The organism is Providencia sp. UF-224, assembly GCF_058245955.1.
Window position 1 is genome coordinate 57672 of sequence record NZ_JBSICC010000006.1, and the last position, 57671, is coordinate 115342.

The following is a 57671-nucleotide window of genomic DNA, read 5'->3' on the forward strand; positions in this document are numbered from 1 at the left end:
AATGCACCAAATGGGATGAACGTCCGTGATGCTTGGGCTAAAAATGTTAATGGCTCATCGGCAGTGGTGCGCCACTTAGACTTTGGTATCTACCGAAACCATGAGGATTTAATCAACTCCAATATCGTTGTCGTCAATAGTCGCCCAGAAACTGAAGATTGCGACCACGGTACAGCATCAACAGGTTGTATCGTCGCGACTAACAATGAATTTGGTGTAACGGGTGTTGCCCATCAATGCCAATTTTACTTCTATGACACTGGCGACCTTGATTTGCTCGCTGAACATGCTCAACCCGGAGATATTGTTAGCCTAGATGTACAATTCGATATTGGTGGGAAATTAGTTCCAGTCACCGCAGTGCGTGGCTGGTGGGAGCGTATAAAAATCATGGCGGATAAAGGCGCCACCGTGATCCTAGCAGCAGGAAATGGCGGGTTAGATTTAAGCAAGCCCGGTGTGATGGAAGATTTCGGTGATAGCGGCAGTATTTTAGTGGGTGCTTGTAATTACCAAAATGGAACTCGCGCGTATTTCTCTAACTACAACAGAGAGGTAGCCTTTATTAACTCGTGGGGAGATTGGAGCGTTACCACGACGGGTTATGGTTCTTTACAAAAATTACCCGGTGATAACCGCAATTATTCACGTGATTACGCAGGTACATCAAGCGCAACGCCGTTATGCTCTGGTGCATTAGCGTTAATCCAAGATTACGCAAAAAAACAAGGGGCAATTTTATCCCCGTGGCAAATGCGCACAGTGACGAGTGCATCAAATTATACTGAGGGTGTACCGTATGGTATTGGCTATCGCCCAAATGTCGATTATTTGTTGAATATCGTTGATAACATCATTCGCGAGTCAGACTTACCCAAAAGTGCATAACCTTCACGTTCTCAAGCCGCCTACTACGTGGCGGCATTTCCCCCTTCAAGGGTTAAGACCGATGTGCAAACCTTCTCAAGCAATGCTTTGTTATGGCTAAAGATAATCATTCCTAAGGGGCGCTCTTCTGAAAGCTGAATTAACAACTGCCAAATTTCTTTTTGTAAGTGTGCATCTAGCTGTGCTGTGACTTCATCCGCAATTAAAATTTGCGTTCGCGGGTCTAGAGCACGTAACAATGCAATCCGCGCCAATTCCCCCCCTGATAACTCATTAGGCCGCCGCTCTAACCATTGTGGTTGGATGGAAAAACGTGTAAGCCAGTCCGAGTCAGGTTGCCATGCATCACGTAAACTTGCCCCTACCGTGCGATACGGATTAAAGCTTTTTTCAGGATGCTGAGGAACCAGCTGAATGGGGCAATAACCTTGTTTAGAAAGCGGTTTTCCTGCGAATAAAATCGAACCTTCAGAAGGTGTTTGCCACTGTGCTAAAACGCGACCCAGCGTTGTTTTACCAAAACCACTAGGTGCAGAGATCCCAAGGCGTTCATTGGGGGCAAGGGAAAAACTAAAATTCCGCCAAAGGGTTTTCCCCCCTTGTTCAATACTCAGGTTTTTGACCGCTAAAATGGGTTCGATATCCTTCATTTCATTGCCATAAATTGATGTTCTGGCAGTGCATTCCATAACGATTGCAGCCATTTTCCCCCACCGCCTTGTTTTAAGGTTTGGCTACTTAACACATCTTCCAGTACCCCATTGCGTAGCAACGCAATACGGTCAGCAAAACGCACTGCCATGGATAAATCATGGGTCACCCATAAAATGCCTCGCCCATCACGGCAAAGATTTTTCATATTTTCAAGCAATTGCAGCGCATGTTCATCATCCAACCAAGACGAAATTTCATCAGCAAGGATATATTGTGCACAGGATAATGTTGCACTGCTTGCTAGCACCCGCTTTGCCATACCACCAGACAGTTGACTGGGATAACTATTTACCAAGCTTTCTTGCAAGTTATATTGCTGAAGATGGCGTGCTACATCATGCATTTTAATGTGTTGCCCGCTAAGTACTGCCGCCCGTTCAAGTTGAGGGCCAATTTGAATCAAAGGATTTAACGCGCTAACTCCTTGAGGAATATAGCATAAGGAATTACCACGGTGCTGCGGCTTATTTTTCTCTGTCAGTGTATTACCGTTGAGGCTGATCTTCCCTTGGCAACGCATATTATCGGGTAGTAAGCCAAGAACACTTTGTAATAACAAGCTTTTTCCTTCGCCACTTCCCCCGACTAGGGCCACCATTTCCCCGGGCTGGATATCAAGGGTAATATCTTGCAGTAATGGCGACCATTGCTTACGACCTAACCAGCGAAATTTTGCGACATCAATAGTCAGCTTATCTAAGCTCAACATGTTGCCCCCTTCAGCCATAGCTGCGCCGCGGCTTTTGCAAACTGGTCAAATAACAACACGAGTCCCATCAAAGCAACTCCGGGAAACACCACCAGCCACCATGCCCCTGTACTGAGATAACGTAATGCATCGGACAATAAAATCCCCAATGACGGTTCATGGGGCGATAGCCCAAAACCAAGGAAACTCAGTGCCGCACTATGCAGTACCGCGTGTGGAAACATCAACAATGTGCCGACCATCCATTGTGGTAAGATCATCGGTAAATAGTGATAGCGCCAACGATAAACGGCGCTATTGCCAATACGTTGGGATAACATGATGTAATCCGCCTGCTTCACTCGCAGTAACTCGGAGCGTAAAATCAAGGTAAGCTTAGGCCAGTGCGTAAGGGCAACCGCCCAGATCACCCCCATTTTTCCACCGCCCAAAGTAAAGCAAATCAGCACCAGCAGCAAAAGATGCGGCAATGCTAATAATGCATCAATCACACCGCGCACCGCGTAATCCATCACCTTACTCACGGAAGATAGCCCAGCCATCACCAAGGCAATAAACCCACTGGATACCGCTGCAATCAAACCAATTTGTAAGCTGGTCGCGACGCCTTGGAATGTTCTTTCGAAGAGGTCACGGCCTAAATTGTCTGTACCGAATAAGTGTACCCAAGAGGGGGCAAGCCGCCTATCCAACAGGTTCATGTCAATGTCCGTTGATGACAACCACACGGCATAGCTCGCTAAAACAACCAATAAAGTTAGCGAGATAATTAATTTAAAGAGTGCTCGATTTGGGTTGTAGGTCATGCGTCTCTCATCACTCCCTTGTTCACTTTTTTCAATAAAACATCAGCAACCGTATTACTGAAAAAAATCAAAGTGGCACACAACATCACTATCCCCATCAATAAGGGGATATCACCTCGTAAGCCTGCATCGATGGTCGCTTGCCCTAACCCCGGATACGCAAACACTTTCTCTGCAAGAAGCGCCCCACTGAGTAATTCCCCCACAGACGCAAACTGCAAACAAATTGCTGGAGTGATAGCATGTTTAAGCACATGAAAACCTATCATTGACCAGCCTTTATCCCCTTGCGCTTGGGCGTAATGAATAAACTCGCTGTTCATCACGTCCATCACTTTTGCGCGAGTATGCAGAGCAATATTGCCCACCCCCAGCATTCCTAATGCAATGACAGGCAAAACAAGGTGATAGAGTTTTTGGCCAAATGTCGCCGTTTCTTCATCTAAGCCAATGGGCCATGCGCAGCAAATCGGCGCCCATTGCAATGACACAGCAAACAGCGAAAGCAGCAGTAACCCCACCCAAAACACAGGAATAGACGCTAAAAGGTAGCTAAGCGTTGAAATCAATTTATCAGGCCAGCGGTTAAGGTACCGCCCCGCCACTAAGCCTAACGCAAAGCCAACGATACCCGAAAAAAGCCAAGCGCAGATAAGCAGCGCTAACGAGGGAACAAGGCGATTTGCTATCACTTGCACAACAGGCGTGTTGTACAACATGGAATAGCCCATATCCCCTTGTAACATTTGAGAAAACCAACGCCAAAACTGCACCCATAGCGGCTGGTCAAGCCCCCAACGCGCTGCGATTAAGGCATATTGCTCGGGGGGGACATGCAATAAATCATTACCGATATAGGCTTTTATTGGGTCGATAGGCGAATAGCTTAGCAGGATAAAGATACCCGCCGCCGTCACGGTCAATAAACAGATAAAACGCAATAAAAGCCCAAGAGTCGTTCGCATTACTGGCAGGTCCATGCCCATTCATCAACGTTATTTAACACTGACCAAGAGCCATGAATTTCAGGCGCGCTGGTGCCTAAATCCACACAATTATTCAGTAAGTAAATATGTTGTAAGTTCATCAACCAAGCCCAAGCGGCATCACCTTTAATGCCCACGCCCGTTGTGCCATTCCAATCTACTTTTTGCCATAACGGAATCGCCGCATTTTGGTCAGGCTGGCGCAGCGCTTCTTCTATTAACTCATCAACCGCGGTATTTTTATAATAACCCGGATTATAGAAACCAACGCCTGCGGCTTTACTGCTGTAGTTATGGACAATTTCCATCGGGTCTAAGCTGCCCCAACCAAACAAAGTTGGGTTGGCGTGCATATGACGCTCAACGGTTTCCCAGCTGCCTGATTTTAAATCCATCTCAATGCCGATAAGTTTTAAACTTGAACGGATAGCTTGGGCTAAATCACGGCGCGTGGTGTCGCCGCTGGCATACCAGAGCGTCAGTTTTGCCACCTTACCCTCTTTCTCACGCAGGCCATCTTTATTCAGCTTCCAGCCCGCCTCTTCTAAAATGGCTTTCGCTTTTTCTGTGTCGCCATCTTTAAAGGCAGAATCAGGGCTATTCCACGGTAACCCTGCCACACCGGTATAAGCGGGAACCGCAAAACCTTCGAGGACAGACGCGGCTAATAATTTACGGTCAAAAGCGTAATTAATCGCCTTACGTACCGCAACATCGGAGGTGATATCATTCCCGACAGGATTACCCTGCGCATCTTTTCCACCCGCAGGCGGAATTGGGAACGAAATACCGCGGTTTTCCACACTATAACGCTCTACCAGTTTCATGTTTTTGACGTTATTGGCATTGGCGGCCACCGCAGCAGGGATACGGACAATTTCCAGTTGGTTACTTTGTGCCGCAGCAAATGCCGCATCTTCATCAAGGAAGACGAAAACCATTTTATTGAAATCGTTTTTTGGCCCAGCGTAATACGGGTTTTGCTCAACAATTAATTGCTGCCCTGGCTGGAAAGTCACTAAGCGGTACGGGCCTGCACCAATTGGGTTATGCGCATAGGTTTTTGCATCGTATTTATCGGCGCAGACAATTCCAAGGGAGCCTAATACATTGATAAAAGTACTTTGCGGGGAAGATAAAGTGATTTTGACGGTTAATGGGTCAATTTCCTCCGCTTTGGCAAAGTTACCCATATCGACTTTACCGCCACTTGCAGCGGCATTATTGTAGGTAAATACCACATCTTTGGCAGTTAACGGCGAGCCATCTGAAAATTTTAAGCCTTTTTTTAGCGTTAATGTCCACTCTTTCCCATCGGCATTGTGTTGATAGTTTTCCAGCATATAGCTGTGCCATGAAAGGTCGGCTTTTTGTTTGAGTAATGGGCTGTGTAACAGAAGGTAGCTGCCGTGGCTCCACCCTAGCATCGGGTCAAAACCTTCGGTCGGTTCTGCGCCAATGGCTAAACGTAATGTTTGTGAGTGAGCCGGTTCTGCGGCGTGTGATGGTAGCGTCAGCCCCATTAAACACATAGCCGCAACGATATTTTTAATCATACATCCCTCGATAGTTTGGTTTTATTTTTATCACTAAATAAAAATGAAACATCATCAGGCAGCTAATGATATTGGTGACCATTAACTGCCGCTATTGGTGAGATATTCACTGTGCGTAGAGTAGCAATGTTTAGTTATATTAAATTTTAAACCACGCTTTCTACGTTCTATATCAATAGAACTTCGAATTTAATGAATAATTCGCAAAAACTGCTCCTCTCTTTGATTTACCTTAATAAATCAAAACGTAAATTTTACGCTTCCACGTCTTTATCAAATTCAATAGGCACTGAATTTAACGATAAATCGGTAATAAAAGACGGGTCATTCGACTGCCTTGATTGCAACCGAAATTGTGATGGTGTCATGGCGTATTTTTTCTTAAAGACATCACAAAAATAGGCATTGCTACCAAACCCACAGCGATGACTAATTTGAAATACAGAATAATTTGAGAAGGTTAAATAATTTAATGCCATGCCCATTCGCACATCCAATAATAATTGGCGAAATGATACCCCCTCTCGATTAAGGTGCCTGCGCAACGTCGATGGCGTGGTGAATAAAGCCTTCGCCACGTCCTCTAAATGCCACTTTTTTTGGGGTTCTTGGGTAATTAAATGGGTAATGGCTTGGTTTTTCGGCTCATCATAATTAAAGCGGAAAATATTGAGAATATCGACGCCCGCTTGGTATATCGCCAGTAAAATAAAGTACAGGCTTTGCTTCATTAACAATGCTTCTTGGGATTGGCTCTGTTTTTTTAATGGCAAACATTGTTTGAGCAAACTGAAATTATCACTCACCGTTTCGGGGGTTAATACCTGAAAAGCAGGCACATGGCTCGTCAGCGGCGCACCAGACTTCATTAAGGTCTTTAATAATAAAAAGACCGATTCTAACTCTGAGTCCGTAATCGACAGTGTGTGCAACTCAATCGATTGATTAGATACGCACTCAATATTACAGGAGACTTGGCTGTATTTTGGAATAATAAGCGTCAAATTAGACTGCACATCAATGGATTGGCCATTAATCACCACATTCCCTTTCGCCCCTTGCAGCATGGCTATCATCGCGCTTTCAATATAAAACGCTTTTAACACCATTTGGCTTGATGAAAGAAAATATTTATATTCCATAATCTCAATAAACTTTGGTCAAAGTCAGAAATCACCTGCTAGAAAAAGCAGGTTGATGAGCAGACAGAAATACAGCCATTCAGATAAATAGCAAATAATTACGCTAGTTGATGGCTTCTGCTACTTCGCTAGAATGCGGCTCAGAATATAGTCCTGTTAGGCTAAAATCGCAATATAGAGATCCGCTCATTTTTTACTGTTATTTTACGTATTGTGAGTTTTTCTAAATAAATTGCTATTTAATTGAAAGGTAATTTTCGACATAAGGTGTAAAATCGCGCGGCAGATGAATGCGAGCCTATAACGCATCATTATAGATAATTATTTTTTCGTGTTCATTCACATCCTACCCTACTTGCATTAGCTTATACTGCCTAGAACCCAACCATTCGGTGAGGGGTATAACTATACATGTTCGCGTATTGTTCATTGCCTGATTTGCAGGAGAAAGTATGTCTGAGTTTTCAGGATCAGGTTGGTTAGCTGAGATTTTTTTACGCTATGAACTCAAACGGGGTGCAACACGCCTGACCGATAAACAACATATCGGCCCTTTAATGGTGCAAAGGCCATTTTACCCTGAGCAAGGGGTTGCCCACACCTATTTACTCCATCCCCCGGGTGGTGTGGTCGGTGGAGATAAACTCCTGATTAACATTGACGTGCAGCCACACGCCCATTCGCTGCTGACCACCCCGGGTGCGACCAAATTTTATCGCAGCGCAGGCGGTGTTGCCCGCCAAGTACAGAATTTAACCGTTGCCGCTGATGGTTTTTTAGAGTGGCTACCGCAGGAAAATATTTTTTTCCCTGATGCGCAGGTTCGGCTTGAAACGCATATCCATGTCGCCGCGTCATCAAAATTTATCGGCTGGGAAATGCAATGTTTAGGTCGCCCTGTTTTAGGGGAATGGTTTGAAAAGGGTGATGTCCGTGGGCGTTTTAATTTTTACATTGATGACACCCTCACGCTGACTGAATCCTTGTATATCGATGGCACACAAAAGCAGTCTGCTGTCATGCGTGAATACCCCATGATGGGGTCGATGTACATTTACCCTGCCAGTGATGAATTAAAAGAAAAAATCCAACAGCATTTACGTGATTTTTTATCCCCAACGGATAGCCCTATTGAGTATGGGCTGACGGATGTGGATGGCATTTTAGTTTTGCGATTATTAGGCACGCAAACTGAGCCAATGATGGCGTGTTTTGCCCATATTTGGCAAACCACACGACAGTATTGGCTAGGTTATTGCCCAGAACCTCCCCGTATTTGGGCAACATAAATTTTTCGTTTTAGGAGCAAAAATGGAACTCACACCAAGAGAAAAAGATAAGTTATTGCTTTTTACCGCGGGCCTTGTCGCTGAAAGACGCTTAGCCCGTGGGTTAAAACTGAACTACCCTGAAGCCGTTGCCCTAATAAGCTGCGCCATTATGGAAGGTGCTCGTGATGGCAAAACAGTTGCTCAACTGATGAGCGAAGGCAGAACAGTGCTCAGTGCAGACCAAGTCATGGAAGGCGTACCTGAAATGATCAAAGACATTCAAGTGGAATGCACATTCCCCGACGGCACAAAACTTGTGTCCATTCACGACCCAATTGTATAGGTGGCAATATGATCCCCGGTGAAATTAAAGTGAATCAGGCTTTAGGCGACATCGAACTGAACGCGGGTCGTGAAACCAAAACCATTCAAGTGGCAAATCATGGCGATAGGCCGATTCAAGTCGGCTCCCATTACCATTTTTATGAAGTGAATGACTTCCTGAAATTTGAACGAGACGGCACGCTGGGTTTTCGTTTAAACATCCCTGCGGGCATGGCGGTGCGTTTTGAACCCGGCCAAAGCCGCACGGTGGAATTGGTGGCATTTAGCGGTAAACGAGAAATTTACGGCTTCCATGGCAAAGTCATGGGTAAATTAGAGAGTGAGAAATAACCATGAAAACCATCTCACGACAAGCGTATGCGGATATGTTTGGCCCAACCCAAGGCGACCGTGTGCGTTTAGCGGATACAGAACTGTTTTTAGAAATTGAAAAAGATTTCACCACCTACGGTGAAGAGGTCAAATTTGGTGGCGGTAAAGTCATCCGTGACGGCATGGGGCAAAGCCAAGTCACTAGCGATAAATGTGTCGATGTGCTGATCACCAACGCCATTATTTTAGACCATTGGGGTATCGTTAAAGCGGATATCGGCATCAAAAATGGCCGTATTGCCGGTATTGGTAAAGCGGGTAACCCTGATGTACAGCCGAATGTAGATATCGTGGTTGGCCCTGGCACAGAAGTGGTCGCAGGTGAAGGCAAAATTGTCACCGCAGGTGGCGTCGATACCCACATTCACTTTATTTGCCCGCAGCAAGCCGAAGAAGGCTTAGTTTCTGGTGTCACCACCTTTATTGGCGGCGGAACAGGCCCCGTCGCGGGCACTAACGCCACGACAGTCACACCGGGGATTTGGAATATGTATCGCATGTTAGAGGCCGTAGATGAACTGCCAATTAACGTGGGGCTATTTGGTAAAGGGTGCGTGAGCCAGCCTGAAGCCATTCGTGAACAAGTTACCGCAGGTGCAATTGGCCTGAAAATTCACGAAGACTGGGGCGCAACTCCGATGGCAATTCACAACTGCTTAAATGTCGCTGATGAAATGGACGTGCAAGTGGCGATTCACTCCGACACCTTAAACGAAGGCGGCTTCTACGAAGAAACAGTAAAAGCCATCGGCGGGCGCGTGATCCACGTGTTCCACACGGAAGGTGCAGGGGGTGGCCATGCCCCTGACGTGATCAAATCCGTTGGAGAGCCAAATATTTTACCCGCCTCGACCAACCCGACAATGCCATACACCATCAATACGGTGGACGAACATCTGGATATGTTGATGGTATGTCATCACCTTGACCCATCAATTCCTGAAGATGTGGCTTTTGCAGAGTCACGTATTCGCCGTGAAACCATTGCCGCAGAAGATATTTTGCATGATATGGGCGCTATCTCCGTGATGTCCTCAGATTCCCAAGCCATGGGGCGCGTTGGCGAAGTGATTATGCGCACGTGGCAATGTGCCCACAAAATGAAATTACAACGCGGCACGATGGAAGGCGATACCCCTGACAGTGACAATAACCGTATTAAGCGTTACGTGGCGAAATACACTATCAACCCTGCGTTAGCCCATGGTATTGCTCATGAGGTTGGTTCAATAGAGAAAGGTAAATTAGCCGATATCATCCTGTGGGATCCGGCCTTTTTTGGCATCAAACCTGCGCTTATTATGAAAGGTGGCCTCGTGGCGTATGCGCCAATGGGGGATATCAATGCCGCCATTCCAACGCCGCAACCTGTGCATTATCGCCCAATGTATGGGGCGCTCGGTAAAGCGAAGTACCAAACCTCGATGATTTTTATGTCAAAAGCGGGGATTGAGGCAGGCGTGCCAGAAAAACTTGGCTTACAAAGCTTAATTGGTCGCGTTGAGGGCTGTCGCAATATCAGCAAGGCCTCCATGGTACACAACAGCTATGTGCCACACATTGAGCTCGACCCTCAAACCTATATTGTAAAAGCCGATGGCGTACCGCTGGTGTGTGAGCCCGCCACTGAGTTGCCAATGGCACAACGTTACTTTTTATTCTGACCCCCATTAAGAGCCAGAAAATGAAAAAATTTATTAAAGTCGTTCCACCAGAACAACAGACAGACACTGAATTGTCCCTGTGCTTAACCATGGACGAGCGCACTAAAAGCCGCTTAAAAGTCACCTTAAGTGATGGGCAAGATGCAGGGTTATTTTTACCCCGTGGCACCATTTTAAAAGAAGGGGATATTTTAGCGGCAGAAGACGGTGAACAGGTCACCATTATTGCGGCAAAAGAGCAAGTTTCCACCGTTTACAGCGATGACCCTCTGCTACTGGCACGGGTTTGCTACCACTTGGGGAACCGCCATGTTCCCCTGCAAATTGAAGCAGGCTGGTGCCGTTATTTTCACGACCATGTTTTAGACGATATGGCGCGTGGATTAGGTGCAACGGTTAGCGTGGGTCTGGAAAAATATCAACCTGAGCCGGGCGCTTACGGCGGTTCATCAGGCGGTCATCACCATCATCATGACCACGATGATCATCATCACCACCACTAATCAGGTTCAAGGAGTGTCTCGATGCTAGCGGATTTGCGTTTATACCAATTAGTCAGCCCGTCCTTACCTGTGGGGTCATTTACCTATTCCCAAGGGTTAGAATGGGCGATTGAAAAGGGCTGGGTGACCACACCTGACACCCTCGCCAGTTGGCTAACGGCACAAATGACGCACGCAATCGCGACATTGGAACTCCCTGTGCTACGGCAAATTCACGCCAATCTTTCACGCTCTGATTGGCAGCAAGTGACTTATTGGTGTGACTTTATTATTGCCAGCCGCGAGACCAAGGAACTTCGCCAAGAAGAACGCCAGCGAGGCATTGCCTTTGCCCGATTGCTCCCACAATTGGCGATTGAACTTGATGCCACGGCATTGGCGTGCGTGAAAAAAACGCAATTAATGGCTTTTGCCCTTGCCGCCACACATTGGGATATTGACGTTGAAAAGCTGTGTACCGCCTACGCGTGGGGCTGGCTGGAAAACACCGTGATGTCTGGCGTGAAATTAATTCCACTGGGTCAAAGTGCGGGGCAACATATTTTGTTTACCCTTGCCGAACGTATCCCTGAGATTGTGGCGCAATCTGCCACATGGTCAGTTGACGATATCGGCAGTTTTACCCCTGCACAAATCATTGCCAGCAGTCGGCATGAAACCCAATACACTCGACTTTTTCGTTCATGAGAAAACACACAATGCAAGAATATAACCAACCCCTGCGAATTGGTGTCGGTGGCCCTGTTGGTTCAGGGAAAACCGCCCTACTAGAAGTTTTATGTAAAGCGATGCGCGATACCTACCAAATTGCCGTCGTGACCAATGATATCTATACCCAAGAAGATGCCAAAATCCTCACCCGCGCTGAAGCATTAGACGCCGACCGCATTATTGGTGTGGAAACAGGTGGCTGCCCGCATACTGCGATTCGTGAAGATGCCTCCATGAACCTTGCGGCGGTTGAAGAGCTGGCAATGCGCCACAAAAATCTGGATATCGTGTTTGTGGAAAGCGGTGGTGATAACCTGAGCGCCACATTCAGCCCAGAGCTGGCGGACTTAACCATTTATGTTATCGACGTCGCAGAAGGCGAGAAAATCCCACGTAAAGGTGGCCCGGGGATCACCCATTCTGATTTACTGGTGATCAATAAAATCGACCTTGCCCCGTATGTCGGCGCTTCTTTAGAAGTGATGGAAGCAGATACTGCCAGAATGCGCCCCGTGAAACCGTATGTTTTCACTAACTTAAAGAAAAAAGTCGGCTTAGAAACCATTATCGAGTTTATTATCGATAAAGGCATGTTAAGGCGTTAATCAGTTAATTTCCCCTATAGGTTTTAATCTATAGGGGATGACATTAACAAATACGTGGTAATGGTTCACTGTGTGGCAAATCCAACAACCTTGAGGTGCCAAAAATCCCGACCAGTTTCACCTGTTTATTGTCTGTCACACTGCCAATAGTAGTGGCATTTTGGCCTAATGGGTGGTTGCGTAATGCGGCTAACACTGCACTTTCCGCTTCGGGTTTTACCACAATCACTAGCTTACCTTCATTGGCAAAATTCAGTGGCTCAAGACCGAGCAATTCACATACGCCTCTAACCGCAGAGGCAACGGGTAAGTCAGCCTCGTTAATTGCCATTCCACAGCCGCTTGCCTGCGCAAACTCATGCAAAATCGCCGTCACACCGCCGCGCGTGGCATCCCGTAATGCACGTACGCCCTCAATATTACGCAGTGGTTCAATTAATGGCGTCAATACCGCACAATCGCTGCTAAGCTGTGCCTCTAAACCAAGCTGCTCGCGCAGGTTTAAAATGGTCGCACCGTGGTCACCTAACGTGCCACTGACAATCACCTTGTCACCCGCTTGAATTTGCTGAGCACCCCACTGAATTTCGCTTGGGATCACACCGATACCTGCCGTGTTGATAAACACTTTGTCCGCAGCACCGCGCTGCACTACTTTGGTGTCCCCTGTAACTATCTGCACCCCAGCCGCTGCGGCCGTGGCTGCCATTGATTCGACGATAGTAGCGAGTTCAGCTAACGGAAAGCCTTCTTCTAAAATAAACCCGCAAGACAGATATTTAGGGACTGCTCCACTGACGGCGACGTCATTCACCGTACCGCAAACCGCTAATTTACCGATATTTCCACCGGGGAAAAAAATCGGGTCAATCACATAGCTGTCGGTGCTGAATGCAAGGCGATCCCCTAACGTGGTGAGTTCCGCCAGCGAAAGTCGCGCTTGGTCTTCACGCTCATTCAATGCTTGATTGGCAAATGCTTTTAAAAAGAGTTGTTCGATTAACTGTTGCATGGCTTGCCCACCACTGCCGTGGGCCATCAATACCACATTGTTCGCATCATGACTCATCTATGCCTCCCGACGATATTGATAATAAGCCGCACAAGCCCCTTCCGACGACACCATTAAGGCACCAAAAGCGGTTTGTGGTGTACAGCGCGTGCCAAATAATGGGCATTCATTGGGTTTACAACGCCCCGTTAATACATCGCCACACCGTGCTAGCGGGTCATCCGCCACTTGGTGTGGTTGTACCTGAAAACGGCGTTCGGCATCAAAGGATTGGTAAGCGGCACTGAGCTGCACTCCCGAGCCTGCAATCTCCCCTAAACCACGCCATTCGCTGGTTTCTTTTAACTCAAACACTTCATCTAACGCCTTGAGTGCTAAGGTGTTGCCTTGGTCAGCGACAATACGCTTATATTGGTTTTCCACCTCGCAACGCCCCTCTGCTATCTGGTTAACTAGCATGGACAAAGACTGCAAAATATCCAACGGTTCGAACCCTGTCACCACCAGCGGTTTATGGAAATCCTCGGTAATAAACTGGTAAGGGTGCGCCCCAATCACCATGCTGACATGCCCCGGTGCTAAAAAGCCATCAATACGCACATCTGGCTGTTCTAATAGGCTTTTTAAGGTTGGGATGATGGTGATGTGCTGGCAAAATACCGTGAAATTGTTCAGCTGGCGGCGTTTAGCTTGTTGCAAGGTAATCGCCGTGCTTGGCATGGTGGTTTCAAAGCCCAAGCCAAAGAAAACAATTTGTTTATCAGGGTGTTGCTCTGCTATCCCGAGGGCATCCAAAGGGGAGTAGACAATCCGCACATCTGCCCCACGGCGTTTGGCATCAAGCAAAGAGCCATTTTTACCCGGGACACGCATCGCATCACCATAGGTACAAAAAATCACATTAGGCTGCTCAGCAATTTCAATGCAGCCGTCAATACGCCCCATCGGTAACACACAAACGGGGCAGCCCGGCCCATGAACAAATTCGATTTCTGGCGGTAAAAGTTGGTCGATACCAAATTTAAAAATCGCATGGGTGTGCCCGCCGCACACCTCCATTAACTGCAATGGGCGCTGCTTAGCCCGTGGAATGTCATTCACACGTTGGCGGATATTCGCCAGTAATACTTTTGCTAAGGCAGGGTCGCGAAACTCATCGACGTACTGCATCTGTTGCTCCCGCATTTAAGCCACTGAAGTCGCCGACCTCATGGTCAAGCTGGCTCATCGCCGCTAAGGCATCTAATGTCGACTGTGCTTCTTCTTCGTTGATGATACTCATGGCAAAGCCCACGTGAACCAGCACCCATTGCCCCAATAATTCGTGGGTTTCCCCCTCACAAATCAGGCCAATGTTAACGTCCCGCTTCACGCCGCAGACATCCACTTGTGCCAGTTGGTGGATATCTTCCCCCACTGCCACGATTTTTCCGGGAATGCCTAAGCACATAGCTGAGTCTCCAGCCATGCGAGCCATGCATCCATGCCATCCCCTTGTGTCGCAGAGACTTTAATCACTTGGATGTTTGGATTGACTTGTTTGGCATTAGCAATGCAGGCGTCCACATCAAAATGCAGGTACGGCAGTAAGTCGATTTTATTGAGCAACATAATGTCTGCCGCGGCAAACATATGCGGGTATTTTAAGGGTTTATCTTCCCCTTCGGTCACGGACAATACAGCCACTTTATGGCGTTCACCTAAATCAAAGCTTGCAGGGCACACTAAGTTCCCCACATTTTCAATAAATAACAAGCTGTTATCATCCAAGCCTAAGCGGGAAACTGCATCGTGGATCATCTGCGCATCTAAGTGGCAGCCTTTCCCTGTGTTCACTTGGATAGCAGGAACCCCCGTTTCACGAATGCGCTGAGCATCGTTGGTGGTTTGTTGATCGCCCTCTACCACCGCACAATTAATTTTGTCGCGCAGGCGTAGCAAGGTTTCCGTTAGTAAGGTGGTTTTCCCAGAACCGGGACTGGAAACCAGGTTTAACGCTAAAATATTCTTTTCTGCAAATGCTTCGCGGTTATGTTCCGCTAAATGATTGTTTTTATCTAAAACGTCCATCTCAATTTGTAGCATGCGCTTTTGGCTGATCCCCGGCGCGTGTGTGCCAGCTTCACCTTGCCCGTAATCCAAGTCATGGTGTTCACCCGCAGGTTTAAAGCTGTTTTCTGCCATGGCGTAAACGTGTTTATGCTTATGTTTGTGTTTCTGTTTTTTGGCTTTGTCGTCAACAGGCGCAGGCTCGTATTGGTGATAGTGGTTATGCACATCCCCTTGGTGGTAATAATGGTGATGAATAATGACGGTTTGGCCTTGGTTTTCATGGTCATGATGGTCATGATCGTGGTGGTGATCGTGTCCATGATGATGGTCATGGGCATTTTCATGATCGTGATGATGATCATGGCCGTGGTGGTGGTCATGGTCGTGATGATGGTCATGGTGATGATGACTGTGCTCATCCCCTTCGATTCTGCGCTCTCCCGATGCGCATCCACATGTACTACACATAAGTTTCACTCCCAACCGCTAAATAGTTAAATTAGATTAATACATAATCAAAATCGCAAGGTTGATGCACCTCAAAGTCACTTTGAAAACTATTCGACCTCTAATTCTTTGATACGCAAGCTATCGCCACTTTCCACTTTTAAATTCAAACTTTGGCATTGTGGACAAACGGATTGGTGGCTATCAATTTCCACCATTTCACTGCAATCCCAGCACCACGCCTGCGCTGGACGGTGCACCATATGCAATTGGCAACCTTGTGCGACAGTGCCGCGACAGGCGATATCAAAACAAAAGCGAAATGCGCTTTCTTCAACGCAGGAAAGCGCACCAATTTCTAACCAAACTGCCGTGACTTTTTTCACGGCATTTTGCTTGGCTTGCTGCCCAATTATTTCGAGTGTGCTTTGGCACAATGAAACTTCATGCATTATGCCTCCTTCAAGTGGCGCGCAAATAACGCGCGGCGCGCTGGGGATTGCGGCACATTTGGGTCACTCACTGGCAGGGACAACAAAATACGGCGGCAATCATCCACAAGGTGAATACCCTGTTCAGGACTTAAGCTTTTATCCAACGGAGACATCAAGGAACAGGCAAAATATTGCGTCAGCCCGTCAAGTTCCCCAACGGTATAGGTCATTTCCCCATAAGGTAAAATCAAGCCCACTTTATCGCCAACAGTACGGCACTCCCAATACTGCTCAGGCCCCGGTAAAATGAGAGCGCTGAGCATCCACGGAGTGATAACCGCACCAACCCATTGATTTTCAAACAAAGCAAACTCACTGGCATAAACTGGCATTGCGGGGTGGAGGAAAGACAAATCGTGCATCGATTGCTCCGCCACCCGTTGGAATGCAGCCTCTACCAGAGTTCGTGGGTTGCTTTGATAACCTTTAATGTCATCAGGCATGTAAACTCTCTTCTTTTGCCGTAATTTCCAAACCTTCACTGCGCAGCACATCAATCACTTTTTGCAACGCAGGCTCTAATGCAGCCTGCCCTGTTGCGGTTAAACCAATGTGCGGCTCTAAAGACTCGGGCACGACACCGACTAAGGTCAAACGCTGCGGAAATTCATCCGTTAAATGCAACGCGGATAACACATCCGATAACCCTAATTGATGAGGTGAAATTTTACGGGTAAACAACGCAGGCACTTCGTCATCACGTAGCACTAATAACGAACCGGGTTGCTGGCTCGATAGCACTACATCCGCAATAATTAAGTGGTCACGATCGGCCATTGGGCCAATTAACTCCATTCCTGCGGTACCGCCATCCAGTACTTCCACACATTCAGGCAGGTGATAACGTTCCTCCAATGCTTCAACAATGCGTACGCCAATCCCTTCGTCGCTCAGCAAAATATTGCCAACGCCTAAGACTAAAATACGCATTACAGCACCTTAACCTTAGTGACTTCCCCACCTTCAGGATCCACAATGTGCACCGCACAAGACATACATGGGTCAAAGGAGTGGATGGTTCTCACCACCTCAAGCGGCTTGGTTGGGTCAGCAACAGGGGTTCCTACCAACGCTTGCTCATAAGGGCCCGGCTCATCATTGAAATTACGTGGGCCAGAGTTCCATGTGGATGGCACAACCGCTTGGTAGTTTTCAATTTTACCGTCTTTGATAACCACCCAGTGTGAAAGCAGGCCACGTGGTACCTCCCCAAAACCAACGCCTTTAATCGTCGCGTTTTCTGGGAAGTTGGGTTTTACAAATGTGGTAAAGTCGCCTTTACCAATGTTATCCACCAACGCTTGCCATTGAATTGACAGTGTTTCATTCAGCACACAGCAACGTACGCTACGACCAATAATGCGGCCTAATGTGGAGTGCAGTTGATCAACACTAATGCTGTTACCTGTCAGTGTTTGATACAGATTCACCACATCATTAAAGTGTTTTTCCGTTGGCTCATGTTTTGCTGCCAGTTTGCACAGTAAGTCCGCTAATGGCCCCACTTCGACAGTTTTATCGTAGAAGGTTGGCGCTTTCACCCATGAATATTTGCCATCATCGTCCCAACCAGTGTAGTCAGGGTTTGTGGTGCCTTCCCACGGTGCTTGTGGCTCATTTTCTTTGTACCACGCGTGTTTGCTACTTTCTTTGATACCGTTGATCAAATACTCGTCCATGTGGCTGGTAATTGGGCGATAGGTACTGAAATCGCTATTTTCGAGGTAGCCACCCGGTAATAAGAAACTGCCATTTTTGCCATCCATCGGCATTTCAGGCATACACATGTAGTGTTTCGCCCCTTGACCAACTTCTAACCATTCTGGGTAGCCCGCGGCAATAACAGCAGCGTCGATTTTATAGACTTGCTCAATAAAATCCCCTAAACGGTCGATAAAGGATTTCACATACATTAAACGCTCAAGGTTAAGAACACCGACTCCATCAAGGTTAATCGGGTTCGCGACACCGCCCACGGCGAGGTTTTGGATGTGCGGAGTTTTACCCCCAAGCAGTGCCACAATGCGGTTTGCATCCCGTTGGCATTCAAGGGCTTGCAAATAGTGCGCGACCGCAATCAGGTTCACTTCAGGCGACAATTTCATCGCTGGGTGACCCCAGTACCCGTTCGCAAAAATCCCTAACTGACCACTCGCAACCAGCTTTTTGATTTTGTCTTGTACGCGGGTAAATTCTTCTGCGCTATTGAGTGGCCATGTAGAAACCCCTTTGAGGATTTCGGCGGCTTTATTTGGGTCTGCATTTAACGCGGAGGTGATATCCACCCAATCAAGCGCCGATAATTGATAAAAATGAACAATATGGTCTTGAATGGTATGCGCCGCTAAAATCATATTACGGATGTACTGTGCGTTAACGGGCACATCAATATTCAACGCGCTTTCAATGGTACGCACAGACACAATGCCGTGAACAGTGGTACAAACCCCACAAATACGCTGCATGATCATCCATGCATCACGTGGGTCTTTCCCTTTGACGATTTCTTCCATACCGCGCCACATGGTGCCTGAAGCCCAAGCCTTGGTGACTTTTCCATCTTCAATTTCACAATCAATGCGTAAGTGACCTTCGATACGAGTGACTGGATCTATTGTTATACGTTGGCTCATGCTTTACCTCGGGCCTCTGAATGGCTCATCTTTGTTTTTTTCAATGCTGGAATAACGGGTAGTAGGCGGATCAGCAAGATGTACGCGCAGACCTCAATTGCCACAAAACCCATTGAAATTAAAAGTTCTTCTGATGTTGGGAAGTAGTCATAACCGCCCCCCGGATTGAACGCGACAAGGGAGTAGCTCATCCGCCACATTGCCGCCCCGATTAACATGCTTAACCCGCTGATGTATAACCAACGCGAATCATTTCTCAGCGATGGGATGCGGAAAATAATTAATGGGATCACCATTAACACGGTTTCTATCCAGAACATCATGGCGTAGAAGTCACCATTGAAGATGTGATGCAGTTTTTCGCGATAAATCAACTCGCCAAATCGGCACACGAGGAACAACACCAAAAGCACTTGCAGGATTTGCGTGAGCCGCACAAACAGTGGCCGCTCATCTGCCCCTTGCCCCTTTAAGGCAGCTTGCAGTAATGAGCCTTCAAAAATGACTATCGAGAACCCCATAATAAACGCGGTCAACAGTGAGAGCAGCGGCAACATTTCATAACTTTGCCAAATTGGATGTACCTTGTATCCCGCTGAAATCATTAACGATCCCATTGAAGATTGGTGCATCATTGGCAGCAATGCGCCTAAAGCGATGATAAAAAACATCACTTTATTCAAGCGTTTTAGCGATACTTTCCAGCCAAAACGTTCACACAAGGCAGGGGCGAATTCTAATGCCATCACACCGATGTAAATCGTCATACACACGGCAGTTTCGAACAGTACAGAGTTGGTATTGAAGAAGCCCGGAATATAGAAATACGGCAAGTTCCAGTAACGCCCCACGTCGATAGTGATGGATAAGCCGCCGAGGGAGTAACCAAATAAACTAGCCAGTAATGCGGGGCGAACCAGCGGGTGATATTCCCCGCGGTTAAACACATACACCGCCCAAGCCAGCGCCCAGCCACCACAGGCAAAACCGGTACCTATCAGCAAGTCAAAGGCAATCCAAATTCCCCACGGGTAACCCCCGTTAAGGTCAGAAACCGACCCTAGGCCGAAAACCAGACGTTTAATAATCAGAATGACGCAAAGCAGCACCAATGGCCCAAAGACCATAATTGGCCAACTGACTAAACGCCCGCCTAACGGCTTTTCTTTATGATGCGTCGTCATTTGAGTCATCTCCTTCGTGTTTGTCATTCTTAGTATTGCGGTACACCAAGAAGCTCAACCCAGCCAGTGCCGCTAACGGCAACACCATGCCTTTGTACAGGGTGTGCTGCACATGCTCAGAGCGCGCACCGGTCGACAGTTGCTCTAATTCAGGCAAACCAAGGTGTTGATATGGCACGCCTGAAAGCACAATGACCTGCGTTCCGCCGCCTTCAAGCTCCCCATATACGTGTTGTTCATACTTCGGCACTTTGATGACATTCGGGTCATTGCTATGCAGGGTTTGGCGTGGGAAACCATATTCATCCCCCGCTTTGAGTGTTAAGCGTTTTTTTGCTTCGGCGAGCAACTCTTCTCTTGTACCGAAAATCACGGCACCGGTTGGGCACACTTCCACGCACCCCGGTAAGCCGCCTTTGTCTAAACGCTCTACGCCTTTTTGATTACATAGTTCGCACTTATGAATCGCACCAAACTTATCATCATAAGCATATTTTGGAATGTTGAACGGGCACGCCACCATGCAGTAACGGCAACCCGTACACACGCTCGCATCGTAATGAACGATGCCCGTTTTCGGGTCTTTTTTCAGTGCTTGAACAGGGCAAACAGACACACAGTTCGGGTCAACGCAGTGCATACACTGCTTTTTGATGTAAGCGTAACCGTCTTTTTCCTGATCTTTATTCACCCCAGTGCCGCTGCTCCAGACCTGAATAATGTTATTGGTGTATGGGGTAAGCTTGTCGTTGTTCGACCATGTTTGCTCCCCCACAGGGTTACGCTCTGGGTGGTTGATATCTTGGCATTTTGTCACGCAGGCTTGGCACCCAACACACAACGTTGAGTCATACAGCATGCCAAGGGAGTTCGGAATTGGCGGTCGGTTTTCCGCTCCCGCCAAGCTCGGTGAGCTGCTCGCAAGGAGCGCTCCCCCAGCGGAGAGTTTAAGGAAATTTCGTCTATTCACGGTTATTCTCCCCGTGAGTCAGTGTCTTGCTGGCGTTTTTGGCGACCTAATTCACGTACCGCCATCACACTCACCCCAGCCACTAACCCCACAACACCACCGATTAACCCAACGGCGGTTGATGAAATTTGGCCTCCTTCACGGTTATTTAAATCAGGTTTGTCTGCGCGTGGTGTTGGGTTTTCCACGCTGGCAAGTTGGTGAATCGCTTTGTGGAAGCCGACATTTTCTTCATTACAGCCATAACATGGGTGACCTATCGCCACAGGCCATACACCACCAACATCGCAGAACTGCAATGTTGAACAGTTACCGTAAGTTTCAGGGCCTTTACAGCCTAGGTGATATAAACACCAACCTTCACGGTGACCATCATCGCCAAACTCTTTAGCAAAACGCCCTGCATCAAAGTGTGGGCGGCGCTCACAGTGCTCGTGAATTAATCGGCCATAGGCAAACATTGGACGGTTTTTACTGTCCAGTGCGGGTGGGCGATTAAAGGTAATTAAGTGGGCAACTGTCGCAAGGAAGTTATGTGGGTTTGGTGGGCAACCCGGGATGTTGATCACCGGTTTATCTTTGATGACTTGGTTTAAGCCAACCGCGCCCGTTGGGTTATCACCCGCCGCCGCAACACCGCCCCAAGAGGCACAGGAACCAATTGCAATCACGGCAGCAGCGTGTTCAGCCACTTCGCGGATATGCTCAACAATCGGCTTCCCTGCAACCATGCAGTAAATACCGTTATCTTTCAGTGGGATAGAACCATCGACGACAAGAACATATTTTCCTTTATATTTCTCCATCGCATTGTGCTTATTCTGTTCAACTTGCTCACCAAAAGCGGCAGATAACACCTCATGGTATTCCAGTGAAATTGTATCCAGAATTAAGTTTTCGAGAGTTGGGTGAGTTGAACACAGCAAGGACTCAGTACAACCCGTACACTCTTGGGCGCCAATCCAGATGACAGGCGGACGAGCTGGGTCGCTAATAGATTCAGCAATTTGGGCCGCTGCTTTCCCGCTTAGCCCCATCGTTGCTGCCAACGCTGTACATAACTTCATAAAATCACGGCGGTTAATACCGTGAGGAGAATTAATAGAGTTATCTCCTATCATTCTTTTTTCCTATTATTATGGGTGGCTTAGAACCTATTCATTAAACAAATTTTGTTGAGTATCCTTGCGTTAGAGATGCCACAAAACCCGACGTATTGAATACACTTACGCCTTACGCTTGTATCATTCGATGCAATTCAAATTGATAACAAAACTGAGCTTAATGAAATAAATTCTTATTTAAGTAACCTGGTGCATATATATAAAATAAGATCCTATTCCTCCCGATTTTTCATCACTTGATCTTCATCAAGAGGAAATAAGAAAGTTTATCTTTTTTATATATTTGTTAGAAAAATCGATTCAGTCGATAAAGAAGAAAAGTGTTCAATTAAATAAAACAAATCAATTTATTATTCAATAATGCGCTATATATCACATTAATTTAAATACAAATTTCATTATTTATCATGATGATATGAAAAAACATTATTTGTTTATAATTTAATTAAGCGAAATTAGAGTATTATTAATGACCAATTAGTTAATATAGAATTAAATTATCTAAATAAGAATCAATATCAAAAAAAGAATATTTAATAAAACATTCAATATACAAAATTCCACGTAAGATACATTCAAAATCATATTCAAAATGAGTAAGTCGCTAACCCTTTAATTTTGCTGAGGCTATCGCGACCTGCCCTAATGCCAATCCGCCATCCCCCATTGGGAACTGCCTTGCCGTTAATACCTCAAATTCATTTAAATTATTAATTAATAAATTTCGTAATAATTTATTGTGCATAACACCTCCTGATAACACGATTTGCTTAACCGCGTATCGCTGAGCAGATATTCTAGCGAGCTGCGCAAACCCATTTGCTAATGCGACATGAAACGCATGGGCACGTTGCGCTTTAGGCGCTTGATAAGCACACCATTCACGCCAAAATGTCGCTAAGTCAAGGTGTTGACCAACTAATGGCATCGTCACAGGGTGTGTCAGAACTTCAGAGCGCATCGCCAACGCTTCAAGTTGGCACGCCGCTTCCCCTTCCCAACTGGTTTGCGCCGTACAAATACCAAGGGCGGCGGCGATAGCATCAAATAATCGCCCTGTGGAAGACGCTACTGGGCAGTTGAGCCCCCTTTCGATAGCCTTTTCGAGCCCCTGCCAAGGAAATTCGAGGAGTTGAGCTGCATCTGACTGCTGTTGCCACTTAGGAACAAACTGCGACCAATGAGCCAATAAGTTACGCCAAGGCTGCCTTGCCGCCATTTCACCGCCGGGCAAAGCAACTGCGGGCAATCCACCTAAATATTGGCTAGATGCATAATCTACCAATAAGCATTCTCCGCCCCAGAGACGTCGGTCATCACCATAACCTAACCCATCAAGGGCTAATCCAATGACTTTGCCTGTATTTTTCGGCAAGCCATACTCCACCATAACGGCCGCGATATGGGCATGATGGTGCTGAACTTGCACAAATGGAATGTCCAACTGCGCAGATAACTGCTGAGCAAAGCGATGACTAACATAGCTAGGGTGCATATCTCCAGCCAATGCAGTTGGGGTAAAACGGTAAATAGACTCAAACAAATCAATCGCACTTTGGTATTGTTCAAAAATATCTAAGTCGTCCAAGTCCCCAAGGTGCTGGCTTAATACCGCGCTTTTATCACGTAATAAGCAAAACGTATTTTTCAAGTCAGCCCCTAACCCTAATATCGCGGGTGAATTTTCAAAACCTTCAGGTAAATCGACAGAATCAGGTACATACCCGCGGGCACGGCGTAACATTTCCGCCTCACCTTGGTGATAACGAACTAAAGAATCATCAGCGCGTTGTACGATATCGCGGTTATGAGTCAGGTAAAAATCGGCGATATTGGCCAAGTCATTGAACGCACTTTGCTCCGTGAGCACAGGGGGCTTCCCTGATGCATTCCCTGAGGTCATGATTAACGGCCTTTTTACTTCTGCCATTAATAAATGCTGTAACGGGTTTGAAGGCAGCATCACCCCTAACTCCGTTAAATGGGGAGCAACAAAATGGCTTAACCCACTGTTTTTCCATTGCTTAATTAAAACGATTGGCGCAGCAGGGCTTTTTAACAACGAGGCTAGCCCATCACTCACACTCACCCCTTGGTTTTTTAACCAATCTAAAGACGGGATCATCACCGCGAATGGTTTTGTTGGGCGATGTTTACGCATGCGCAGTGCTTGTACTGCATGGTCATCCGTTGCATCACAAGCAAGGTGAAAGCCACCTAACCCTTTGATAGCAATAATTTTACCTGCGAGTAAATATTGCGATGCCGATATTAGCGCCTGTTCCTTTTCCGCCACCGTCTGCCCGAAAGCATCACTCAGCTTAATTTCAGGCCCACACACCGCACATGCATTGGGCTGCGCATGAAAACGCCTATCCGCGGGGGATTGATATTCCGCCAAACATTCAGGACATAACGGGAAATCGGCCATCGCCGTATTTGGGCGATCATAGGGCATGTGGCGAATAATCGTAAAGCGCGGCCCGCAATGAGTACAATTGGCAAATGGATAATGAAAGCGGCGATTTGCAGGGTCAAAAATCTCTTGCTGACAAGCCTCACAAGTTGCTGCATCAGGGATCACTTGCGTATCCATCTTCCCTTCGCCACTGCGGCGAATGGTAAATTCATCGGGTAAAACATCCCATTGAAAGGGTTGTGATTGAATACTCTCAATATGCGCTAAAGGAGGGCAATGCTGTTGTAATAATTGGCTAAATTCAGTGATATCGGCATCTGCAAGAAGGCGGATCAACACCCCTTCGCCATCATTGCAGACATCCCCGTGCAGTTGCTGTTGATGCGCCAACTGCCAAACATAGGGACGAAAGCCAACCCCTTGTACTTTGCCTTTAACCCGAAGCTGTATTCCGTTGCTCACTTGCACACCCTCTTATTTCAATGGAAGGTATTTTCCCGCTAACAACCTTAAAAAACTTCACCTGAGATCAAAAAAAGGTGGGATATACATAAGAAAATATGCGGAATTAAATCACCAAATTCGCTTATTAATTATATTTTCAATAAAGACAATTAATAAAACTTAATAAAACCACACTGCTTAGTTTTTAAATCTAATTTAAATTGCATTATTAAATAAATTCTCTTCCTTAATTAAACAATAAAGACAGTTTATATAAACGCAGAGTTCAAAAATAACTTAACCCACTGTTATTAATAAATTAAATTAAAAATATCCATGCTTAATCCTAAAGGACGATAGTCACGATACGCAAACAAAAGTAAGCTCATTCATATGTTAACAATCTAGCAACATATCGATTTTGATAACAATTATTCAATACCAATATAAATTTATTTATAATAAAAAGAGGTGCTATTTTGAAAATCAAACCACTGTTAATCTCCCTATCCCTTACAGCCGCATTATTTGGTTCAAGTTCTTTCGCAAATGCGGATGAAATCATTACCCTTGGCACAAAAGGTGGGCCATCCATATTAAATGAAGCGCGCTTGCCGCAATCCACGGCTTTTATTAAAGGGGATAAAACCTATCTTTTTGACGCAGGATACGGCGCAACTTTACGGTTAGTGCAATCCAAAGCTCCACTTAAAAATATTGACTCCATCTTTATTACTCACCTGCACAGTGACCATGTTGCCGATTACCCAGCGTTATTACTAAATGCATGGAACAGCGGGCTCAACCACAATGTGACGGTCTATGGCCCTGTGGGCACGGAAAGCATGACCAAAGGCGTTTGGGACACCTTTAAGCGCGATATTGATTTACGTATTAAAGATGAAGGCAAGCCTGATTTACGTAATATGGTCACCGCCAAAGATATTTCTGAGGGGGTCGTGATGGATAAAGACGGCGTCAAAATCAGCGCGTTGTTTGTGCCACATCCCCCTTTTAACTCCGATGAAGCTCTTGCCTATAAAATTCAATCAGAGGGTAAAACCGTCGTTATCACGGGTGATATGATTGATAATAAACAAATTATTGAATTCGCTAAAGATGCTGACCTTTTAGTTAGTGAAGTCGTGCTGGTTTCTGGTGTTGAGAAATTAGCCAACCGAATTGGCAATGGTTCAACTCTCGCAAAAGCGATTATCTCCCACCACACCACCGCAGAAGATGTCGGTAAAATTGCCAAAGAAGCCAATGTAAAACACTTGGTGCTCACCCACCTCGTTCCCGCTGATGATCCATCGATTACTGATGAAGTTTGGATAGAGGAAGTCAGAAAACAATACGCAGGCCCAGTTACCGTAAGTAAAGACTTACAACGGTTTGAATTAAAATAATCTAAACAACAAAATAGCCACAAACTATTTTGTGGCTATGATTGGCTCAAAGTAATTTACGCCAGATCCACTGTTCACTTCTTAACCTCAGTTTCTTATATGAAACTAAACTACGCCATAAGCTCGACACACCCCACACTTTGAAACGAATATTTTACATATAGTCAACATTCGATTGACTATTAATCACCCCTACATTTAATCTGGTTTTAAATAATAAACAATGTTTCTTATATGAAACAAAATGTTACTGCGTATTAAGAGGAGAAAATAATGAGCTGGATTGCGGTGTGCGATGTTTCACAAGTTCAAGAAGAATTTCCCTTTTCCGCCAAAGTGAATGACAACGAAATCGGCATTTTTTTAGTTGAAGACCAATATTACGCTTTGGAAGATGTTTGTCCTCATGCTTATGCCCTACTCAGTCAAGGGTTTGTGGAAGATGGCAAGGTCGAGTGCCCTCTACACGAAGCCATTTTTGATATCAAAACAGGCAAATGCTTACGGGAACCTGGTGGTCGAGATTTAAAAACCTACCAAACTCGAATTCATGAAAACCAAATCGAAATTAGTTTAATTGAGGAGTAGCCATGGAACCGATTCAAAATATTAACCCTTACCTACCCGCAAATAATCAGATTATCCCTGCTCGAGAAGGCGGAAAAGGGAGCATCCAAGCGCCGGGGAGCGCCCCTAATATTGTCTGGCAAACACGTTCACGCCTTCCCGACGAATATGAAACAGCGCTGATTGGTGCATTAGAAAACTTATTTGCCGCGGGTACTGACACCCTCGAAGCCCTTGTTGAAGCCCTAAATCAACAACTCTTATTTGACCGACAAGGTCATACATGGACACCAAGTAGTTTTCGCGAATTTTTGCTCGTTAATGGGTATTAATGCTTTGTAACTTATACAAAAAATAAAAATAACCTTTGATAATCGGAAGCAAATTATGACAACGAATACACAACCTCAAAACTATCAAGCGTATTTAGATGTGGGGCTACGAGGACAATGGTACCCCGTATTATCAAGCTGGGAAGTGAGCAGCAACCCCATCGGTATCACTCGCCTTGAAGAGCAAATTGTCTTATGGCGCGATGATAAAGGCCAAATTCATGCCTTAGAAGACAGATGCCCTCACCGCGGCGCACGTTTATCCATGGGCTGGAATCTTGGTGAACGTATTGCTTGCTGGTACCACGGCGTTGAAGTGGGCGGAGATGGTATTGTCAAGGACGTTCCAGCGGTTAGCCAATGCCCTCTTGAAGGCCAAAAATGCTTAAAAACCTACCCAGTTCAAGAAGTTCACGGTGCTATTTTTCTCTATTTTGCGGTGATTGAAGGGGAAACACCACCAGCACTTGAATTCCCTGAAGAATTAGCCGATGGCGAAAACCATAGCCACTTCCTCTGCACTGCATCGTGGAAATGCAACTATCAGTATGCCCTTGAAAACGTGATGGATCCAATGCATGGCACCTATTTGCACTCTTCTTCACACTCCATGGCTGAAGGGGATAAACAGTCTGAGATGATCCTTGAAGCGACTCAAACGGGGTTTATTTTCCGTAAGAATGATCAAATTGGTGTTAACTTCGACTGGGTAGAATTTGCCAGTACAGGCGCAAACTGGTTGCGTTTATCCATCCCATATCAAAAACGTTTTGGACCGGGCGGCCACTTTTGGATCATTGGCATGGTCGTTCCAGAAGATAAAGATCACTGCCGCGTATTCTTCTGGCGAATTCGTAAAGTCAAAGATTGGCAACGCGATCTCTGGCGCTTTATGTACCGTAACCGCTTAGAAGGGCTGCACTGGGATGTGTTAGAGCAAGACCGCATTATTTTAGAAAACCTCGCACCAAATGCGCGTAACCACGAGTTTCTCTACCAACACGATGTCGGTTTATCGCGTCTTCGCCGCATTATGCAGCGTGAAGCCAAAAAACAGTTTGAACTGATTTACGGTAAGGAAACTGAAAATGCATAACCTATTGGCGGGAAAACGTATTGTGGTCACTGGCGCAGCAAGAGGGCTCGGTTTTAGCTTTGCCCAAGCCGTCGCAGAACAAGGCGCTAAAGTCATTCTGTGTGACATTCTTGAAGAACGTTTGCAAGAAAGCACCGAAATATTACGCCGCCAAGGGTTTGATGCACAAAGTTACTGTGTCGATCTTGCTGATCCCGCTTCTATTCACCAAGCCTTTGAGCATATCGCTAAGCAAGGTGCCATTGATGGGTTGATCAACAATGCGGCTCTCGCAACGGGTGTGGGTGGCAAAACATTGGATGAATACGATCTTGAGCTTTGGGATCGCGTTATGACCGTGAATGTCAAAGGAACTTGGTTGGTCACAAAAGCGGCATTGCCACTATTAAAGCAAAGCCAACAGGGAAAAATCGTCAATGTTGCGTCTGATACCGCCCTTTGGGGGGCGCCAAGGTTAATGGCTTATGTTGCCAGTAAAGGGGCGATTATCAGTATGACTCGCTCGATGGCGCGAGAGTTAGGCCAGCACCGCATTTGCGTTAATGCAATTGCACCGGGGCTAACCAAGGTTGAAGCCACTGAATATGTCCCTGAAGAACGCCACCAGCTTTATGAAAATGGGCGAGCCTTACAAGGGGAGCAACTACCTGAAGATGTCACTGGCACCGCACTGTATTTGCTTTCTGATATGGCAAATTTTGTGACAGGGCAGCTTATACCCGTCAACGGCGGCTTTGTTTTTAACTAATTGATGACCGCGTTGGCGGCGAGGTTAACGCATTGAATTCAACATGTAAGTATTTGATACCCGGTCTGGAAAAAGGATTGCAGCTTCTTCTCCTGCTCGCTCAGCAGCACCGCGAGCTCACGTTTGCCGAAATCCTACGCCTAGTCGATATGCCTAAAGCCACCGCTTATCGTGCGATCCAGACCTTGGTACATTTGGATTTCCTTGTGCAACACCCGCGAACTGGCGCATTTTCACTGGGTCGCAAAGTGCTTAGCCTTGGCCTTGGTTATATTGCCTCTCTCGATTTAACCCAGTTAGGCCAGCCGATTATTGAACATTTGCGCGATCGCAGCCAGTGCAATAGCCATCTGGTGATCCGTGATGGCCGAGACATTATCTATATCGCTCGCGTCAGTGGTGCGGAATCCAAAATTAACCATGTCAGCGTCGGCACACGCTTATCGGCTCATCGAACCTCTTTAGGGCGAATGCTATTAAGTGGGCTGTCTTCTACAGAATTTGACGCCCTTTACCCTGATGAAGAGCTACCGGATAACGCGGGCAGCAAACACGAATTCTGGAACATGATCCAAGCCGACAAACTGCGTGGTTATGTTATTGGCGAGTCATTTTATCGCCGCGGTATCTCCTCCATTGTTTATCCCGTTTACAACCAAGACAACGGGGTCGAGGCAGCGATCAGCATCATGGTTCCCATGGACAGTATCCCTGTGCAGGAGCGCCAACATTTACAGAATGAAGTACGTAGTGCGGCACAAAAGCTGACTGAATTTATTGGCGGTATCAGCCCAGCCAAAGTGATTTAGCGTTAACGAAAAACTTACCCATTTTCGGTTTATTGCCATAAGCCTCGGCTCTCCTTTGCCCAAAAAACGCGCTAGGCAATAACACCACCCTATAGAGGATTAAGCTATGTCAGTGATTGGAATAGAAAAATTAGAATTTGGCGTCGAAGACCTCACGGCCTGCCAAAAATTTTTACATGACTTCGGCTTACACGTTTCGGACAACAATCCCAGTGTATTTACCACGCTATCAGGGGCTGAACTGGCATTATTTCCCCTTGACGATGCCGCCCTTCCCGCACCTTTTGAAACGGGCTCAACCCTAAGGCGCATTACATGGGGCGTTGAAAACCTCGCCAATTTAAATCAAATTATCGACAACATTCAAGGGTGTGATGGGTTTGAACGAACAGCCACTGGCGCACAATGCCGTGATCCGAATGGCATGACCGTCGCTTTTTGCCTTTCACAGCAAAAAGACGTTCAGCTCGACGTCACGGGTATCAATCAATGGGGAGACATTCGCCGTATTGATAAACCTAGCCCGATTTATGAAAAAGCCAATCCGATCAACGTCGGCCATGTCGTTTTCTTTGTTGATGACCTCCCTGCGACAGAAGCATTTTATTGCCAAAAACTGGGTTTCCAAGTGTCTGATCGCTACATCGACCGCGCCGTTTTCCTGCGCGCCCAAATTAACGGCTGCCACCATAATTTATTTTTACTGAAATTGCCGCACCGTGGCAGTGGCTTGAACCACGTTGCCTTTACCGTTCGGGATATTCATGAAGTGATTGGTGGGGGCTTAGCCATGAACCGCCATAATTGGAGCACCTTTATTGGCCCTGGTCGCCATCCAATCTCATCCGCCTATTTTTGGTACGTCAATAGCCCAACAGGCGGTGCATTCGAATACTACACCAACGATGACTACCTCACCGAAAAATGGCAACCAAGGGAACTGGAACACTCACTGGTTTCATTTACCGAATGGGCGGTTGAAGGTGGTTTAGATTACGAAACACGCCGCCAAGTCAAGCCGACCAAGGAGTCATAAAATGAGTACCTTAATTCAAGGCGGTATTGTCATTATTGGTGGAGGTCAGGCGGGTGGCTGGGCCGTAAAAACCCTCAGAGACGAAGGTTACCAAGGCACAATTTCAGTGATCAGCGATGAAAACCACGATTTTTACGAACGTCCACCGCTGTCAAAAGCGGTTCTCACACAAGAAGACGCGGTTTTATCACGTTTGTTTAGTGAAGACGACACGCGTGCATTGAATTTGCAATGGTTTCGCCCCGTACGCGCCGAGCGAATTGATACACAGGCTAAATGTGTTTACCTCAATGATGGGCGGTTAGTTAACTTCGATAAACTGCTTATCGCAACAGGCGGCCGCCCGCGTTACCTCTCAACAGCATGGCAACAGCACCCGCACGTATTTGCCTTACGCTCATGGGATGATGCCCAAGCGCTACGTTCCAGACTCTTATCCGCCCAAAAAATCGCCATCATTGGCGGGGGGTGGATTGGCTTAGAAGTCGCAGCATCCGCACGGAAAATGGGCCTTGATGTGACGATTTTTGAACGTCAAAACCGCCTGTGTGAACGCAGTGTTCCGCAAAGTGTTTCTGATGCATTAGCGCTACGCCATCACCAAGCTGGCGTTCAGGTCATTACAGATTGTGGCGATATTCAATTAATTGATGACCACGACACATTACAAATCGGCTGCTCAAAATGCTCTACTCAATCCTTTGACCTTGCCGTGATGGGGATTGGTGTTGAGCTCAACCTTGAGCTCGCAAAAGATGCGGGGTTAACCGTTACCCATGGCATCGTGATCAACGACCAAGGGAAAACCTCCCACCCTGATATCTACGCCGCAGGGGATATTGCCTGCCACCCGACGCTTTCTTTGTGTTTACAATCATGGGCTTATGCACAAAACCAAGCCATCACCACCGCAAAAGCGATGCTTAACCCGCTATCCTCAGGGTTTAATGAGCCCGCTTGGCTTTGGTCTGATCAATACCAAGACAATATACAAATCTTGGGTGTTCCGAGTACGCAAAACCTGCAACACGTCCAGCGCCACAGCGAAAATTCCGAGGTTCATTTTGCCTTAAATGAAGCCAACGAATTGGTTCAAATGGTGGCCTTTAATGATGCTCGCGCGATCAAACTGGGTAAACGTTGGCTGCAAAACCAGCGTAAATTGGTTCCCTCAGAACTTGCCGACCCCACATTTTCACTAATGTCACTTAAATAGTGCCTGCGAGGAAAAAACATGGCAAATCAAAGTATCACGATATCCGCCAATGAAAATGCACAAAGTACGCAGGATGCACCAGAAAAAGTGAACTGGCTGATCCCCATCGGCCTATTTTCCTGCGTTTTACTGGCATTTTTTGACAAAATTAGCATCGCTGCTCTGTTTTCCGACGAAAAATTCCAACAAGCGCTAGGCATTGATTTTGATCCGACCCGCTTAGGCTTATTAATGAGCGCCTTTTTATTCGCCTATGGCGTTTCATCCATGTTACTCAGTGGCATTGGTGACCGTTTTCACCCCACAAAAATGCTGCTCTTTATGATCAGTAGCTGGTGCTTCTTAATGATTTTTATGGGGTTCACCCACCATTACGGCACCATGGTTTTTCTACGTGTATTACTCGGTATAGCTGAAGGGCCATTATTAGCCATCGCCTATGCCATTATCCGCCGCACTTTTCCACCAAAAATGCAAGCTCGCGCCACCATGCTCTGGTTACTGGGCACTCCCCTAGGTGCAGCGCTAGGGTTCCCTATCGCTTTGTATCTTTTAAACAATTTTGGCTGGCAAAGTACCTTTTTCGTCATGGCAGCCTTTACCGTGCCGGTGTGGTGGTTGGTGGTCTTCGGTATTCGCCACCCAAATTTAGTCAACCGCAGTGCTCAACTAAAAACATCATCAGGGGAAAAACTGCCTGAAGAACAGATTGCAGAAATGAAAGCCCATAAAAAACGCTTATTTCAAAATAGCCATTTTTGGATTATCTGCATGTTTAACATCGCATTTTTAGTCTACCTCTGGGGGATGAATGGCTGGTTACCAAGCTACTTAATTAAAGGAAAATCCATTCACTTGGAACACGCAGGGATCCTCTCTTCCCTCCCATTTATTGCCATGTTGTTTGGTGAAGCGATTGGTGCGTGGCTTTCTGATCGCTACGACCGTAGAGCCCTTGTATGTTTCATCTCATTATTGGGTGCTGTGCTTGGTTTGGCGGGCGTACTGTTCCTCACCGAGACCTACAGCATCATTTTAATGATGGCATTCAGCATGTTTATGTGGGGAGCCGGTGCCCCTAACATCTTCGCATTACTGGCTAAAGCGACACAAAAGCAAGTCAGTGCCCTTGCGGGTGGCATATTCAATGGTCTAGGAAACCTTGCTGGCGCTGCTGCACCGCTGTTAATGGGTGTGTTGATTACCGTTACCCACACTATGGATAGTGGGCTGTTATTTATCGTCATTATTGGTTTAGTGGGCAGCTTGTTATTGCTCCCCTTACTGAAAAAATACTAAACACTGCCTCTTTAGGAGATAACGCTATGTCACAACCTCAAATCAAACCCCAAGGGATCCCAATGGCACAATGGATTGAGTCCCGAGTTGCCCGCCTTGAAGGGCGCAAATACGACTGGAACGCACTGAAATTCCAAGCCGATTACGACCCGAAATACCGCCGTGCCCAAATGCGTTATATCGGTACAGGGGCTACAGGTGTCGCCAGTGACGTCAATACCGTTCCTGCGGAAAACTTCACCTTTTCGACCATGGTGTTACCGTCTAAGTGTGAAGGGCCACTGCACTTACACCCTGATGTTGAAGAAGTTTTCTTCATGCTCAAAGGCACCATTACGTTGTTTATCAAAGACGGCGACGAAGAGTATGAAACGGTCTTAAAAGAGCGTGATTTGATTTCCGTTCCTGCGGGGATTTACCGCGGCTTATTCAATCACGGGGAAGAAGAAGCCTTAATGTGCGTGATGATTGGGACGCAAAAACCCGCTATCCCAACTTACCCAGAAGACCACCCATTATCAAAAGTTAAACGCGGATAACAGGAGTAATCAGTGATGAGTCTGCCAATTGAAAATTTACCCGAGCTTCAGCTCGCAAACTTTGGTCAATACCGCCTTAATTGGCGGGAAGCGGGCCAAGGGGAGCCCGTGATCCTCCTCCATGGCATTAGCTCAGGCTCGGCCTCATGGATTTCTCAACTGACGGCATCATCACTGACTCACCGCTATCATCTCTATTGTTGGGAGGCACCTGGTTATATGAATAGCCTTGAATTGGCGACAAAAACGCCGGTGGCACTGGATTACGCCGATGCGTTAGAAGCCTTTCTTGATGGGCTGGGATTACAGCAAGTGACCCTCGTCGGCCACTCGTTGGGGGCTTTAATGGCCTGCGCTTTTGCCTCTTTGCATCCTTCGCGCGTCAATGGCTTATTGCTCGCTAACCCCGCACAAGGTTACGGAACAAAAAGCCTTGAAGAACGCAACCGCGTGTATGACCAAAGGCACGATATTGTGTTTAACTCAGGTATCGAAGCCTATGCACAAAACCGTGCGGCAGCCTTACTGTCACCCACGGCTTCACAAGAAAAAATCGAGTGGGTACAGCAAAATATGAGAAAGCTCAACCCAACGGGTTTTTTATCCGCCGCTTGGATGCTGGCGCATGACGATATCAGCCTGTATTTAAAAGCTTATACTGGCGCGATCGAAATGCTGGTTGGAGAAGAAGACACTATCACGCCACCTTCGCAAGTTAGCCAATTAGCGCAACAAAAACAGTGCCCACTGTTTTATCTTCCACAAGCGGGTCATGCGAGCTACCTTGACCAACCCGCTGAATTTAACCAGCACCTCACTCACTTTTTATCGACGGCTGCTTTGCAAAGGAAACACGCATGAATTTACAGTTAAATAACCGAGTCGCTGTCGTGACTGGCGGAAGCTCTGGCATTGGTTTTGCGACCGTCAAATTGTTACTCGATGAAGGGTGCAAAGTGGCCTTTTGTGGTCGAAATAAAGATAAATTACAAGCCGCAACAACCCTATTAACAGCGTTATACCCGCAGGGAAATTTTATCGCTGTGACCTGCGACGTATTAGATAAAACCCAAATCGAAGCCTTTGCCGAGCAAGTTCGCCAGCAATACGGGCAAACAGATTTACTGATCAACAACGCAGGCCAAGGTTACGTCGCCAACTTTTCAGACACGCCAGAAGACGCTTGGCTGCACGAAGCCCAATTGAAATTATTTGGGGTGATAAACCCTGTGAATGCGTTCTTACCACTCTTAGAGCAATCAAATATCGCCTCAATTACCTGCGTGAATTCATTGCTGGCGTTGCAACCTGAACCCCATATGGTCGCCACATCTGCGGCAAGAGCCGCACTATTAAACATGACACTGAATTTATCTAAAACATTGTTACCCAAAGGAATTCGCGTCAATTCTATCTTACTGGGCATGGTAGAGTCTGACCAATGGCGCCGCCGCTTCGAAAGCCGCAGCGACACCGATCTGACTTGGGAACAATGGATAGGCAATATCGCCAAAAACCGCGGCATTCCCATGCAGCGCTTGGGCAAACCTGAAGAACCTGCTCGCGCACTGGTTTTCTTAGCATCCCCGATGGCGTCATTTACCTCGGGTGCAGCTTTGGATGTCTCAGGTGGCTTTGCCCATCAAATTTAAAGGATTGAAATATGAAAACGTTAATGCTAATTGGCTATGGCGCGATGGCAGAAGAAGTGATTACTCGCTTACCTCGTGGGATAACGCTGCGCTGGATTGTTGCTCGCGCTCATCACCACGACGCCATTCTTAAGCGCTTTCATGGGGAAGTCACCCCAATTGAGGATATCAACCAAATTAATGAGAAGCCCTCTCTTGTGTTGGAATGTGCCAGCCATCAAGCCGTTAAACAATACGCCCCTCTTGTTTTGCAAAAGGGGTGGAGGCTCGCGATTATTTCAACGGGGGCACTCGCGGACACAACAACGGCACAGCACTTAACCGCGTTAGCTAAACAACATCATGGGCAGTTGATCCCGCTAACCGGTGCCGTTGCAGGGCTTGATGGGTTACGTGCGGCGAGAGAAGCCAATATTACGCAAGTGACTTATCAATCACGCAAAAGCCCAGCGAGTTGGCGTAATGGCCCCGCCGAGCAATTTATCGACTTATCTCAAGTCACTGAGGCAACTGTATTTTTTACGGGTAGTGCACGGGAAGCTGCACTTAATTTCCCAGCGAATGCCAATGTTGCCGCAACCGTTGCCCTTTACGGAATTGGTATGGATGACACCCAAGTGCAGCTGATTGTTGACCCCAATACGAGTAAAAACACCCATCGCATTGAAGTACAAGGTGATTTTGGGCAGTTTTGCATCGAACTCAATGGCAATCCACTTCCCTCTAACCCGAAAACATCCATGTTATCAGCCCTAAGTGCGGTGGAAATTTGCCGTCGTGTTGCTGAACAGGATGCCATTTGACGGAGAACATCATGAATAAAATGGATATTTTTGTCGGCGGAAAATGGCAATTGGGCCGCGGAAAAGAGATGCAATCGCGTTTTCCTGGTGATAACCATATCGTTGCGACCCTAAATAGCGCTAGCCTTGAAGACGTCGAAGACGCCGTGATTGCCGCAGAAGCCGCATGGCGAGAGCCCTCATGGCGAAATATGCCTGCCCACCAGCGTGCCGCTATTTTGTATAAAGTCAGCACGTTAATTGACGAACAGCGCGAAGAATTAACGCGCTTACAAACCTTGGATAACGGCAAGCCGTGGGCTGAAGCCCGTGGCCTAGTGATGAGTGCCGCGGCTACCGCTCGTTATTTTGCTGCGGTCTGTGAAGTGTCGGGTGGTGAACTTCCCCCTCGCCGCCAAACGGATATCATGACAATAAGTACTTACCAACCTATTGGCGTTATTGCGGCTATCACCCCGTGGAACTCACCGATTGCTAGTGATATGCAAAAAATTGCCCCCGCCATTGCCGCAGGGAACGCCGTCATATTGAAACCCGCAGAAGCAACGCCGCTTATCTCGTTAAAACTCGCTGAAATCTTTGAGCAAGCGGGCTTACCTAGCGGCTTGTTGAGCGTACTGCCGGGCAAAGGCTCAATTATCGGCGATGCCCTTGTTCGCCACCCTTTAGTGCGAAAAATCTCCTTCACAGGGGGCACCAATACAGGGCGACAACTGGCCCATATTGCGGCAGATAAACTGATCACCACTTCGTTAGAGTTAGGCGGGAAATCCCCGACAGTTGTGTTATCCGATGCCGACCTTGACCTTGCTGCTCACGGTGTTTGCTACGGTATTTTTAGTTCGATGGGGCAAGCGTGCATCGCGGGTTCCCGTTTATTTGTCGCCCGCGAGATATACGACAAATTTATGGAAAAACTCACCGCATTAACCCAAAACTTAATTATCGGTGACCCTCGTCAAGAACGTGTACACATTGGCCCATTAATTTCCCCAGCTCACCGCAATAGCGTGCAGGCCTACGTTGATCTGGCCATTCAAGAAGGTGGGAAAATTCGCCTTGGCGGGAAAATCCCTTCAGACCCGGCCCTGCAATCGGGGAACTATTATTGCCCCACTATTATTGAAGGCTTAAATAACCAAGCACGTGTTTGCCAAGAAGAAATCTTTGGTCCCGTCTTAGTAGTCATCCCCTTTGATAACGAAGATGAACTCATTCAACAAGCCAATGATTCCGTGTACGGACTCGCAGCGGGAATTTGGACGCGTGATTATACCCGCGCCTTTAAACTGGCGGATGCCCTTGAAACAGGCACCGTGTGGGTCAACACCTACAAAGTTTTTTCTATTTCCACCCCATTTGGCGGCTTTAAAGAAAGCGGCCTGGGTCGTGAAAAAGGCCTTGAAAGCCTCAAAGCCTACATGCAACAAAAAAGTCTGTTTCTGGCACTTAACCCACAACCAAACCGTTGGTGTGAATAACCAATCCGTCAAAGGATTATTCAAGCATTAAGGAGAATATAATGTCTGACATGATTACGGTTGGCGAAGCCGTCGCCAGAACATTAGAGCAATACCAAGTCACCACGGTTTACGGTGTCATTTCAATTCATAATTTACCCATTGCTGATGCCATTGGCCGTCGCGGGATCATCGACTTTACCCCAAGCCGCGGCGAAGCGGGCGCGGTGACCATGGCCGATGCCCATAGCCGTTTTCGTGGGCTCGGTGTGGCATTAACCAGTACAGGTGCAGGCGCGGGGAATGCCATTGGCTCAATGATTGAAGCCATGAATGCTTGTTCACCCATGATCCACATTACGGGTCAGGTGGAAAAAGCCTATTTAGATATGGACGCAGGGTTTATCCATGAAACCCCTGATCAGCTCGGATTTTTGCGGGCAAGTTCCAAGCAAGCTTTTCGCGTACACAGTGCAGAGCAAGCGGTCGCCGTCTTGCACAAAGCCATCCAAGTCGCCCAAACCGTGCCTTGCGGCCCCGTATCCATTGAAATTCCAATCGACATTCAAGGTGCGCTAGTGCCCATCTCTGTATTAAACGCCCCCGTTGTTCCCTCTGCATTGCCTGCATGCAGCGCTTCTCACGTCGACACTATTTGGGATAAACTTCAGCAAGCAAAACAGCCATTATTATGGATTGGTGCAGGGGCATTACAGGCAGCATCTGCCATAAAACGCCTTGCTGATCAGGGGATTGCCGTGATTAGCAGTACCCACGGACGCGGAATTCTATCCGATGATCATCCTTTTAGCTTACGCGCCTTTCATAACGCAGATTCCATTGATGCCTTAATGCGTAGCTGCGATTTATCCTTGGTGGTTGGCTCCCGCTTGCGCAGCAATGAAACCAAAACATGGTCATTACCTTTACCGCGCCCGCTGATCCAACTTGATATTGACCCGCAAGCTGCCAATCGAAATTACATTGCTGATATTAATATAACTGGTGATGCGAAGGCCTTACTGGAAGCACTGGCAGATAAAATGGAGCTCGCCAACCGCCCTGTATCTGACGCGTGGAAAAAACAGGTGCAAAATGCGGTTCAGCAGGCAGAGCAACAACTGCGCGAGCAATGCGGTGCTTATAGCGACCTCAGTGATGCCGTTGAACAAACGCTACCAAAAGAAGGTATTTTTGTGCGGGACATTACGGTTTCAGGGAGCTTATGGGGCAGTCGGTTATTAAAAGCCACGAAGCCGATGCACAATATTCACTCCCTTGCCGGCGCAATTGGTTTGGGTCTCGCGATGTCTATCGGCAGCGCAAAAGCCAACCCAGACACCTCGGTCATAGGCCTTGTTGGTGATGGCGGTTTGATGCTAGGGATTGGGGAACTCGCTACCATGGCACAAGAGCAACTCCCTATCGTTTTGATTATTATGAATGATAATGGCTATGGCGTGATGCGAGGCATTCAGGAAAAATATTTCGCAGGGCGACAGTATTATAATGAATTACTAACGCCTTCATTTAACCAATTAGCTCAATCAATGGGCATTACCGCATTTACCATCGACAAAGCCACGGATTTTAAATCAACACTCCAGCAAGCCATTGATTTAAAAAAACCTGTTGTGGTCGAAGTGCTGATGAATAAAATCGGCAAAATGAATTTCTCAGGCCCACCGCAGAAAAAGTTGTTTTAATTAGTTTTTACTCAAAAATACTGTCTGAGCAGCTAAAGGCTGCTCTTTTTGTTTGTAGACCAATCCACTAGATACAAAAAAGCCACTTCGTTAAAAGTGGCTTAATGTGCTGATTTAACAGCTAAAATTTGGTGGCCCCTACTGGACTTGAACCAGTGACCAATCGATTATGAGTACGTTCCCTACCCTTTATAAATCAATAAATTACATATTTATCAAAAGGATAGAAAACGGTAACTGATGGTTATTCAGGAGGGTTTTGGTTCTCTGCCGCCAGTTTGTCGCCAATGTTTGCCATATCTACTTGCTGATTTTTGGCTCTTAAAGACTCTAACATTGGAAGGTGTTCCTCTAATGAGCCATCTATCAACAATATAGTAGTTATTTCACTTACTGTGAAAATCAACATTTCTATCTCATAAATGACATCATTGATAAATGCCTTTAAGACATATTTAGTTGATACTTCTTTTTTTTCTAGTACATCATTTGAATATATTTGATGTATCCTATCAAAATTATTCATAATTTCTTTACATGTTGACAATCCCAAATGCTGCCTTAACATATCAATATTGCGACTTAACCTCTTTACTGGCTCAATATTTTCCATCCTACTTCTATAATCTTTTAAAAGTAAGAATGACTTTTTTTCATATATTAAAAACAACTTTTCTGAATTAGCATTAAACACCCCATCTAATGAAACAATTATTTCACTTAGTATTATGTTAGTTCTTTTATGGAATTCAGTATTTATAGTATCTTCATAGATACTTATTTTTCTAAATGCTTTTTTATATAATGTATTCGGTTCACCAATTTCATTGCCATTAAAATTTATCATTCCTAACTGATCTAAAATATATTTCCTTGTTGATAAGTATATATCAACTTTATTTTTCTTTTGTGCTTCTTCTAATTGCTCTTTGGCAGTTTTTATTTGAAGTTCTGTTTGAAGTGAACGATGTGCACTCGTGACAAAAGCACCTAAAATTGGTGATAGTGCTAAGATTAAAAATGGAAACTTTGCATTTTCCATCAATCGACTATAACCGTTTGTAGATACATCTAACTCATAATCCTGAGCAACTAATACCCATGCAATACCACTGATAATGAGAGGAAGAAAAACTAAAAACCAAAATAGTGGTTGTACATGTAAGCTAGATTCATCTAGCCAAAACTTCCATTTCCTTTTTTTTAGTAAACAGAAAAATGGAATAGCAGGCACAAATATAATTAATAATATGATTATAGCTAGGCTCATATCTTCAACTTCACCAAAGGATTATAAACCAGTGCATCATTAAGATGATCTGGGGCGAAATGGGCATACCGCATTGTCATTTTGATATCAGTATGACCAAGGATTCTTTGTAATACTAAAATATTTCCACCGGACATCATAAAGTGAGATCCAAAAATGTGATGCAAAACTTGTGATAATTGTCGTTCAGGCAACTCAATTTAAACAAGGTCTCAGCTGGCAACGACAAACTGACCAGACGAGCAGTGAATCCTCGATGCATCGGCAAGTCACCGCAGACACGGAACAGCGCACCTTGGTTACCCGAGAGACCACTATTCAAGCCACCGACAAAACTATGGTACTAGGCACTGCAACATTACTGGCAGGAGCAATCCAACAGATAGCCGACGGTGATTACAGCATTGCATCAAAAGGTAACTTAGTGGCCAGCATCGGTAAGAAAGCAGAGATTGATATTGCCGAAGATGCCGCGCTCACTATTGGCCAAAAGCTGATTGAAAAGGTAGGCGCACTTAAGCAGAGTATCGCGGGTACCAAACAAGAAATCATTGCACCGGTTGTTTGGATTGGTAGCCAAGAAATTAACGTGGCACAGCTGATGATTGATACATTGGATATCGTGAAAGAGTTGGCCGAACTCACCGCCAACCACAGCCACCACAGCACAGGAACGCCATTGAATGCAGATGAGTTTAGACGTTCTCAGATGCAGTTAGATGTTATGAGAGAAAAGTACTCTCCTGTTATTGGTTGAGATGTGAGCAGAAAAAGATTAAACTTGTATTGTTAGCTTTGAAATATCGGACTTTCATGCAAGCAATTGCATATACAGAAAACTCAACCTTACCAGTTGAGTTTTTTTGTGCCTAAAATTCCTCACTAGAGGCCCACACAGACGACCAACAGTCAAACCACATCAAGCAATCTTTTATTTGGATCACATCAACAGCATGGCGCAGATGCAGTGCTACCCCACGAAATAAAGTTACCTACCACGTAAAATGCACTACACCGCACCCGCCTGCACAATTTGGATCATAAAATTATTTCAGTTTTCAAATTCTACAAAACATATCGCCAAGCCGCGCCAGTGCTATCGCTTTATCGAAAATTTCAAACTGAAATGTGTGAAAAGAATTTCAGGAGATTTCAGTTTTTGGATCACAGAATGGATTGCGCTAAATACGCAACATAATGAAAGATAAAAGAAATTTCTATTTTACGCGGATTTGGTTGGATCGCGAAATTAGCCGCATGATTTCAAAAGGCCAGTAATTATGCAGTTTGTGAGAAAATGAAAAACTGAAATGAATCAATTAAGCCACCAAAGAAAGGTGGCTTAATTAATCGTAAGGTAAATAAATTTACTTCATTGTTGAGTTAAAATAACTGCTACTCAGTAGGTATATTCAATTTAAGCCTTTCAATTCTAAAAGCATGAAGTCCATTCATACTGCTTGCTTTTTTATCTAGCTCATTAAATACATCACTTAACCAAGCTTTCTCATCTTTAAGTGAGCGGCGTAATCTGTCCATATCATAACGACTTCGTAATAAGGAGCTAATTTCACCTTGATTAATAGCAGGTAAAGATAACCAAGTATTCACAAACTCTAGCGGATTAATGTTAGTAAGAATAGGGGTTTCGCAATACTCGCCATAGTTTCCTCTATATTTAGTTAGCACCTTAAACAGGTTGGATAAATCACTTTTCATTTTATCAAGCACATCATATTTTGAACTTTTTATATGAAAAGCATCATGCATTTTTTTGGTTATATAATTAAGAGCATCATTAGAATAACTTTCATATTCAGGAAAAACCCAAAACCTCTTTCCTTCATAAGAGAAGAAATCCATGTTCCAATCATTTAATTTTGGATTTTTTATTTCAATACTTCCATTCTTAAAAATATCATCTATGTATTTTTTACAGGCTGATAGAATTTTTTTATAATTTGGTTCTTTGTTACTTACCATTTCCAGTAAAAACATACAGTTAAATAAGTGAAATATATCTCCGCGTTTGTTAAATTTTCTGTTATTAAAGTCCAATTTTACTGCTTGTGTTGCTGAATCAATAGCATCAAAGCTTCGTCTGTCAAACTCTAAAAATTTATACCAAGATGGTTTTTCTTCTTCTTTCTTGAAGTAATTGGATTTATCTATATCTTCGTTTATCTTTTTATAATCAAAATAACCATCAGAAACTATTTGAACAATAGTTTCTTTACTAATTAATTCATTTAAGAAATTAAAATTATTATATTTTCTTTCAATAATTAAAGGGTTAGGGTCATCAGGGTGTTCATTTGATAACATCTTAGTTTGATGTTCCAAAAGAATTTCATCATATTTTAAGTATTCATCATAACTGAGTTTTCCATTTTTAAACTCTATACATAATATGATGAAATAATAAAAAAAATCATAGATAAAACTTTCATTACCACTTAACTTTCCATTCCTCACTATGTCATAAAGTCTATCGCAATCATTTATTATATATTTTAAAACTCTCAATGATGAATAACCAGACTGTTCAAATGCAGATAACAAAATATCTTTGATGTCAGGGTATAGCCTTTTCAGTTCGCTTTTAGCTAAAAAAGTATTTAGTGCGCCATGAATATCAGAGTTTACTTTTATTGTTTGCCCAATAACTTTTTCTTTGGTTTTCTCAAACTCAGTTGGAATCTCTCCATCGTGGGCTATTACAATGACTTTGCACCCAGCATGTTCAATATAGTTATTGATGACACCTAAGAACTCACTAATACTTATTATTTTTTTACCAATTGCTCTTTCTAAATCATCAAATATTATTATTTTTTTATTATCAACATTTTCCTTTATTAGAGCATTTCCTACGCGACTTAAAATCCCTCCTAAACCTAAAGTAACTGAATCAGATACGCTTGCGTCAACATCCCCAATGCTACCAACGAGCTTTTTTAAAGCTGCTTTCTTGGGATACATCTTAGCAAAAACCGTTGCATAAATATCATCAATAGAATTTATGGAGAAAAGGCTGACGTAGCATATCTCATGCTCTTTGAAATATTGTTTAATTTGATATGTTTTTCCACAGCCCCAGTCACCTGTAACTAACACTGCATATCCAGGCTTTTCTAGTGTTCTATAGTAATCTAAATATGTTGTTAGATGCTTGTTCATTGAATTTCCTTGTATCATAGAGCTAACGGTAGGGTTTATTAGCTTTAGAAAATGACGTCGTAAATAATGAAATGATTGAAGTATTAAAGGACACATAATTTTAGTAGTGAGCACAAATTGGACATTAGATAAAACAAAGGGCTGCATTTTCACTCATCCACGCCAGCTTGCTTACATTCTAGCAAAAGTACATCTGTGAGGTTAGCAGGTACAGGCATGCGAACAGAACTGTACTTAGGGAGTTACTTCGAAATTATTCATATGCATAAGTCCTTAGAATCAATAGCAGCGGTGAATCTCTGTCGCCATTTTGTCGCCATTGGCTTTTAGACACAAAAAAGCCACTTCGTTAAAAGTGGCTTAATGCGCTGATTTAACAGCTAAAATTTGGTGGCCCCTACTGGACTTGAACCAGTGACCAATCGATTATGAGTCGACTGCTCTAACCAACTGAGCTAAGGGGCCGAAGTGGGATGGATTATACGTGCAGTTTTATCGTAGGTCTAGTGTTTCAAAACCGTATGGTGAAATTGTGTGCAAAACCGTTATCGCACTTATATTTCAATGTAATAGCATTCCTCAAATCTATTAATCACACCATGATATTCCCTTTTTGTGAGTAACTGCCAATTTTTATAACACTGGCCTTTATATACTTTCGTCATATTTTCCCCTGTTTTATTTCAAATTTACCCTGTAAATGGTCACATAACGGCAATCAATTTTATTAAACATCCTTTATTCAAATAATTGATATAGAACAATAATTTTATAGCTTAGATCTTCCAATATGACTCATAGATAATTCGCATAGAGGACAAAAACGATGAAAAAAGTACGTGCAGTTCAATATGGTTGCGGAAAAATGGGCAAATTTTTAATCCGTTACTTACAAGAGCATGGCGCTGAAGTTGTGGCGGCTTTTGATATCAACGATGCGGTCATTGGTAAAGATATCGGCGAAATCGCGGGTACTAAACCGACAGGCGTAAAAGTACAGCCTCTACATGAAGCGGACGCAACCCTCGAAACCTTAAAACCCGATGTCGGGATTATTGCGACACTCAGCACCATGGCTGACTTAGAAGACGCATTCTCATTGTTCGCTCGCCATGGCGTTAATGCAATTTCGACCGGTGAAGAAGCCCTTTATCCTTGGAATTCATCACCTGAAATTACCCAAAAGCTTGATGCATTAGCGAAAGCCAATAACTGTACCTTAGCAGGAAGCGGCTACCCCGACATGTATTGGGGTGTACTCGTCGATACCTTAGCAGGGTCAATGCACAAACTGGTAAAAATCAAAGGCTCTAGCTGCTATAACGTGGAAGACTACGGGATTGCCTTGGCAATCGGCCACGGTGCAGGGCTTACCGTTGATGAATTTAACCAGCAAATTGGCAATTACAATGACTTACCTTATGACGTTATCTCCCAAAAAATTGAGAGTGGCGAATATGCACCGCCTTATATGTGGACACAAAATGGCTGGTTATGTAGCCGCCTAGGTTTAACCATTACCAGCCAAACACAGCGCTGCGTTCCACAAATCGCGCAAGCCGATATTTATTCTGACACACTGAAAATGACGGTGAAAAAAGGCGATGTACTTGGGTTATCCGCGGTTGTCATCACCGAAACCGCTGAAGGTGTGACCCTCGAAACCGAATGTATTGGGAAAATTTTAACTGCTGATGAATGTGATAAAAATAGCTGGCAGTTAATCGGTGAGCCTGATACCGCCATTGAGGTGAATAACCCAGCAACGGTTGAGCTAACCTGTGCAAACTTAGTTAACCGCATTCCAGCGCTAATTAATAGCCCGGCAGGCTATACCACCACGGAAAAAATGCCAAATAATGTCTATATGACTAAACCGATGCACGAGTACTTATAAACAGAGAGAAACACGCCTTAAGGTGTCATGCCGTTTAGTTAAGTGTTCAATAGTGCCGCAATGCATACCATTGCGGCCTTTTTATTTACAACACAGGTTGTGACTCTGTGCTAATTCAGCAGATAACGTTTCCCGCCAGAACAAAAATGCGACTGATTTCTTTTGGGGTTCCCCCAGTAAAATACAAAATTGTCCTCTAAGCAGCAAAACGGGTTTCTAGCCTGATTGCATTACGCCTGTATTACAGTCATTTTCACAACATCATCTCGAATAGGCTGACAACGACTCACAGCATAGAATATAAGTAATTTTATTTATCTATTAATCTAAAAAAACGCACTGAAATGTTATGTTACACTTTATATTCCTTATCCAAAAACAGCCATTAACACTTCAAAATAACCACTCAATGAACTGATAAATAAAACAATATTATCACAAAAAACCCATCCAAAATAAATCACCACATATTATTCGCATATCATAACTGATTAAATAAACTGATCTATATTCTCCCCAATCGACATACGTAGAAGACGCAAAAAAAACGAGTACCCGTGAGCCTTGGGCGGGGTATTTCCGCTATCGAATGATTTATGTGGGTAATGAAACCAATAAATTCCTTTCCCCAATTGCATTCGCAGGGCAACTGATTGGTATTGCCACCCTTGTAGGGGCGCCATATATATCGTTAAACAAAAAGACATCAAAGGCATACTGGGGGGTATCAGCGGCACCGTTGGGTTGCTTTCATTGGAGTATGAAGTGATTGATATCGCCACAGGCCTTCCCATTCCATTTGTTGATAATGCAGCTGAATTACTTCAGCCCACAAAAGATGCCAGTGAGGTGTTTAAAATCACACAAGCCCAAATCGAATATAACTATTCACAAGGGATTATTGATGCCCTTTGTCAATCGGTTGAACCCGATAAACTTTTAAAGGTGGGGTAATGCAATGAAAAACGTTACTCGTGTCGATGATACGTTAAGGCCTTATGGTGGAACTGTTTTTACAGGGCAATACCCTGCCCTTTATGCTGCGCACCGAAATGGGGGAAGGCCCCCTTGCGCTGCTAACCCTGCGTAATTTTGTGCTGCCTGAAAAAATCTTTTTGCCTCGTTAAGCACAGGTCGCCCCCATGTTATTGCTATCATGCACCACTGAAAAATAAAAAATCCGCCCCCTCAAAGTGTGACGGATTTTCACAAAATAAAGATCATTCAATGGGTCGACATTCGCTCTTAAAGTAGGCTCTGAATGTCCCCACGCATCTTAACGTGGTTTTACCATCTGCCATTCTAAATGGTGCTTAATCGCAGGCCATTCAGACGCAATGATGCTGTAAACGCAGCTATCACGTAGCTCGCCTGTTTTAGTTCTCATATGACTACGCAAAACACCATCCAGTTTTGCGCCTAGACGCTCAATGGCTTTACGGCTCTGATGGTTTAAAAAGTGTGTGCGAAACTCCACCGCCACGCACCCTAACTCTTCAAAGGCATGCTTTAACAATAAGTATTTAGCCTCTGTATTAATCGCGGTGCGTTGAACCTCAACACCGTACCATGTTGCGCCCAGTTCAACCCGTTGCACCGCATTATCCACTTTATTATATGACGTGATACCAACAGGTTTCCCCGTGCGTTTGTCGATAACCACAAATGGCAAACACTCTTTTTGTGCAAAACGTACAAGTCGGCTTTCAACGTCTTGGGGGAAATTATCCGGATCGGGAACTAAGGCATACCATAAATTATGCAGCCCATCACGGCGGATAATCGCCGCAAGTTCTGCATCATATTGGTGAGATAAAGGCTCAAGGCGAACACATTCACCTTCTAAGGTAATAGCTTGGCAAATCTCTTTCATCATGGTTTCCCTATGTGGCTCTTTTTGCGATGTGTCTCTACTTTTTTAATCTTTTTATATGACATAAAAATAAAATGGTGTCACTTAACTGCGTTGTCTTAGCAATTTAACCTAAAACATATGATAAAAATCACAAAATTTTAACATCTTTACCAATTTACAGACTCATTACGCTACAGTTAACTCATCTGACCTGTTAAATAAATCCCGAATGGGAGCATCATATGAGCAATTTTCCACACCTTTTTACCCCCCTTGATTTGGGGCATACGGTACTTAAAAACCGGATATTAATGGGCTCAATGCATACTGGGCTCGAAGAACACCCTGAAGGGAGCGAACGGCTTGCCCATTTTTATCGTTTACGTGCTGAAAATGGCGTCAGTCTAATTATTACAGGGGGTATCGCGCCTAACCCTGAAGGTGCGTTAACCGCCCACGGAGCGGTATTGAATAACTTAAATCAGCTACCATTTCACCGTACAATTACCGATGCTGTGCACCAAGCAGATGGCAAAATCGCCCTACAAATATTACATGCAGGCCGATATGGATTACATCCATTATTAGTAGCTCCAAGTGCTATTCAGGCTGAAATTATTCCATTTGCACCTAAAGCACTATCCGCGGATGAAGTACAAAAAACCATTGATGATTTCGTGAATACCGCAAAATTAGCGCAACAAGCTGGTTATGATGGCGTCGAAGTCATGGGCTCTGAAGGGTATTTAATTAACCAATTTATTGCTAAGCGTACAAACCATAGAACTGATGAATGGGGCGGCAGCTACACAAATCGTATTCGCTTTCCTATTGAAATTGTACGGCGCATTCGTGAAGCCGTTGGCGCTAACTTTATTATTGTGTATCGGTTGTCGATGTTGGATTTGGTCGAAGACGGTTCAACGTGGGAAGAAATAGAATACCTCGCTAACGAAATTGAAAAAGCTGGCGCGTGTATGATCAACACAGGCATTGGTTGGCATGAAGCCCGCATACCGACCATCGCAACCCAAGTCCCTCGCCACGCATTTAGTTGGGTCACCCAAAAATTAATGGGCAAGGTGAATATTCCATTAATTACCACTAACCGTATCAATGACCCTTTTGTTGCTGAGCAAATTCTTGCCAATGGGCAAGCGGATATGGTGTCGATGGCTCGCCCATTCCTTGCGGATGAAGCTTTTGTACGTAAAGCCGCCGAAAACCGTGCGGACGAAATAAACACCTGTATCGGCTGTAATCAAGCTTGCCTTGATTTAATTTTTAGCGGGAAGCTCGCTAGTTGCCTTGTTAACCCACAAGCGGTTAGGGAAATGGATTACCCCAATGAAAAAGCCGCTAAAAGTAAATCCGTCGCCATTGTGGGCGCGGGCCCTGCAGGGCTTTCATGCGCTATTTATGCAGCTAAGCGCGGCCATAAAGTCACGTTATTCGAAAAGTCGAACCAAATTGGCGGGCAATTTAATTTAGCGAAACAAATTCCCGGAAAAGAAGAATTCCATGAAACCATTCGCTACTTTTGTCGCCAATTACAGCTATTGAACGTGGATGTTCGCCTCGAACAACAAGCAGACGCGCAAAGTCTTTCAGGGTTTGACGAAGTGATTATTGCCACTGGTGTCACCCCACGTAAAATTCAGCTGGAAGGTGCCGATCACCATAAAGTGGTTTCTTATATTGACGTGATCACCCACCAGCAAGCGGTTGGCAAAAATGTCGCCATAATTGGCGCTGGGGGCATTGGTTTTGACGTGGCAGAGTTGCTAACGCAAGAAGGCAAAAGTAGCAGTTTGGATACTTCGCTGTTTAATCAAGAGTGGAATATTGACCCCACAATTCATTCAAAAGGGGGAATTTACCCAGAGCATAAAAATGCTGTGGGGTCGGCTCGCCAGCTCTATTTATTACAGCGAAAAAACAGCAAGGTCGGTGCTGGCCTTGGTAAAACAACGGGTTGGGTTCACCGTTTGTCATTAATGAAACGCGGTGTGAAGATGCTCAATGGCGTGGAATACATGCGTGTTGACGATGAGGGTTTGCATATTCGTTATCAAGATAAAACGCAGTGTTTGCCTGTCGATAATGTGGTGTTATGCGCAGGGCAAGAGCCTTATCGCCCATTAAAAATTCAGCTCGCTGAACATGGAATTGATGCCCATGTCATTGGCGGAGCCGATGTGGCCGCTGAATTGGATGCGCGTAGGGCTATCGAGCAAGGCATGAAAATCGCTTATCAGCTTTAATTCTCCCTCTCTCCTTTTCCCTCTTGGTTGAATGTATTGAGCAAGAGGGAAAATTAAATACCTCTCCCAATGACCCATTACTATTTATTTATTTGCCTCGCTTTAACGATATTGATTGTTATGTTATAACATGACTTTTGCATTCTATATTACTGAGGCTCTATGTCATTGACTACCGAAACACTCACTACCCCACTCGCAGATGCACAACTACAAAGTGATACTCACAGCCAAATAGGGCTTGATTGGGTGGGTATGACAGGGATTGCCTTACCCATCGAGTTAGCAGGCCGACCCGTTAATGCAAATGTCGATATTGGGATTAATTTCCAAGGGCAAAAAGGCATTCATATGTCTCGTCTTTACCAATCCCTAGATGCACTTACCCAAAGTGAATTAACCCGTGATTTGCTAAGGCAAACGTTAGAGCAGGCGTTGTCTTCTCATATTCAAACGTCCTCTAAAGCTTATCTTCGTATTTATGGTGATATCTTGCTATCTCGCCGCTCTTTAGTTTCTAATCAGTTTGGTTGGAAGTCTTACCCTATTGAAATAGAAGTTAATTTTAAAAATTCATTCACTATCCTGTTAAAGGTTGGCGTCCCTTATTCTTCTACCTGCCCCAGTTCAACCGCGCTTTGTGCCCAAGTAATGCAACAGCAATTTGCACTGGATTTTGATAACCAAGCGCCCCTATTATCGCAAGCTCAAGTTCTTGATTGGTTGGTTAAGCAAGGCTTGCCTGCAACACCCCATAGCCAAAGAAGCTGGGCGTGGGTTACTGTAACCTTAAACGCCGAGGAGAAAGAACTGCCCGTTATTGAATTGATAAACCGCATCGAAAACATCCTTCTCACTCCTGTTCAAACTGTGGTGAAACGCAGTGATGAACAAGCATTTGCCATCACTAATGGGCAAAATTTAATGTTCTGTGAAGATGCGGCAAGAAGGTTAATCAATGCGTTTAGTCATCAATGCCAATTTGACGAAGTGACCGTTGAAATAGACCATCAAGAAAGTCTGCATGCACACAATGCCGCTGCACGCACCAACTGGAAACGAGGTGACCATGCTGCGTAAAAACCCATCAGGCCATGTACCCGTTGTTTCTGAAAAGGCTTACATTGACCCAACCGCGATTATTTGTGGCAAAGTCATTATTGAAGATTACGTGTATGTGGGGCCTTACGCGGTGATCCGTGCAGATGAACTGAATGAGGACGGAGATATGTCACCCATAGTGATAGGTTCTCACTCAAATATTCAAGATGGTGTTGTGATCCACTCCAAAAGTGGTGCAGGTGTTCATATCGGATCACATACATCTATCGCTCATCGTGCCATTGTCCACGGGCCTTGCGAGATTGCACAACGTGTTTTTATTGGCTTCAATAGCGTTTTATTTAATTGTGTAATTGGCGAAAACTGTGTGATCCGCTACAACGCCGTGGTTGATGGCCTAACGCTTCCCCCTGCTCGCTATATTCCCTCTTGTGTGCATGTTAACGGGCACAGTGATTTATCGGATTTCAGGCAAGTCGACCGTGCTTCATTGCAATTTTCGGAGGAAGTCGCGGCAACCAATATTCAGTTGGTTGAAGGCTATCGCCGCTTACGTAATGAATTTTAATTCAAAAACAAAAAAGGCAGAATATCTATTCTGCCTTCTCGTTTATCACATAAAACTATTAATCATTATGGGAGAGCTGAGTCTCTGAATTTGCGAGTTTTTCATCTTCTGCCAAGCAAACTGCGGCAGTAAATAAGACGTCAGTAGAGGAGTTCACTGCGGTTTCCGCTGAATCTTGCAGTACACCAATCATCACGCCGACCGCAACCACTTGCATTGCAACATCATTCGGAATACCAAACATATTACACGCTAATGGAATTAATAATAATGAACCACCGGCCACACCAGATGCACCACACGCACACACTGAAGCCACCACACTTAACAGTAATGCAGTAGGGATATCCACTGGAATGCCTTTCGTGTGAACAGCCGCTAGCGTTAGAACCGTAATGGTGACTGCCGCCCCAGCCATGTTAATAGCTGCACCTAATGGGATAGAAACAGAGTAAGTGTCTTCATGCAAGTTCATACGGCGGCACATTGCCATATTTACAGGAATATTCGCCGCAGAACTACGGGTAAAGAACGCCGTAACGCCACTTTCACGTAAACACGCAAACACTAATGGGTATGGGTTGCGCTTTAATTTTGAATAAACGATTAATGGGTTAACAACCAATGCCACAATCACCATACAACCTAATAATACAGCTAATACATGGAAGTAGCCTTGTAGGGCTTCAAAGCCTGTTGTGGCAATCGTTGAGGCAACTAAACCAAAAATACCCAACGGTGCTAAGCGAATAATGACTCTAACTAATTGGGTTACACCATTGGAGAAATCCAGTAGCAGTGTTTTTGTGGTATCACTCGCATGGCGAAATGCGATACCCAGCCCTAATGCCCACGCTAAAATACCGATGTAGTTACCGTTAATCAGTGCATCAACGGGGTTAGTAAATACGTTATTTAATAAACCACTGAGAACTTCGACAATGTTACCTGGAGGGTTCATTTCTGTCTCGCTACCTGCCAAAGCAAGTGTCGATGGAAACATAAATGATGCAACAACCGCCACTAATGCCGCGAAGAATGTGCCTAAGATATAGAGAACCAAAATTGGTTTAATACTGGTTTTTTGCCCTTGGCGATGGTTAGCAATGGACGACATGACCAATACCCATACCAAGACTGGTGCAACCGCTTTTAACGCACTCACGAATAAATGGCCTAACAACCCCACGTTTTTTGCGGCCGATGGCCATAACCATGCCAATAAAATCCCTGCAACTAAGCCAACCAGTATCTGCTTGACCAAGCTACCGTGAGTGATCACTCGCCATAACCCTGTTTTATTTGTATCCATAGTAGACCTATATTATTTATCTTTATTAGGAATTAAATGTGTTTGCAGAGCCAGTATAAGGAATAAATACCTTGTGGAAAGGCTATTATTCAAAATATACACAATGATTGATTTTACTTAACAAATATTTTACATAACTGTGATCGCAATAGAGTTTTGTTTCTTATAGTAGAATGGCATAAGGGAGAATGATTGTGATTTTTCAGAGAGTTAAAACAAAAAACCCCTACCTTATCGGTAAGGGATTTAAATTTTGAAGGGTATTATTTGCTTTTTGCTTCGTTGTGTTTGTTAACAATTGTATTAATGATTAATGTCACCACTAATATTGCGGCAATCGTTCCCAACGATATCGGCGTTGGAATATGGTAGATATCAATAAGCAGCATTTTTATACCAATAAAGCTTAAAATGACCGCTAAGCCATATTTTAACATTGAGAACTTCTCTGCGACGCCTGACAGCAAGAAATACATCGCACGTAACCCTAAAATAGCAAACAAGTTAGACGTTAAAACAATAAACGGGTCAGTCGTCACGGCAAAAATAGCAGGGATACTATCCACCGCAAATATCACGTCACTGATTTCAACTAAGATCAGCACTAAAATAAGCGGCGTTGCAAACAGCACACCATTACGTTTAATAAAGAATTTTTCACCGTGTAGCTCATCGGTCATGCGAAGATGTGAACGCACCCACTTCACTAACGGTTTATCATTAATTGGCGAATCATCTTCTTTGGCAAAAGCCATTTTAAGCCCCGTAAACAGTAAAAATAGGCCGAAGACATATAAAATCCAACTAAACTGCGTGACCAACCAGCTGCCCGCGAAAATCATGATAGTTCTTAATACGATAGCACCCAGCACACCATAGACTAAAACACGGCGCTGTAAACTTGCAGGGATCGCAAAATAGCTAAATAGCATTAACCATACGAAGACGTTATCCACTGCCAAGGCTTTTTCTAACAGGTAACCCGTTAAAAACGCCATTGTTTGGCTATCGGCGAACTCACGGCCTACGTTGTCATTGAGGTACCACCAAAAACCCGCAGCAAAAATAAGCGAAAGTGTGACCCACACGATGCTCCAAGCCGCAGCTTGCTTCATCGACATGGCTTGGCCTTTGTGTTTGCCCTGCCAAAACAAATCGATAAGCAACATGATTAAAATAATAACTGCAAAACTGCCCCATAAAACAGGGTTACCGACTGAATGCATTTTCCTATCCCTTAAAAAACAAAAAACGGCTGATATCCAGAAGACATCAGCCGCTTAAAATTCTTTAACCTCAAGGAGTTATCTATTGGTTGTAAATTATGAGCAAACCTCGCCTTCTGGCAAGGTCTCACTTACAACACAATTAACCCGAGGACAGGTAATGTGGTGCTCGGCTACCGGGTGTAATGTGTACACCGTAATGACGATAAACCGACAAGAAGAAGTTACTCCCCTTTGCTATGCGCAAAATATACGGTAAATAATCTTAAAATGCAATAATTAGCTATATTAGATTTAACCCGATTTTTTTGTGTGAAAAGATACATTAACGGCAAACTTTTGCAGTTTATAGTTAAAATCCTCTACTAAAGTGGGTTTTTAGCCATTTTGCTTTGTTACAATTAGGGTGATTAATTGTAAAAATAGCGCTCAACTTAAATGAATTCTAAAAATATGCTTAAAATTTGCTGTTTAGTTATTTTCGGTTTTGTTAAAGTGAGCGTGATTTACACTAACAGCCTGAGGAAACAACGCTTTCACTTAGGCATTCACTTAATCCATTTCTCCCTGCCCAACAACAAGTTTGTTGCTGTTATTGCCGTTTAGGAAACATTAATGGAATTAGTTAAAGAACTTTTTTTTGCCCTTTGGCACCAAGATTATGTCACACTCTCTAACCCATCATTGATGTGGGCTATCTACCTTATGCTGTTTGCTATCCTGTTTCTCGAAAATGGGGTTTTACCCGCAGCGTTTCTACCGGGCGATAGCTTATTGATTTTAGTGGGCGTCCTGATTGCGAAAGGCACCTTGAGTTACCCTCTTACCATCGTTATTTTAACCGCTGGTGCAAGCTTAGGCTGCTGGGTGGGCTACATACAAGGCCGTTGGTTAGGAAATACAAAGATAGTCAAAGGCTGGCTCGCACATCTCCCCGAACATTATCACCAACGGGCCCATGGTTTATTCCATCGTCATGGTCTTGCTGCGCTGCTGATTGGCCGTTTTCTCGCCTTCGTAAGAACGCTACTCCCGACTATCGCAGGTTTGGCTGGCTTGAAAAATGGCCGCTTCCAAGTGTTTAACTGGCTAAGTGGTTTGCTGTGGGTGTTGATTTTAACCTCGATTGGTTACGGTTTTGGCAAAAGCCCAATTTTCCAGCAATACGAACATCGCATTATGAATGTACTGATGTTAATCCCTGTTTGTCTGTTAGTTATCGGTTTAGTTGGCAGCATTGCTGTTGTGGTAAAGAAAAAACTGTCAGGCAAAAAAGTAAACTAATTCAATTTGCGGGAGCACTTTGCTTCCCGCATTTTCGTTTTTACTCATTTTTACTTTTCCATTTCTCCTTCGCTAAAAACAGCATTAATTCGCTGATTAAACGACGATTTCTTAGCACACTCTGTTTGTCATTTTTTGTTAATAACTCATAATCACGCTGAATATTTGATTGCACTTAGTACAAAAATCGCTATTGTTAATACAACGAATGCGCTTTTTCTATTGATAGGAGGTTGTATATGTCATCGAATCATTCATCAGACGAACTACGTGCGGAACTACGCGCTTTAGCTGATTCTCTGGAAACGATGCTTAGTGATACCGGCGAAAAATCGAAAGAAGAGATCGAAAGTTTAAAATCAAAAGCACAAGAAGCATTGCGGTCATCTCGCGCAAAACTCGGCCAAACCACCGAAAGGATCACCGAGCAAACTAAGGAAATTGCGGGACGCGCAGATAACTACGTAAAAGAAAACCCATGGACAGGCGTCGGTATTGGCGCAGCAGTGGGCGTTGTTCTTGGCGTGTTGCTCGCTAAACGTTAATTGCTTATGGAACCAAATCAGCAACGTCAGGGCCCCGGTAAAGGGGTCCTTGAAACCTTACGACGTATAGCCAATATTTCCGTAGGTATGGTGCAAACTCGCCTAGAGTTAATTGCCGTTGAATTAGAAGAAGAAAAGCTCAACCTGATTCAACTTCTTTTATTGGCAGGTTTAGCGCTACTATTCACCGCATTTGGTTTGATGTGCCTGATCGGCTTAATCTTTTGGTCTGTTGATCCTATTTACCGCTACCAAGCATTGGCGATGACAACTGGCGCGTTAATCCTGCTTGCTATTGTTTTTGCTATTTGGGCGCTAAAAAAGGCAAAACAATCAACCTTACTGGGGGCAACACGTGAGCAACTGGCTCAAGATGCCAACGCATTAGCGAGAAAGGATGATGAGCAAAAATAAGCAACAGTTACTGGCAGCTAGAAAACAACGTTTAGTCAGAAGAATTGAGCGTCAGCGTCAAGAGTTGACGGAAACGTCCTCTGATTGGCTACACACCACTGCACCTTATGACCGTGCTTGGCAAACGATCATGACATTTCGCCCTTTAGTCATTGCAGCCACTGGCTTGCTCTCTGTTTACTCCCTTCGCAAACCACAAAAAATTCTACAGTTAGGCCAAAAAGCCATCACCATTTGGGGCTTAGTTCGTTCAATTCAAAGCGCAATTCAAACCAGCAAAAAATAGCCATTTTCCCCAAATAATAATAATAATAATCCTTATTATTCAAAAAGATAAATAATATATCTTTCTAATTTTTATTCCCAAAATAAGTTCATTCAATTTTTTTGTCTATCTTTGTGAATAACCTTTGCTTTTTATTGAAAAAGTAAATCGATACTATAAGCCCATCAAATGATTTCTAGCCAATTTGTGCTAAAAATAACTTTATAAAGCGACATATATCGCAATTAACTTACATTTAATGACTTATTAGTCTGGAGAATCTCGATGAAAAATTTAGAAAGTGGTGCGATATTATTGGCCCGTATCATGATGCCAATCCTATTTATTGTCGCTGGATATGGAAAACTCGGTGATGCCTATGCAGGTACACAACAATATATGCAAGCCATGGGTGTTCCCGGCTTCTTATTGCCTTTAACGATTTTATTAGAATTAGGTGGCGGATTAGCGGTTCTGTTTGGTTTCTTAACGCGCACCGTTGCCTTGTTCACAGCAGGTTTCACTGTATTAACCGCATTGCTGTTCCACATTGATTTTAGTGTGGCACCAAACAGCTTAATGTTTATGAAAAACTTTACTATCGCAGGCGGTTTCTTACTGTTAGCGGTCACAGGCCCAGGTAAATTTAGTATCGATCATTTACTCGGCAAAAAATGGTAATACGCGTTTCATATCACCCTTATTGATTTCTGATTTGTCTTCATTTGTTTGTCCAACTTATACCTCCCTCGGGAGGTATTTTTTTGCCTAAAATAAAGGTTTTGAACCTGTTAAAGGGGAAATAT

The 57671-nt window shown here is 44.7% G+C and carries 58 protein-coding genes, 1 tRNA gene and 2 pseudogenes (1 of these 61 only partly in view); 36 read left to right on the forward strand and 25 right to left on the reverse strand.

Translation table 11 applies throughout. The features are described from left to right. Positions 1-888, forward strand: partial view of a S8 family serine peptidase gene (locus AC4IFO_RS07935; RefSeq protein ID WP_490733320.1) — the 3' portion only. It extends 15 nt beyond the left edge of the window; the window shows 888 of its 903 coding nt (coding positions 16-903); the start codon falls outside the window, past its left edge; it ends in the stop codon at positions 886-888. A 23-nt stretch (positions 889-911) separates the two neighbouring features. Here AC4IFO_RS07935 and AC4IFO_RS07940 read toward each other — a convergent pair whose 3' ends face one another. The 6 genes from AC4IFO_RS07940 to AC4IFO_RS07965 all read right to left on the reverse strand — a co-directional run bounded on the left by AC4IFO_RS07940 (position 912) and on the right by AC4IFO_RS07965 (position 6801). After that, positions 912-1520: an ABC transporter ATP-binding protein gene (locus AC4IFO_RS07940; RefSeq protein WP_490733514.1), complete on the reverse strand. Its 609-nt coding sequence runs from the start codon at positions 1518-1520 to the stop codon at positions 912-914. A 14-nt stretch (positions 1521-1534) separates the two neighbouring features. After that, on the reverse strand, positions 1535-2311 hold the full coding sequence (locus tag AC4IFO_RS07945; RefSeq protein WP_490733322.1) for an ATP-binding cassette domain-containing protein: 777 nt from the start codon (positions 2309-2311) through the stop codon (positions 1535-1537). After that, positions 2305-3117: an ABC transporter permease gene (locus AC4IFO_RS07950; protein ID WP_490733324.1), complete on the reverse strand. Its 813-nt coding sequence runs from the start codon at positions 3115-3117 to the stop codon at positions 2305-2307. The genes AC4IFO_RS07945 and AC4IFO_RS07950 overlap by 7 nt, the downstream gene beginning before the upstream one ends. Beyond that, positions 3114-4097 (reverse strand): ABC transporter permease, encoded by a 984-nt coding sequence (locus AC4IFO_RS07955; protein WP_490733326.1) that lies wholly within the window; start codon positions 4095-4097, stop codon positions 3114-3116. The genes AC4IFO_RS07950 and AC4IFO_RS07955 overlap by 4 nt, the downstream gene beginning before the upstream one ends. After that, positions 4082-5659, reverse strand: a complete 1578-nt coding sequence (locus AC4IFO_RS07960; protein WP_490733328.1) for an ABC transporter substrate-binding protein — start codon at positions 5657-5659, stop codon at positions 4082-4084. The genes AC4IFO_RS07955 and AC4IFO_RS07960 overlap by 16 nt, the downstream gene beginning before the upstream one ends. A 254-nt stretch (positions 5660-5913) precedes the next feature. Next, on the reverse strand, positions 5914-6801 hold the full coding sequence (locus AC4IFO_RS07965; RefSeq protein WP_490733330.1) for an AraC family transcriptional regulator: 888 nt from the start codon (positions 6799-6801) through the stop codon (positions 5914-5916). Positions 6802-7253: 452 nt separating this feature from the next. Here AC4IFO_RS07965 and AC4IFO_RS07970 point away from each other — a divergent pair, with 452 nt between their 5' ends. The 7 genes from AC4IFO_RS07970 to ureG are packed head-to-tail and all read left to right on the forward strand — an operon-like array spanning position 7254 to position 12272. Continuing rightward, the gene (locus AC4IFO_RS07970; protein ID WP_490733332.1) at positions 7254-8090 is read left to right on the forward strand and encodes an urease accessory protein UreD; all 837 of its coding nucleotides are present in this window, start codon (positions 7254-7256) and stop codon (positions 8088-8090) included. Between the two features lie 22 nt (positions 8091-8112). Further along, positions 8113-8415: an urease subunit gamma gene (locus AC4IFO_RS07975; protein ID WP_219244483.1), complete on the forward strand. Its 303-nt coding sequence runs from the start codon at positions 8113-8115 to the stop codon at positions 8413-8415. Positions 8416-8423: 8 nt separating this feature from the next. Next, complete coding sequence (locus AC4IFO_RS07980) at positions 8424-8747, forward strand: urease subunit beta (protein ID WP_219244484.1); 324 nt, start codon at positions 8424-8426, stop codon at positions 8745-8747. 2 nt (positions 8748-8749) lie between these two features. After that, positions 8750-10453: an urease subunit alpha gene (ureC, locus tag AC4IFO_RS07985; RefSeq protein ID WP_219244485.1), complete on the forward strand. Its 1704-nt coding sequence runs from the start codon at positions 8750-8752 to the stop codon at positions 10451-10453. 20 nt (positions 10454-10473) lie between these two features. Beyond that, positions 10474-10956 (forward strand): urease accessory protein UreE, encoded by a 483-nt coding sequence (gene ureE / locus AC4IFO_RS07990; protein WP_490733335.1) that lies wholly within the window; start codon positions 10474-10476, stop codon positions 10954-10956. 21 nt (positions 10957-10977) lie between these two features. Next, positions 10978-11643, forward strand: coding sequence for an urease accessory protein UreF (locus AC4IFO_RS07995; protein WP_353243762.1), 666 nt, complete (start codon positions 10978-10980; stop codon positions 11641-11643). 11 nt (positions 11644-11654) lie between these two features. Continuing rightward, complete coding sequence (gene ureG / locus AC4IFO_RS08000) at positions 11655-12272, forward strand: urease accessory protein UreG (RefSeq protein ID WP_004908472.1); 618 nt, start codon at positions 11655-11657, stop codon at positions 12270-12272. A gap of 43 nt (positions 12273-12315) precedes the next feature. Here ureG and hypE read toward each other — a convergent pair whose 3' ends face one another. The 12 genes from hypE to hypF form a co-directional block, all read right to left on the reverse strand. After that, positions 12316-13341, reverse strand: coding sequence for a hydrogenase expression/formation protein HypE (gene hypE, locus AC4IFO_RS08005; RefSeq protein WP_275075750.1), 1026 nt, complete (start codon positions 13339-13341; stop codon positions 12316-12318). Then, positions 13342-14454: a hydrogenase formation protein HypD gene (gene hypD / locus AC4IFO_RS08010; RefSeq protein WP_490733338.1), complete on the reverse strand. Its 1113-nt coding sequence runs from the start codon at positions 14452-14454 to the stop codon at positions 13342-13344. After that, on the reverse strand, positions 14438-14734 hold the full coding sequence (gene hybG, locus AC4IFO_RS08015; RefSeq protein WP_219249507.1) for a hydrogenase maturation factor HybG: 297 nt from the start codon (positions 14732-14734) through the stop codon (positions 14438-14440). The genes hypD and hybG overlap by 17 nt, the downstream gene beginning before the upstream one ends. Further along, positions 14725-15804 carry a hydrogenase nickel incorporation protein HypB gene (gene hypB / locus AC4IFO_RS08020; protein ID WP_490733340.1) on the reverse strand — a complete coding sequence of 360 codons (1080 nt, stop codon included), beginning with the start codon at positions 15802-15804 and terminating at the stop codon, positions 14725-14727. Before hypB ends, hybG begins: the two co-directional genes overlap by 10 nt. Positions 15805-15893: 89 nt before the next feature. Beyond that, positions 15894-16235 (reverse strand): hydrogenase maturation nickel metallochaperone HypA, encoded by a 342-nt coding sequence (hypA, locus tag AC4IFO_RS08025; RefSeq protein ID WP_490733342.1) that lies wholly within the window; start codon positions 16233-16235, stop codon positions 15894-15896. Next, a complete protein-coding gene (hybE, locus tag AC4IFO_RS08030) occupies positions 16235-16720 on the reverse strand; it encodes a hydrogenase-2 assembly chaperone (protein WP_490733344.1) in 486 nt (161 codons plus the stop codon). Before hybE ends, hypA begins: the two co-directional genes overlap by 1 nt. Continuing rightward, positions 16713-17207, reverse strand: a complete 495-nt coding sequence (locus AC4IFO_RS08035; protein WP_219244494.1) for a HyaD/HybD family hydrogenase maturation endopeptidase — start codon at positions 17205-17207, stop codon at positions 16713-16715. The genes hybE and AC4IFO_RS08035 overlap by 8 nt, the downstream gene beginning before the upstream one ends. Further along, positions 17207-18910, reverse strand: coding sequence for a hydrogenase 2 large subunit (gene hybC / locus AC4IFO_RS08040; RefSeq protein ID WP_219244495.1), 1704 nt, complete (start codon positions 18908-18910; stop codon positions 17207-17209). The genes AC4IFO_RS08035 and hybC overlap by 1 nt, the downstream gene beginning before the upstream one ends. Then, positions 18907-20094: a Ni/Fe-hydrogenase cytochrome b subunit gene (gene hybB / locus AC4IFO_RS08045; protein ID WP_219244496.1), complete on the reverse strand. Its 1188-nt coding sequence runs from the start codon at positions 20092-20094 to the stop codon at positions 18907-18909. The genes hybC and hybB overlap by 4 nt, the downstream gene beginning before the upstream one ends. Beyond that, a complete protein-coding gene (gene hybA / locus AC4IFO_RS08050) occupies positions 20078-21064 on the reverse strand; it encodes a hydrogenase 2 operon protein HybA (protein ID WP_490733347.1) in 987 nt (328 codons plus the stop codon). The genes hybB and hybA overlap by 17 nt, the downstream gene beginning before the upstream one ends. A gap of 2 nt (positions 21065-21066) precedes the next feature. After that, complete coding sequence (gene hybO / locus AC4IFO_RS08055; RefSeq protein WP_219244498.1) at positions 21067-22185, reverse strand: hydrogenase 2 small subunit; 1119 nt, start codon at positions 22183-22185, stop codon at positions 21067-21069. A gap of 607 nt (positions 22186-22792) precedes the next feature. Further along, entirely contained in the window at positions 22793-25069 is a 2277-nt protein-coding gene (hypF, locus tag AC4IFO_RS08060) for a carbamoyltransferase HypF (protein ID WP_490733350.1), read from the reverse strand. A gap of 461 nt (positions 25070-25530) precedes the next feature. Here hypF and AC4IFO_RS08065 point away from each other — a divergent pair, with 461 nt between their 5' ends. From AC4IFO_RS08065 to AC4IFO_RS08135, 15 genes are all read left to right on the forward strand, one after another. Then, complete coding sequence (locus AC4IFO_RS08065) at positions 25531-26460, forward strand: MBL fold metallo-hydrolase (RefSeq protein ID WP_490733352.1); 930 nt, start codon at positions 25531-25533, stop codon at positions 26458-26460. A gap of 273 nt (positions 26461-26733) precedes the next feature. Next, the gene (locus AC4IFO_RS08070; RefSeq protein WP_225818478.1) at positions 26734-27048 is read left to right on the forward strand and encodes a Rieske (2Fe-2S) protein; all 315 of its coding nucleotides are present in this window, start codon (positions 26734-26736) and stop codon (positions 27046-27048) included. A gap of 2 nt (positions 27049-27050) precedes the next feature. After that, complete coding sequence (locus AC4IFO_RS08075; protein WP_219244508.1) at positions 27051-27359, forward strand: recombinase-like helix-turn-helix domain-containing protein; 309 nt, start codon at positions 27051-27053, stop codon at positions 27357-27359. Positions 27360-27414: 55 nt separating this feature from the next. After that, positions 27415-28455, forward strand: coding sequence for an aromatic ring-hydroxylating oxygenase subunit alpha (locus AC4IFO_RS08080; protein ID WP_353243750.1), 1041 nt, complete (start codon positions 27415-27417; stop codon positions 28453-28455). Continuing rightward, entirely contained in the window at positions 28448-29203 is a 756-nt protein-coding gene (locus AC4IFO_RS08085) for an SDR family oxidoreductase (RefSeq protein WP_490733354.1), read from the forward strand. Before AC4IFO_RS08080 ends, AC4IFO_RS08085 begins: the two co-directional genes overlap by 8 nt. 32 nt (positions 29204-29235) lie before the next feature. Then, complete coding sequence (locus AC4IFO_RS08090; RefSeq protein WP_490733356.1) at positions 29236-30012, forward strand: IclR family transcriptional regulator; 777 nt, start codon at positions 29236-29238, stop codon at positions 30010-30012. Between the two features lie 106 nt (positions 30013-30118). Then, entirely contained in the window at positions 30119-31048 is a 930-nt protein-coding gene (locus AC4IFO_RS08095; RefSeq protein WP_490733358.1) for a VOC family protein, read from the forward strand. Position 31049: 1 nt separating this feature from the next. Continuing rightward, positions 31050-32264, forward strand: a complete 1215-nt coding sequence (locus AC4IFO_RS08100) for an NAD(P)/FAD-dependent oxidoreductase (protein ID WP_490733360.1) — start codon at positions 31050-31052, stop codon at positions 32262-32264. Between the two features lie 18 nt (positions 32265-32282). Next, positions 32283-33563, forward strand: coding sequence for an MFS transporter (locus AC4IFO_RS08105; RefSeq protein WP_490733362.1), 1281 nt, complete (start codon positions 32283-32285; stop codon positions 33561-33563). Positions 33564-33589: 26 nt separating this feature from the next. Beyond that, positions 33590-34102 (forward strand): cupin domain-containing protein, encoded by a 513-nt coding sequence (locus AC4IFO_RS08110; RefSeq protein ID WP_490733364.1) that lies wholly within the window; start codon positions 33590-33592, stop codon positions 34100-34102. 15 nt (positions 34103-34117) lie between these two features. Next, entirely contained in the window at positions 34118-34963 is an 846-nt protein-coding gene (locus AC4IFO_RS08115; RefSeq protein WP_490733517.1) for an alpha/beta fold hydrolase, read from the forward strand. Continuing rightward, positions 34960-35754, forward strand: a complete 795-nt coding sequence (locus tag AC4IFO_RS08120; RefSeq protein WP_490733366.1) for an SDR family oxidoreductase — start codon at positions 34960-34962, stop codon at positions 35752-35754. Before AC4IFO_RS08115 ends, AC4IFO_RS08120 begins: the two co-directional genes overlap by 4 nt. Positions 35755-35765: 11 nt before the next feature. Beyond that, positions 35766-36557 carry an aspartate dehydrogenase gene (locus AC4IFO_RS08125; protein ID WP_490733368.1) on the forward strand — a complete coding sequence of 264 codons (792 nt, stop codon included), beginning with the start codon at positions 35766-35768 and terminating at the stop codon, positions 36555-36557. 11 nt (positions 36558-36568) lie between these two features. Continuing rightward, a complete protein-coding gene (locus AC4IFO_RS08130) occupies positions 36569-38038 on the forward strand; it encodes an aldehyde dehydrogenase (protein WP_490733370.1) in 1470 nt (489 codons plus the stop codon). 41 nt (positions 38039-38079) lie between these two features. Beyond that, positions 38080-39723, forward strand: coding sequence for a thiamine pyrophosphate-binding protein (locus tag AC4IFO_RS08135; protein ID WP_490733372.1), 1644 nt, complete (start codon positions 38080-38082; stop codon positions 39721-39723). Positions 39724-39967: 244 nt separating this feature from the next. On the opposite strand, the gene AC4IFO_RS08140 is transcribed toward AC4IFO_RS08135, so the two are convergent. Continuing rightward, complete coding sequence (locus AC4IFO_RS08140; protein ID WP_490733374.1) at positions 39968-40993, reverse strand: hypothetical protein; 1026 nt, start codon at positions 40991-40993, stop codon at positions 39968-39970. Then, positions 40990-41193 (reverse strand): annotated as a pseudogene (locus AC4IFO_RS08145) (tyrosine-type recombinase/integrase); the annotation flags it as partial. The gene AC4IFO_RS08140 and the pseudogene AC4IFO_RS08145, both read right to left, overlap by 4 nt. On the opposite strand from AC4IFO_RS08145, the gene AC4IFO_RS08150 reads away from it, so the two are divergent. Next, positions 41166-41750: a hypothetical protein gene (locus tag AC4IFO_RS08150; protein WP_490733376.1), complete on the forward strand. Its 585-nt coding sequence runs from the start codon at positions 41166-41168 to the stop codon at positions 41748-41750. The pseudogene AC4IFO_RS08145 and the gene AC4IFO_RS08150 sit on opposite strands and share 28 nt — an antisense overlap. A 638-nt stretch (positions 41751-42388) precedes the next feature. Here the strand turns inward: AC4IFO_RS08150 and AC4IFO_RS08155 are convergent. Both AC4IFO_RS08155 and AC4IFO_RS08160 read right to left on the reverse strand, forming a co-directional pair. After that, entirely contained in the window at positions 42389-44173 is a 1785-nt protein-coding gene (locus AC4IFO_RS08155; RefSeq protein WP_490733378.1) for a P-loop NTPase fold protein, read from the reverse strand. 388 nt (positions 44174-44561) lie between these two features. Then, a tRNA-Ile gene (locus AC4IFO_RS08160) sits at positions 44562-44638 on the reverse strand. Positions 44639-44999: 361 nt separating this feature from the next. On the opposite strand from AC4IFO_RS08160, the gene AC4IFO_RS08165 reads away from it, so the two are divergent. The 4 genes and pseudogenes from AC4IFO_RS08165 to AC4IFO_RS08180 all read left to right on the forward strand — a co-directional run bounded on the left by AC4IFO_RS08165 (position 45000) and on the right by AC4IFO_RS08180 (position 47160). Next, on the forward strand, positions 45000-46070 hold the full coding sequence (locus AC4IFO_RS08165) for an NAD(P)H-dependent amine dehydrogenase family protein (RefSeq protein WP_490733380.1): 1071 nt from the start codon (positions 45000-45002) through the stop codon (positions 46068-46070). 562 nt (positions 46071-46632) lie between these two features. Continuing rightward, positions 46633-46839 (forward strand): annotated as a pseudogene (locus AC4IFO_RS08170) (T6SS phospholipase effector Tle1-like catalytic domain-containing protein); the annotation flags it as partial. Then, positions 46836-47024, forward strand: coding sequence for a hypothetical protein (locus AC4IFO_RS08175; protein ID WP_490733382.1), 189 nt, complete (start codon positions 46836-46838; stop codon positions 47022-47024). The pseudogene AC4IFO_RS08170 and the gene AC4IFO_RS08175, both read left to right, overlap by 4 nt. A gap of 4 nt (positions 47025-47028) precedes the next feature. Continuing rightward, a complete protein-coding gene (locus AC4IFO_RS08180) occupies positions 47029-47160 on the forward strand; it encodes a hypothetical protein (protein ID WP_490733383.1) in 132 nt (43 codons plus the stop codon). A gap of 186 nt (positions 47161-47346) precedes the next feature. Here the strand turns inward: AC4IFO_RS08180 and AC4IFO_RS08185 are convergent, their stop codons facing one another. Then, the gene (locus AC4IFO_RS08185) at positions 47347-47943 is read right to left on the reverse strand and encodes a GNAT family N-acetyltransferase (RefSeq protein WP_490733519.1); all 597 of its coding nucleotides are present in this window, start codon (positions 47941-47943) and stop codon (positions 47347-47349) included. A 224-nt stretch (positions 47944-48167) separates the two neighbouring features. On the opposite strand from AC4IFO_RS08185, the gene AC4IFO_RS08190 reads away from it, so the two are divergent. The 3 genes from AC4IFO_RS08190 to AC4IFO_RS08200 all read left to right on the forward strand — a co-directional run bounded on the left by AC4IFO_RS08190 (position 48168) and on the right by AC4IFO_RS08200 (position 51819). After that, the gene (locus AC4IFO_RS08190; RefSeq protein WP_490733384.1) at positions 48168-50189 is read left to right on the forward strand and encodes an FAD-dependent oxidoreductase; all 2022 of its coding nucleotides are present in this window, start codon (positions 48168-48170) and stop codon (positions 50187-50189) included. A gap of 162 nt (positions 50190-50351) precedes the next feature. Continuing rightward, positions 50352-51269 carry a GTP cyclohydrolase FolE2 gene (gene folE2 / locus AC4IFO_RS08195; protein ID WP_490733386.1) on the forward strand — a complete coding sequence of 306 codons (918 nt, stop codon included), beginning with the start codon at positions 50352-50354 and terminating at the stop codon, positions 51267-51269. After that, entirely contained in the window at positions 51259-51819 is a 561-nt protein-coding gene (locus AC4IFO_RS08200) for an LbetaH domain-containing protein (protein WP_490733521.1), read from the forward strand. The genes folE2 and AC4IFO_RS08200 overlap by 11 nt, the downstream gene beginning before the upstream one ends. Before the next feature lie 58 nt (positions 51820-51877). Here the strand turns inward: AC4IFO_RS08200 and sstT are convergent, their stop codons facing one another. Beyond that, positions 51878-53131 (reverse strand): serine/threonine transporter SstT, encoded by a 1254-nt coding sequence (sstT, locus tag AC4IFO_RS08205; RefSeq protein ID WP_490733388.1) that lies wholly within the window; start codon positions 53129-53131, stop codon positions 51878-51880. Positions 53132-53394: 263 nt separating this feature from the next. Continuing rightward, complete coding sequence (locus tag AC4IFO_RS08210; protein ID WP_490733390.1) at positions 53395-54357, reverse strand: TerC family protein; 963 nt, start codon at positions 54355-54357, stop codon at positions 53395-53397. A gap of 615 nt (positions 54358-54972) precedes the next feature. Here AC4IFO_RS08210 and AC4IFO_RS08215 point away from each other — a divergent pair. The 5 genes from AC4IFO_RS08215 (at position 54973) to AC4IFO_RS08235 (ending at position 57546) form a co-directional block, all read left to right on the forward strand. Next, positions 54973-55641 carry a DedA family protein gene (locus AC4IFO_RS08215; protein WP_490733392.1) on the forward strand — a complete coding sequence of 223 codons (669 nt, stop codon included), beginning with the start codon at positions 54973-54975 and terminating at the stop codon, positions 55639-55641. Positions 55642-55880: 239 nt separating this feature from the next. Beyond that, positions 55881-56186, forward strand: a complete 306-nt coding sequence (locus tag AC4IFO_RS08220) for an ElaB/YgaM/YqjD family protein (protein ID WP_490733394.1) — start codon at positions 55881-55883, stop codon at positions 56184-56186. A 6-nt stretch (positions 56187-56192) separates the two neighbouring features. Then, positions 56193-56600 carry a phage holin family protein gene (locus AC4IFO_RS08225; protein ID WP_490733397.1) on the forward strand — a complete coding sequence of 136 codons (408 nt, stop codon included), beginning with the start codon at positions 56193-56195 and terminating at the stop codon, positions 56598-56600. After that, complete coding sequence (locus AC4IFO_RS08230) at positions 56587-56886, forward strand: YqjK-like family protein (protein WP_490733399.1); 300 nt, start codon at positions 56587-56589, stop codon at positions 56884-56886. Before AC4IFO_RS08225 ends, AC4IFO_RS08230 begins: the two co-directional genes overlap by 14 nt. Before the next feature lie 264 nt (positions 56887-57150). Continuing rightward, positions 57151-57546, forward strand: a complete 396-nt coding sequence (locus AC4IFO_RS08235; RefSeq protein ID WP_225818498.1) for a DoxX family protein — start codon at positions 57151-57153, stop codon at positions 57544-57546. The last annotated feature ends 125 nt before the right edge of the window (positions 57547-57671 follow it).

Excerpts from the sequence above, each read along its gene's own strand:
- AC4IFO_RS07945 (WP_490733322.1), bottom strand. The coding sequence starts at position 2,311 with ATGTTGAGCTTAGATAAGCTGACTATTGATGTCGCAAAATTTCGCTGG.
- AC4IFO_RS07950 (WP_490733324.1), bottom strand. The coding sequence starts at position 3,117 with ATGACCTACAACCCAAATCGAGCACTCTTTAAATTAATTATCTCGCTA.
- AC4IFO_RS07955 (WP_490733326.1), bottom strand. The coding sequence starts at position 4,097 with ATGGACCTGCCAGTAATGCGAACGACTCTTGGGCTTTTATTGCGTTTT.
- AC4IFO_RS07960 (WP_490733328.1), bottom strand. The coding sequence starts at position 5,659 with ATGATTAAAAATATCGTTGCGGCTATGTGTTTAATGGGGCTGACGCTA.
- AC4IFO_RS07965 (WP_490733330.1), bottom strand. The coding sequence starts at position 6,801 with ATGGAATATAAATATTTTCTTTCATCAAGCCAAATGGTGTTAAAAGCG.
- AC4IFO_RS07970 (WP_490733332.1), top strand. The coding sequence starts at position 7,254 with ATGTCTGAGTTTTCAGGATCAGGTTGGTTAGCTGAGATTTTTTTACGC.
- AC4IFO_RS07975 (WP_219244483.1), top strand. The coding sequence starts at position 8,113 with ATGGAACTCACACCAAGAGAAAAAGATAAGTTATTGCTTTTTACCGCG.
- AC4IFO_RS07980 (WP_219244484.1), top strand. The coding sequence starts at position 8,424 with ATGATCCCCGGTGAAATTAAAGTGAATCAGGCTTTAGGCGACATCGAA.
- ureC (WP_219244485.1), top strand. The coding sequence starts at position 8,750 with ATGAAAACCATCTCACGACAAGCGTATGCGGATATGTTTGGCCCAACC.
- ureE (WP_490733335.1), top strand. The coding sequence starts at position 10,474 with ATGAAAAAATTTATTAAAGTCGTTCCACCAGAACAACAGACAGACACT.
- AC4IFO_RS07995 (WP_353243762.1), top strand. The coding sequence starts at position 10,978 with ATGCTAGCGGATTTGCGTTTATACCAATTAGTCAGCCCGTCCTTACCT.
- ureG (WP_004908472.1), top strand. The coding sequence starts at position 11,655 with ATGCAAGAATATAACCAACCCCTGCGAATTGGTGTCGGTGGCCCTGTT.
- hypE (WP_275075750.1), bottom strand. The coding sequence starts at position 13,341 with ATGAGTCATGATGCGAACAATGTGGTATTGATGGCCCACGGCAGTGGT.
- hypD (WP_490733338.1), bottom strand. The coding sequence starts at position 14,454 with ATGCAGTACGTCGATGAGTTTCGCGACCCTGCCTTAGCAAAAGTATTA.
- hybG (WP_219249507.1), bottom strand. The coding sequence starts at position 14,734 with ATGTGCTTAGGCATTCCCGGAAAAATCGTGGCAGTGGGGGAAGATATC.
- hypB (WP_490733340.1), bottom strand. The coding sequence starts at position 15,804 with ATGTGTAGTACATGTGGATGCGCATCGGGAGAGCGCAGAATCGAAGGG.
- hypA (WP_490733342.1), bottom strand. The coding sequence starts at position 16,235 with ATGCATGAAGTTTCATTGTGCCAAAGCACACTCGAAATAATTGGGCAG.
- hybE (WP_490733344.1), bottom strand. The coding sequence starts at position 16,720 with ATGCCTGATGACATTAAAGGTTATCAAAGCAACCCACGAACTCTGGTA.
- AC4IFO_RS08035 (WP_219244494.1), bottom strand. The coding sequence starts at position 17,207 with ATGCGTATTTTAGTCTTAGGCGTTGGCAATATTTTGCTGAGCGACGAA.
- hybC (WP_219244495.1), bottom strand. The coding sequence starts at position 18,910 with ATGAGCCAACGTATAACAATAGATCCAGTCACTCGTATCGAAGGTCAC.
- hybB (WP_219244496.1), bottom strand. The coding sequence starts at position 20,094 with ATGACGACGCATCATAAAGAAAAGCCGTTAGGCGGGCGTTTAGTCAGT.
- hybO (WP_219244498.1), bottom strand. The coding sequence starts at position 22,185 with ATGATAGGAGATAACTCTATTAATTCTCCTCACGGTATTAACCGCCGT.
- AC4IFO_RS08070 (WP_225818478.1), top strand. The coding sequence starts at position 26,734 with ATGAGCTGGATTGCGGTGTGCGATGTTTCACAAGTTCAAGAAGAATTT.
- AC4IFO_RS08075 (WP_219244508.1), top strand. The coding sequence starts at position 27,051 with ATGGAACCGATTCAAAATATTAACCCTTACCTACCCGCAAATAATCAG.
- AC4IFO_RS08080 (WP_353243750.1), top strand. The coding sequence starts at position 27,415 with ATGACAACGAATACACAACCTCAAAACTATCAAGCGTATTTAGATGTG.
- AC4IFO_RS08085 (WP_490733354.1), top strand. The coding sequence starts at position 28,448 with ATGCATAACCTATTGGCGGGAAAACGTATTGTGGTCACTGGCGCAGCA.
- AC4IFO_RS08095 (WP_490733358.1), top strand. The coding sequence starts at position 30,119 with ATGTCAGTGATTGGAATAGAAAAATTAGAATTTGGCGTCGAAGACCTC.
- AC4IFO_RS08100 (WP_490733360.1), top strand. The coding sequence starts at position 31,050 with ATGAGTACCTTAATTCAAGGCGGTATTGTCATTATTGGTGGAGGTCAG.
- AC4IFO_RS08105 (WP_490733362.1), top strand. The coding sequence starts at position 32,283 with ATGGCAAATCAAAGTATCACGATATCCGCCAATGAAAATGCACAAAGT.
- AC4IFO_RS08110 (WP_490733364.1), top strand. The coding sequence starts at position 33,590 with ATGTCACAACCTCAAATCAAACCCCAAGGGATCCCAATGGCACAATGG.
- AC4IFO_RS08115 (WP_490733517.1), top strand. The coding sequence starts at position 34,118 with ATGAGTCTGCCAATTGAAAATTTACCCGAGCTTCAGCTCGCAAACTTT.
- AC4IFO_RS08120 (WP_490733366.1), top strand. The coding sequence starts at position 34,960 with ATGAATTTACAGTTAAATAACCGAGTCGCTGTCGTGACTGGCGGAAGC.
- AC4IFO_RS08125 (WP_490733368.1), top strand. The coding sequence starts at position 35,766 with ATGAAAACGTTAATGCTAATTGGCTATGGCGCGATGGCAGAAGAAGTG.
- AC4IFO_RS08130 (WP_490733370.1), top strand. The coding sequence starts at position 36,569 with ATGAATAAAATGGATATTTTTGTCGGCGGAAAATGGCAATTGGGCCGC.
- AC4IFO_RS08135 (WP_490733372.1), top strand. The coding sequence starts at position 38,080 with ATGTCTGACATGATTACGGTTGGCGAAGCCGTCGCCAGAACATTAGAG.
- AC4IFO_RS08140 (WP_490733374.1), bottom strand. The coding sequence starts at position 40,993 with ATGAGCCTAGCTATAATCATATTATTAATTATATTTGTGCCTGCTATT.
- AC4IFO_RS08155 (WP_490733378.1), bottom strand. The coding sequence starts at position 44,173 with ATGAACAAGCATCTAACAACATATTTAGATTACTATAGAACACTAGAA.
- AC4IFO_RS08165 (WP_490733380.1), top strand. The coding sequence starts at position 45,000 with ATGAAAAAAGTACGTGCAGTTCAATATGGTTGCGGAAAAATGGGCAAA.
- AC4IFO_RS08180 (WP_490733383.1), top strand. The coding sequence starts at position 47,029 with ATGAAAAACGTTACTCGTGTCGATGATACGTTAAGGCCTTATGGTGGA.
- AC4IFO_RS08185 (WP_490733519.1), bottom strand. The coding sequence starts at position 47,943 with ATGAAAGAGATTTGCCAAGCTATTACCTTAGAAGGTGAATGTGTTCGC.
- AC4IFO_RS08190 (WP_490733384.1), top strand. The coding sequence starts at position 48,168 with ATGAGCAATTTTCCACACCTTTTTACCCCCCTTGATTTGGGGCATACG.
- folE2 (WP_490733386.1), top strand. The coding sequence starts at position 50,352 with ATGTCATTGACTACCGAAACACTCACTACCCCACTCGCAGATGCACAA.
- AC4IFO_RS08200 (WP_490733521.1), top strand. The coding sequence starts at position 51,259 with ATGCTGCGTAAAAACCCATCAGGCCATGTACCCGTTGTTTCTGAAAAG.
- sstT (WP_490733388.1), bottom strand. The coding sequence starts at position 53,131 with ATGGATACAAATAAAACAGGGTTATGGCGAGTGATCACTCACGGTAGC.
- AC4IFO_RS08210 (WP_490733390.1), bottom strand. The coding sequence starts at position 54,357 with ATGCATTCAGTCGGTAACCCTGTTTTATGGGGCAGTTTTGCAGTTATT.
- AC4IFO_RS08215 (WP_490733392.1), top strand. The coding sequence starts at position 54,973 with ATGGAATTAGTTAAAGAACTTTTTTTTGCCCTTTGGCACCAAGATTAT.
- AC4IFO_RS08220 (WP_490733394.1), top strand. The coding sequence starts at position 55,881 with ATGTCATCGAATCATTCATCAGACGAACTACGTGCGGAACTACGCGCT.
- AC4IFO_RS08225 (WP_490733397.1), top strand. The coding sequence starts at position 56,193 with ATGGAACCAAATCAGCAACGTCAGGGCCCCGGTAAAGGGGTCCTTGAA.
- AC4IFO_RS08230 (WP_490733399.1), top strand. The coding sequence starts at position 56,587 with ATGAGCAAAAATAAGCAACAGTTACTGGCAGCTAGAAAACAACGTTTA.
- AC4IFO_RS08235 (WP_225818498.1), top strand. The coding sequence starts at position 57,151 with ATGAAAAATTTAGAAAGTGGTGCGATATTATTGGCCCGTATCATGATG.